Raw genomic sequence first — 56,623 nt, 5'->3', positions numbered from 1 at the left:
GTCGCCGCGCAGGAGGCCGAGATCCACCGGGCGCTGCTGGAGGGCCGCTACGACCTCGGCCTGGTCAACTACCTCCAGGGCGACGACCTGCCGCCGGAGTTCGAGACCACCGAGCTGCTGCGCGGCCGGGCCGTGGTGTGCCTGCACCCGGGCAGCCCGCTGGCCGCGCTGCCGACCGTCGGGGTGGACGACCTGCTGACCGAGCCGCTGGTCGTCATGCGCCCCGGCTACGTCATGCACCGCTACCTGCACCGGCTGCTGGCCGGCCGCACCCCGACGTTCTCGTACTCCACCGACGGCGCCGAGATGGGCAAGCTGATGGTCGCCGAGGGCCTGGGCGTGACCGTGCTGCCCGACTACAGCGTGGCCGGCGACCCGCTGGAGCGCAGCGGCGCCCTCACCTGGCGCCCGCTGGCCGGCGACGGCACCGAGGTGGTGATGGTCGTGCAGCGCCGGCAGTCCGGCTCGCTGCCCTGGGCGGTGCGCGACCTGCACCATCTGCTCGTCGAGCGCGCCGCCGCCCACCGCCGCCTTCCGGTGACCTCTGCCGACGGCGAATCTGCGGGCGGCAGACACACCCGCTAGGGGCCTGCGGCGCGGGACACAGTGGAGTCGACGGCCCCACCACCCCGACGAGGAGACCCCGATGACCGCACCGACCATGCTCGCCCCCCGGGCGGAGGAGGGCGACACCCCGCCCAGCCGCTTCGACGACCACCTCGCGGCCCAGCTGCTCGCCCAGCGCATCGTCCTGCTCGGCACCCAGGTCGACGACGTGTCGGCCAACCGGGTGTGCGCGCAACTGCTGATCCTCTCGGCGGAGGACCCGCGCACCGACATCAGCCTCTACATCAACAGCCCCGGCGGCTCGGTCACTTCGGGCCTGGCCATCTACGACACCATGCGGCTCATCCCGAACGACGTCTCGACGCTCGCGATGGGGTTCGCCGCCAGCATGGGCCAGTTCCTGCTCACCGTGGGGGCCCGCGGCAAGCGGTTCGCGCTGCCGCACGCGCGGATCATGATGCACCAGCCCTCGGCGGGCATCGGCGGCACCACCTCCGACATCGAGATCCAGGCGGAGAACCTGCTGCACACCAAGAAGACCATCGAGCGGGTCACCGCCGAGCACACCGGGCAGAGCGAGGAGACCATCGCCCGCGACGGCGACCGGGACCGCTGGTTCACCGCGGAACAGGCCCGCGAGTACGGCATCGTGGACGCGGTGGTGGAGTCGCTCACCGACATCCGCCCGGCCGCGTCCCGCCGCCGGATGGGACTGTGACATGAGCTCCTACACCGTTCCCTACGTCATCGAGCGCACCGCACAGGGCGAGCGCACCTACGACGTCTTCAGCCGGCTGCTCAACGAGCGGATCATCTTCCTCGGCACCGACATCGACGACGGCGTCGCCAACGTCGTCATCGCGCAGCTGCTGCACCTGGAGTCGGCGAGCCCGGAGCAGGAGATCTCGATCTACCTCAACTCGCCGGGCGGATCGTTCACTTCACTGATGGCGATCTACGACACGATGACGTTCGTGCAGGCGCCGATCTCCACCTTCTGCGTCGGCCAGGCCGCCTCGACCGCGGCGGTGCTGCTGGCCGGCGGCGACCCCGGGCGGCGGTTCGTGCTCCAGCACGCGCGGGTGCTGCTCGGCCAGCCGGCCAGCGGCGGCCGGCAGGGGACCGTCTCCGACCTCAACCTCGCGGCCCAGGAGATGGTCCGCATCCGCGCGCAGGTCGAGGAGGTGCTGTCCCGGCACACGCACCACGACGTGGCGAAGCTGCGCGCGGACATGGACCGGGACAAAGTGCTCAGCGCCGAGGAGGCCGTCGCCTACGGCCTCGCCGACGAGGTGCTCAGCCGGCGGCACGCGTTCGCCTGAGCCCGTCGGCGTACGAGGGCGCGGGCGCACGGCCGGTACGGCGGCGGTCCCCGCCGTACGTACCGGCCGCCGGCGCGGCCCGCCCTGCTCAGGCGACGAGGCAGAGGCCGTCGTGGTGCGCGGAGGGCGAGGCGCCGCGGCCCCGGCCCGTCCGGGTCGCGGCGTACCGGGCCAGCTCGTCCCGGCCGAGCGAGAGCAGGTCCGCCAGGCCCAGCCCGAGGGCCTGCGCGGCAGCCGCCAGCACCTCGGAGGAGGCCTCCTTGCGCCCGCGCTCCAGCTCCGACAGGTACGGCACCGAGATCCGGGCCGCCTGCGCGACATCCTTCAGCGTGCGCTCCTGGGCCAGCCGCTCACGCCGCAGCACACCGCCCACGAGATCGCGCCACAGCGGCTCCTTGGGCGCCGGGACCTGCGGGCCCGGGCCCCGGGCGGGATCGGTGGCCGGGGCGGCCACCGGCCGCTGCGGGGCGCGCGGCGCGGCGTGCGGGCGCAAGGGGATGACGCGGGCTTCGTTCGGCGCATGAGTGCTCACCCTCCCAGCCTAGGGATCCGCGGCCCCACGGGAAGGCAGCGGCGTTCTGCCCTGGGTGAATCCGCCCGGGGCGCCCCGGGGCGCCCCGGCCGAGGCGGTACGCTGGCGGCGCCCGCCGCGAGCCCGTCCGCGGGGCCCCGGCGGTCAGTACCCCCGCCGGACGTACGTCTGCGTCGCCTCGTCCAGCCGCCGTGAGCGCCGGGTGCGCTCCTGGGCCAGTTCGGCGAGTGCGTGGTCCAGCGCGGTGACGACCGCGGCCGGCGGTCCCGGCGGGGGCTCGGGCACCGGTGGCGGGCCGGAGATGCCGATGGCGGCGGCGAGCGCGAGCAGCGTCGGCTCGTCGGCGGCCCACCGGTGCGCGGCGCGCCGCCGCCCGGCGGACTCCGCCAGCACCACCCGGCTGGAGCTCAGCAGCAGGAAGCGCCGCCGGCGCTCCCGGCTGAGCAGCCCGGCCACCTCCAGGGCGTCCAGGTACACCTCCGGCAGCCCGCGCCCGCGGCGCCACAGCCAGTCCTCCACCGTCTCCCCGGCCGCCCCCGCAGCCCCGGCAGCCTGCGCGTCCGGGCTGTCCGAACCGCCCCCGGCGCCCCGCAGCGCCTTCGCCGCCTGCCCGAGCAGCGGGTCGTCGCCGCCGTACGGCACGCCGCCGGGCAGCACGTGCTCGCCGTCCAGCGCCGCCGCGCCGAGGCCGAGCAGGTCGATCAGCTCGGCCCCGGCGAGCGCCAGCGACAGGTCGCCGCGCTCCACCGGCCGTACCGACGGCATGTCCATGGCCACGAACAGCAGATCTCGGGCGGTGGTCATGCGGCGGGCTCCACGGACGTCATCCGGTGCGCTCCAGGGGGTCCAGGCACGTCAGTGCAGCTGCGACCGCCAGCCCTCGGGCACCCGGCCGGCGGGTCCGGGGGTCGGCTGGTCGGTGGGGTGGTGGAGCGGCGGCGTGAGATCCGGGCCGTCCTCGACATAGCTCTCGGTGCGGTAGTTCCAGAACCAGCTCTCGCCGGGCTCGTACGACCTGATCACGTCGTGCCCGGTCGCCCTGGCGTGCGCGCCGGCGTGCTGCGAGGGGGAGCTGTCGCAGCAGCCGACATGCCCGCAGGCGGTACACCTGCGCAGATGCAGCCACCAGCCGCCGGCGCTCTCGCACTCGGCGCAGCCGTCGCCGCTGGGCGGGACCGACGGGTCGATCCCGGGGGTGGATGCGGTGCTCATGACGCGGCCTCCTCGGTTTCCGGTGCGGGGGCGGTGAGCGGCAGCCTGACCCGGAAGCGGGTGCTGCCGGGCTCGGAGTCGACCTCCAGGTCGCCGTGGTGCTTGTTGACCACGATCCGCCAGGAGATGTCCAGCCCGAGGCCCGTGCCCCGGCCCACCGGCTTGGTCGTGAAGAACGGCTCGAAGATCCGCTGCCGGATCTCGGCCGGGACCCCGGGACCGGTGTCCAGGAAGTCCACCACCAGCCTGCCGTGGTCCCGCGAGGTGCGCACGGTGAGGGTGCCGGAGCCGTCCATCGCGTCGACCGCGTTGTCGATCAGGTTGGTCCACACCTGGTTCAGCTCGCCCGGGTACGCCGGGACGCGCGGCAGGTCGTGGTCGAACTCGCGGACCACCCGCACCCCGGAGCCGATCTTGCCGGTGAGCATCTGCAGGGTGCTCTCCAGCAGCTCGTGGATGTCGACGACCTGGAAGGGCGCCCGGTCCAGCTGCGAATACTGCCGGGCGGCGTTGACCAGCGCCGACACCCGGGAGGTGGAGTCCTCGATCTCGTTCATCAGCAGCTCGGTCTCCACGGTGTAGTTCAGCCACCGCACCGCGCTCTCCAGCAGCTCGCCGTCCACGGCCGCCGCGACCTGCTCCAGCCACTCCTCGTCCAGCCCGGCCTGCACGAACACCGGCGCCAGGTCCCAGCCGCCGCGGATGCCGTGCCCGTCGAGCCAGTCGGCGATCGCGTCCTCCTGGTCGGCGGTCTCCAGCGGGCTGAGCTCCTTGGCCTTCGCGATCCGCTCCACGGCCCGCTCCTGCACCCCGATGAGGGTGTCCAGGTCGGACTTGCGGTACGGGCCGCCGGCCAGCACCTTCAGCTTGCTGCGCATCCCCGCGACCCGGCCGCGCAGCGCGGAGGTGGCGCGCAGCGCCGCGGCGGCCGGGTTGTTCAGCTCGTGCGTCAGGCCCGCCGACAGCGAGCCCAGCGCGAGCAGCCGCTCACGCTGGCTGACGACCTGCTGGAAGGTCTGGTTGCCGAAGAACAGCCCCTCCAGCAGGTGCACCGCCATCGGGAACCAGTCCCGCATGATCTGCGCGAACTCCTCCGCGGACAGCACGAAGAAGCGCGAGGTCTCGGTGACCCGCATCGAGTTGACGTACAGCTGCGGCACCTGGTCGCCCAGATACGCCTGGAAGGCGCCGGCGTACACGCCCCGCATCGAGGTGCGGTTGACCTCGACGTCGTCGTTGCCGACCCGCCGCGAGGTCACCACGGTGCCGTCGAGCAGCACGTAGAAGCACGTCGCCGGGTCGCCCTCGGCGTACACCGGGCCCGGCGGGACCGTCTCGATACGGCCGGCGGCGCACAGCCGGTCCAGCTGGTCGGGCGCCAGGTGCTCGAACAGGAAGAGCGACCGCAGTTCCTCCGGGTCGCACGGCAGCGTCGAGGTCACAGCCCCTCCAGGTAGCGGTGTACGAGCATGACGGCCATCGCGCCCTCGCCGACCGCGGACGCGACGCGCTTGGCCGACTCCGACCTGACGTCGCCGGCCGCGAAGACCCCGGGCACGCTGGTCTCCAGGTGGTACGGGGGCCGGTCCGGCTCCCAGCCGGCCGGGCGCTCCCCGTCCGCCGCGAGGTCCGGCCCGGTGACGACGAAGCCGTGCGCGTCCCGGCGGACCACGCCCTCCAGCCAGTCGGTGCGCGGCGCGGCCCCGATGAAGACGAACAACCGCTGCGCGTCGACCATGTCCGTCCCGCCGGTCGCGGTGTCGCGCAGCGTCAGCGCCTCCAGGTGGTCCTCGCCGTGCGCGGCTTCCACCACGGTGCCGGTCCGCACCGTGATGGTGGGGATCGCGGCGATCTGCTGGATCAGGTAGTGCGACATCGACGCCTCCAGCGACTGGCCGCGCACCAGCAGCGTCACCGACTTCGCGCCGCGCGAGAGGTACACCGCGGCCTGCCCGGCCGAGTTCGCGCCGCCGACGATGTAGATGTCCTGGTCCAGGCAGCCGGCCGCCTCGGTCAGCGCCGAGCCGTAGTAGACGCCCCGGCCGGTCAGCTCGGCGATGCCCGGCACGTCCAGCATCCGGTAGGCCACCCCGGTGGTGAGGATGACGCTCTGCGCGGAGACCGCCGTGCCGTCGGCGAAGCGCACGGTACGGGTCGGGCCGTTGACCTCCAGTGCCGTGACCTCGCACGCGGTGAGCAGTTCGGCGCCGAAGCGGGACGCCTGGCGGCGGGCCCGGTCGGTGAGCTGGGCGCCGGAGACGCCGTCGGGGAAGCCGAGGTAGTTCTCGATCCTGGCGCTCTGCCCGGCCTGCCCGCCGGTCGCGGTGCGCTCCACCAGCACCGTGTTCAGGCCCTCGGAGGCGCCGTAGACGGCCGCGCCCAGGCCGGCGGGCCCGGCGCCGATCACCACCAGGTCGTAGAACTCCTCGGCGGGTGTCGTGGCGAGCCCGACCTGCGCGGCCAGGTCCTGGTCCGACGGCTCGACGAGCACCTCGCCGCCCGGCGCGATCACCAGCGGCAGCCGCAGCCCGTCGTGCCCGGCCGCGTCCAGCAGCCGCCGGCCCTCGGCCTGGTCGGACAGATACCAGCGGTACGGGATCTGGTTGCGGGCCAGGAACTCCCGCACCCCGGAGGAGCGCGCCGACCAGCGGTGCCCGACGACCTTGGTCTCCGGCACCGGGCGGTGGTCGGAGGACAGCCAGCTCTCCAGCAGGTCGTCGACGACCGGGTAGAGCTTCTCCTCCGGCGGGTCCCACGGCTTGAGCAGGTAGTGGTCGAGGTCCACCACGTTGATCGCGTCGATCGCCGCGCCGGTGTCGGCGTACGCGGTCAGCAGGATCCGCCGCGCGCCGGGGTAGACGTCCATGGCCTGCTCGAGGAACTCGATGCCGTTCATCTGCGGCATCCGGTAGTCGGCGAGCACCACCGCGACCAGGTCGCCGCGCAGCTTCATCTGCCGCAGCGCGTCCAGCCCGGACTCCCCGGACTCGGCCCGTACCACCCGGTAGCGCTCGCCGTACCGCCGCCGCAGGTCGCGTGCGACGGCTCGGGAGACCCCCGGGTCGTCGTCGACCGTCAGGAGTACGGCTCGGTGTGTGCTGTCCGGTGTCGTCATGGGCATCCCCGTCTCCCCAATCCGCGCGGCCTGCGCTTTTCGCTGCACGCGGGTCCGCCGTTCAGCCTAGTGGCCTGCTGCGGAGCCCGCATGGCGCGGCTGCGGGCTTGCGCTGGAGAGCACTCCAACTCCTAGCCTCGGCTCATGACTACACCGCAGAAACCGATCGGTTCGGGCTTCGGCGCCCACAGCACGGCCGACGAGGTCCTGGCCGGGATCGACCTGACGGGCAAGCTCGCCCTGGTCACCGGCGGCTACTCCGGGATCGGCCTGGAGACCACCCGGTCGCTGGCCCGCGCCGGCGCCCATGTGGTGGTGCCGGCCCGCCGCCCGGACACCGCCCGGGAGGCGCTGGCCGGCATCGGCAACACCGAGGTCGACGAGCTGGACCTGGCCGACCTCGACAGCGTCGCCGCGTTCGCCGAGCGCTTCCTGGCCACCGGGCGGGACATCGACATCGTCATCGACAGCGCCGCCGTCATGGCCGCGCCCGAGACCCGGGTGGGACCGGGCTGGGAGCTGCAGTTCGCCACCAACCACCTCGGCCACTTCGCGCTGGTCAACCGGCTGTGGCCGGCGATCGAGCGGGGCGGCGGCCGGGTCGTGGCGGTCTCCTCCGGCGGCCACCACAATTCGCCGATCCGCTGGGACGACCTGTGGTTCGCGCAGGGCTACGACAAGTGGCAGGCCTACGGGCAGGCCAAGACCGCGAACGTGCTGTTCGCCGTGCAGCTCGACGCGCTCGCCCGCGACCGCGGGGTGCGGGCCTTCGCGCTGCACCCGGGCGGCATCCTCACCCCGCTCCAGCGGCACCTTTCCAAGCAGGAGATGGTCGAGCGCGGCTGGATCGACGAGGACGGCAACCTGCTGAACCCGTCCGGCTTCAAGTCCACCCAGGAGGGCGCGGCCACCCAGGTGTGGGCGGCGACCTCGCCGTCGCTGGACGGCCTGGGCGGCGTCTACCTGGAGGACTGCGACATCGCCGAGCCCGCGCAGCCCGGCGGCCCGCGCACCGGGGTGCGCGACTACGCGATCGACCCCGAGCAGGCCGCCCGCCTGTGGGCCCTGTCGGCCGAGCTGACCGGCGTCGACGCCTTCGCCTGACGCCTCCGCCTGACGCACGGCGCGACGCTTTCGCCTGACGCCTTTGCCTGACGCCTTCGCCCGACGCTTTCGCCCGGCGCCCGCGGTCCGCGGCCCGGCGGTGCGGCGAACGGGTGAAGGCGGGCCGGTCGGCGCGGCCGGTGGGCGCCGGGGGCGCCGCCGCCCGCGATGCTGGGGCGCAAGGACGTCCGCGCCGCGGGCCGCCGCCACGCCCGGGCGGCGGCCCCGCGCCGGGCCATGACGCCTCCGGAGGCCCACCCTGCTGGTGCTCTGCGTGCTCTTCGCGCTCCTCGGGGCGGCCAGCAACGCCACCGGGACGGTGCTGCAGCGCAAGGCCGCGCTCGCCGTACCGGCCAAGGACGCGCTCAAGCCGCGGCTCATGGTGGACCTGGTCCGCCAGCCGGTGTGGCTGCTGGGCATCTGCGGGGTCATCGGCGCGGCGCTCTTCCAGGCGCTCGCCCTGGTCACCGGACCGCTCACGCTCGCCCAGCCGGTCTTCGTCCTCGAACTGCCCTTCGCGCTGCTGATCGCGCTGCCCGTGCTGCACCGCAACCTGCCGCCCTCGGGCTGGGTCGCGGTCGGCTGCATGGTCCTGGGCCTGGGCCTGGCACTCGCCGCCGCCGCACCGGGCGGCGGCCGGCCGCAGGCGCCGATGGCCCGCTGGATCCCGGCCCTGGCGCTGTGCGTCGGCGCCATCGCCTGCACCGTGGCCACCGCCCGGCACCGCCGCTCAGGTCCCGGCCGGGCCGCGCTGCTCGGCACCGCCGCGGCGGTCGGCAACGCGCTGACGGCCGCGCTGATGAAGTCCGCCGCCAACACCTTCTCCGACGACGGCTTCACCGCCTTCCTGACGGCCTGGCAGACGTACGGCTTCGCGGTGTGCGGCATCACGGCGGTCTTCCTGCTGGAGAACGCGCTCCAGGCCGGCTCCATCGCCGCCTCCCAGCCCGCGCTGACCCTCGGCGACGCCACCGTCAGCCTGCTGCTGGGCATCCTCGTCTACGCCGAGCACATCCGCACCGGCTGGTGGATCCTGCCGGAGCTGGCCGGCGTCGCCCTCGTCACCGCCGGCACCCTCTACATCTCCCGCGCGGTCCCGCTGACCGGCGAACTGAGCGGCTGACCCGCGCCTCTCCGCGCACTCACCCGATTCCACGTACGTGAACCCTGAATGTGTCCGTGACCCGAAAGTGCTCCCGGGTGGGGCTGTCCAGGGCCTTGACCACGGTTGGTAACGGGCCTAGTGTCGCGCCCATTCTTGAACGTGGACGTAGTTCCTATGTGTGAACGGAGTTTGATCGTGAGCAAGCTCAAGAGCCGCCGCCGCGCCATACCCGGGGCCGCCCTCGCCGTCACCCTGGTCACCGCGTCCCTCGCCCTGACCGCATGCGGCGGCGGGGACTCCGGCGCCGGCAAGGCGTCCGGCCCGCTGAAGGTGTGGGTGCGCGGCGCCGGCGACTCGCAGAAGGCGTACCAGATGGTCTTCGACGCCTACACGAAGAAGACCGGCGTCAAGGTCGAGCTGTTCATGACCAACACCGACTTCGAGACCAAGCTCAACGCCGCCGCAGCCGCCCACAAGCTGCCCGACGTGGTCATCGACGACGGCGCGCAGCTCGGCACGTTCAAGAAGCAGGGCATCATCACCGAGGTCGACAAGTCGAAGATCACCGGCGCCGGCCAGGTCAGCGCCACCGCCTGGAAGTCCGTCGCCGACGACAAGGGCGCCACCTACGGCGTGCCCTTCTCCGCCCAGGCCAATGTGCTGCTGATCCGCTCCGACTGGCTGCAGAAGGTCCACATGCAGCCACCCACCACCTGGGACCAGCTCGAAGCCGTCGCCAAGGCGTTCACCACCCAGGACCCGGACGGCAACGGCAAGAACGACACCTTCGGCCTGGACGTCCCCGGCTCCACCCAGCGCGGCTACCTCTCCTGGTACTGGTCGAACTTCCTCTACCAGGCGGGCGGCGACTTCCTCACCCCCACCGGCTCCGGCGGCTTCACCTCCACCATCGGCTCCGACCAGGCCGTCACCGCCGCCGACTTCCTCAAGAAGCTGTACTGCACCGACAAGGTCGTCCAGCCCGGCGCCCTCAACCAGGTCACCACCGACACCAACAAGGCCTTCCAGACCGGCGTCGCCGGGATGTACCTGACCGGCCCCTACGCCTACGCCACCACCGACGCCACCGCCGTCAAGGGCAAGTACGCCGTCGTCGCCCCGCCGGCCGGCCCCAAGGGCGTCGGCGCGCTCGCCGAGGGCACCACCCTCTACGCCATGGCCGGCTCCAAGCGCTCCGCCGACTTCGCGACCCTGGCCTCGTACATGATCTCGCCCGAGGCCCAGACCACCGGCATGACCGGTGTCCCGACCGCGACCATCGTGCGGCTGCCCATCAACACCACCGTCGACGCGGCCGAGGTGCACGGCGGCGACCCGCGCTGGCAGACCGCCCAGGACGTCTACGCCAAGAGCTCCACGTACGAGCCGGTGAGCGCCCCGGACTGGCAGACGTACCGCAACGACGCCTCGGAGACCCTCAACAAGCTGCTGTCGGGCTGCGGCGACAGCAAGCAGGCCCTGGCCGGCCTCGACAGCACGTACCGGTCGCTGCTGAAGAAGTGACCAGATACCGCTGGGCCACCCCGTGGCTCTTCCTCGCACCCGTCCTCGCCCTCTTCGGGGTGTTCAAGTTCTGGCCGACGATCTGGGGGATATACCTCAGCTTCTTCGAGGTGCGCCCCTACCGGGGCAACAGGTGGGTCGGCTGGGACAACTTCACGACCGCCTTCCACGACCCCGTGCTGCGCTCGGCCGTCGGCCACACCCTGCTCGACGCCGTCGTGACCGTCGCCGCCTCCGCGCTCCTCGGCTTCGGCCTGGCCCTGCTGCTCGAAGGCCCGGCCCGGCACCTGCGGATCCTGCGTACCGCGGCCTTCCTGCCGGTGGTCACGGCCATGGTCGCGGTCGCCGAGCTGTGGAACACCCTGCTCTACCCGGGCAGCTTCGGCACCGTCAACACCCTGCTCGGCCATCTGGGCCTGGGCGCCCAGCCGTTCCTGTCCTCCCCGCACTCCTCGCTCGCCTCGGTGATGCTCGTGCAGGTCTGGAAGAGCGCGCCCTACGACATGGTGATCTTCGTCGCGGGCCTGGCCGGCATCGACCGGCAGCTGTACGAGGCCGCCGCGATCGACGGCGCCGGCGCCTGGCACCGGCTGCGCCACGTCACCCTGCCGGCGCTGCGCCCGGTCACCACGATCGTGCTGACCCTCGGCATCATCCGCGGACTTCGGGTCTTCACCGAGATCTACGTGCTCACCGGCGGCGGCCCGGCCGGCTCCACCGAGACCATCGTCACCTACACCTACAAGGAGGGCATCCAGAACAACACCCTCGGCCTGGCCTCGGCCGTGTCGACCGTGCTGTTCCTGGTGACCGTCCTGCTGACCTGCCTCACCCTGTGGTGGCGCAGGCGGAAGGAGGCCTGAGCCATGAGCGCCCCCACCACCGCGCTGGGCCTGCGCATGCCCGACCGCGCCGCCTGGCGGATCGTGGTCAGGGTGCTGCTGTACGCCCTGGTGCTGTTCGTGTTCTTCATGCCGCTGTGGACGATGGCCGCCACCGTCTTCAGCGGCGGGCAGCCCAAGAGCGGCCAGATGTCGCTGCTGCCGCGGCACTTCACGCTGTCCAACCTCACCACGGCCTTCCGCTTCGGCGTCGGCCGCGGGCTGCTCAACTCGGTCGTCGTCACCGGCGTCGGGCTGTTCCTCCAGGTCACCGTCAGCGCGTTCGCCGCCTACGCGCTCGCCCGCAAGAAGTTCCGCGGGCAGGCGCTGGTGCTGCTGGCGATCCTGTCGACGATGATGATGCCCGAGGAGGTCATCGCGATACCGCTCTACCTCGTGCTCGGCAAGGTCCCCGACCCGCTGGGCGGCAGCAGCCTGCTGGACTCCTACTCCGGGCTGATCCTGCCGGTCGTCGGCTGGGCCCTGCCGATCTACGTGCTCACCGGCTTCATGAAGACCATCCCGGTCGAGCTGGAGGAGGCCGCCCGGATGGACGGCGCCGGCGACCTGCGGATCTTCTTCCAGATCATCCTCCCGCTGTGCCGCGCCGCGCTCGGCACCTGCGCCGTCTTCGGCTTCCTGATGATCTGGGACCAGTACCTGCTGCCGCTGCTGGTCGCGCAGAGCCCGCACATGTACACCATGACCCTGGTCGTCACGAGCCTGTCCTCCAGCCAGGAGCAGACCGAGGGGGTGCGCCTGGCGGCGTCGCTGATGCTGATGGTCCCCAGCGTGCTGGTCTACCTCGGCCTCCAACGGCTCTTCGAGCGCGGCATGCTGAACGGCTCGCTCAAGGGATGACCCCCCGCGGGCATCGCCGGACCCCCTCCGGCCGGCGATGCCCGCCCGCCGCACGGCTCAGCCGCGCCGCACGGCCAGCCGCAGCGTGACGATCTGGAACGGGCGCAGCCGCAACCGCACCCCGGACCCGGCCACCTCGTGGCTGCCGTCGTCCGGCAACGGCCGCTCCAGCAGATCGGTCACCACCGCGGACCCGAGCGCGAACGACGGCGTCAGCACCGCCGACGTCCGCCGCCCGCGCGCCTCGTAGAGCCGTACGACCACATCGCCCGACCCGTCGTCGGCGAGCTTGACCGCGGAGACCACCACGCCCTCGTCGTCGACGGCCACCAGCGGCGCGACCGCGGCCCCGCCCGGCGCGACCCGCTCCGGCAGGTTCAGGTGGTAGCCCTCGCGCACCGCGTCGGCCGGCTCCGCGCCCACCACGAGTGCGTAGCGCAGCCGGTGGACGCCCTGGTCGGTGTCCGGGTCGGGGAAGCGGGCGGCGCGCAGCAGCGTGAGCCGCACCGTGGTCGTCGTCCCGCCGTCGGGGCGTACGTCCCGCGTCACGTCATGGCCGTAGGTGGAGTCGTTGACCAGCGCCGCGCCCCAGCCGGGCTCGCCGACGTGCAGGTAGCGGTGCGCGCACACCTCGAACTTCGCAGCGTCCCAGCTGGTGTTGGTGTGGGTGGGCCGCTCCACCTGGCCGAACGGGATCTCCGCGGTGGAGTGCGCGGCCCGTACGTCCAGCGGGAAGGCCGCCTTGAGCACCTTCTCCCGCTCCCGCCAGTCCACCACCGTCTCCACGTCCAGCCGGCGTGCCCCGCGCGCCAGCCGCAGCGTCTGCTCGACCCGGGACGCCCCGAAGGAGCGCACCACCCGCACCCCGCCGTCCACCGCCGCGACCTCGTCGGCCCCGGTCAGGTCCCGTACGGTGTTGCGGTAGAAGGCGTCCAGGTCCCAGGCGTCCCACTGGTTGGGGAAGTCCTGGTGCAGTTGCAGCAGGTTGCCGGCCGCGCCCGGCGGCAGCGCCTCACGGCCCGCGGCCAGGTCCAGCACCGAGGTGACAAGTCCCCGGCCGTCCACCGCGACCCGCACCAGCCCGTTGTCCAGCACGAAGCCGCCGCCCTCGGCGACCGGCGGGGTGAGCGCCGGCGGCGCGGTCCTGGGCGCCGCGCCCAGCGCCGGGACCCCGCCGCGGGCGTGCGGGGCGGCGTTGAAGACGACCTCACCGCCCGATCGGTCCCCGGCCAGCGTCCGCAGCGCCCGCCCGATCAGCTCCTCCAGCTCGGCCGCGACCTCCCGGTGGGTCTGCTCGGCCTCCCGGTGCACCCACGCGATCGACGTGCCCGGCAGGATGTCGTGGAACTGGTGCAGCAGCACCGTCTTCCACAGCCGGTCCAGTTCCGGGTACGGATACCGCGCCCCGTGGCGCACCGCGGCCGTCGCCGACCACAGCTCGGCCTCGCGCAGCAGGTGCTCGCTGCGCCGGTTGCCCTGCTTGGTCGCCAACTGGCTGGTGAGCGTGCCGCGGTGGAACTCCAGATACAGCTCGCCCACCCACACGGGAGCATCCGTGTGCTCGGCGTGCGCCTTGGCGAAGAAGTCCGCCGGCGCCTCCACCGCTACCCTCGGCGAGCCCTCCAGGTCGGCGAGCCGGTCGGCCCGCGCCATCATCTCCCGGGTGGGACCGCCGCCGCCGTCCCCGTAGCCGAACGGCACGAGCGAGCGGTCGGTGCGGGACTTCTCCCGGAAGTTGCGCTCGCTGCGGGCCACTTCGGCGCCCGACAGGTCGCTGTTGTAGGTGTCGACCGGCGGGAAGTGGCTGAAGATCCGGGTGCCGTCGATGCCCTCCCACCAGAAGGTGTGGTGCGGGAAGACATTGGTGGTGTTCCAGGAGATCTTCTGGGTGAGGAACCAGCGCACCCCGGCGAGCTTCATCAGCTGCGGCAGCGCCGCGTTGTAGCCGAAGGTGTCCGGCAGCCACATCTCCTCGGTCTCGACGCCGAACTCCTCCAGGTAGAAGCGCTTGCCATGGACGAACTGCCGCACCAGCGACTCACCGCCGGTGATGTTGGTGTCCGGCTCCACCCACAGGCTCCCCACCGGCAGGAACTGCCCCGTCCTGGCCTTCTCCCGGGCCCGCGCGTAGACCTCGGGCCGGTGCTCCTTGAGCCACGCCAGCTGCTGGGCCTGCGACATCACGAACCGGAAGCCGGGGTGGTCGTCCATCAGCTGCGTGACGTTGGAGACGGTGCGCGCCACCTTGCGTACCGTCTCGCGCAGCGGCCACAGCCACGCCGAGTCGATATGGCTGTGGCCGACCGCGGAGATCCGGTGCGCCGACGGGCTCGCGGGGGAGGCGAGCGCCGGGGCCAGGACCGCGCGTGCCGCGGTGGCGGTGCCGGAGACGTCCTGGAGGTCGATCGCGTCCAGCGCCTGCTCGATCGTCCGCAGCAGCTGCCAGCGCCGGGTGGACTGCTCGGGCAGCTCCCGCTCCAGCTGGCCCAGCACGTCCAGGTCCTGCACCAGCTCGAAGACCTCGCGGTCGAAGACGGCCAGGTCGAGCCGCCGCAGCTGGTACAGCGGCTCGCCCGGCTCCCCATCGCCCTCGGCGCCCTCGCCGCGCAGCCACGGCGCCCGGCCGCCGACCGGCGTCGGGAAGAACGTCTGCAGCTCGGGCCCGGACTGCATCACGACCGGGTTCGCCGCGGCCTCGACGTAGTACGTCACCTGCTCGCCGCCCGCGGCCGACGCGGTGACCGGCACATGGAAGTTGCGCGGGTTGAGCGCCTTCACCGCGGTGCCGTCCGGGCGGTACACCAGGCCCTCGGCGGAGAACCCCGGATCGGTGAAGCCGAATCCCAGGTCCACCACCGCCTCCACCGGCAGCCCCGCCCACTCCCGCGGGATCCGGCCGCCGACACGGAACCAGCTCGTCGTCCAGGCCGGCCCCCAGCGGTCGCCGAGCCGGGCCGGCGCGTAGGCGGCGGCAAGGCCCTCGGCGACCGGGACCGGTTCCCCGGGCACGTGCCACACCTCGGCGGTGAGCGGCACGCTGCGGCCGTGCACCGCCGGGCGCAGCCGCTGGGCGAGGACGCGGGCGAGCCGCTGCTCGGTGAGGGCGGGGTCGTTGTGCATGGCGAAGCCTTCCCGTGCGTCGGGCGAGTCGGTGGTCGTACGGGGCGGGCGGGCCGGCGCGGGCGCCGCGGGCGGGTCAGCCCTTGAGCGCGCCGCCGAGGGCGAAACCGCCGCCGAGCCGGCGGGCGAGGACGAGGTAGAGCATCACCACGGGTATGGAGTAGACGATCGAGAACGCCGACAACTGCCCGTACTGCGTCTGGTCGTGGGCGCTGAGGAAGGTGAAGACGCTCACGGAGGCGGGCAGCTTCTCGGGGGAGAGCAGCAGGATGAAGGGCACGAAGAAGTTGCCCCACATGCCGATGAAGGTGAAGATCGTCACCACGATCACCCCCGGCCACATCAGCGGCAGCACGATCCGCCACAGCACCTGCATGGCGTTGGCGCCGTCGATCCGCGCCGCCTCCTCCAGCACCGTCGGCACGCCGTCCATGAAGTTCTTCGTCAGCCAGATCCCGAACGGCAGCGCCGCAGCCGCCAGGAACAGTGTCGCGCCCGGCATCGAGTCGATCAGGTCGACCTGCACGAACATGCTGTAGACCGGGATCATCACCGCGGTGATCGGCAGCCCGGTGCTGAACAGGATGGTGTAGAGGAACGGCCGGCGCAGCCGGGACCTGAAACGCGACAGCGGATAGGCCGCCAGCACCGAGCACACCACGCACAGCAGTGTGCCGCCGCCGCACAGCAGCAGGCCGTTGAGCATCGGCCGGTAGGTCGTGTCGCTGTTGAGGATGCGGTGGAAGTTCTCGCCCGTGGGGGAGGGCACCGAGAGCCGGAAGTCGGCGTGCGCGTTGACCGACGCCAGCAGCATCCACAGCAGCGGCACCAGGTACAGCGCCGAGAACACCAGCAGCGAGACGTTGACGACGGCCTTGCCCGTGAGCGCCCTGCGCCGCCGGGCGAGCCGGGCGCGCCCTGCCGCCTGCGGGCCGGCCGCCGGCCGGACCCGTAGCGTGCGCGGGCTGTCGGTGACGGCCATCAGTCCTCCTCGACCTTGAGCATGCGGATGTAGACGACCGAGAACAGCGCGCCCACCACCAGCAGCACCAGCGCGACCGCGGTGCCGTAGCCGATCAGGCTGCTGGTGAAGGCCTGCTGGTACATGAAGATCGGCAGCGTCTCGGTCTTGTTGCCCGGGCCGCCGCGGGTCATGGTGTAGATCAGCCCGAAGACCGACAGGGTCTGCAAGGTGATGAGCATCAGATTGGTCATCACCGAGCGGCGGATCACCGGCAGCGTCACCCGCCACAGCCGCTGCCACGGCCCGGCGCCGTCCACCTCGGCCGCCTCCACCAGCTCCTGCGGCACATCGCCCAGGGCCGCGGAGTAGACCAGCATCGAAAAAGCCGTGCCGCGCCAGACGTTGGCGATGCAGACGGCCAGGATCGGCAGGGTGTAGAGCCAGTTCTGCTGCGGCAGGCCGAGGTGGCGCAGGATCGCGTTGAGCGAGCCCTGCTGGAAGAAGAACGCGTACATCAGATAGCCCGCGACGACCTCCGGCAGCACCCATGCCGCGATCACCACCGTGCTGGTGACCGCCCGCACCGGCCGCGCCGCCTTCTGCATCAGCACCGCGAGGCCCAGCCCCAGGGTGTTCTGCCCGACGACGGCAGAGCCGACCACGAAGACCAGCGTCAGCACGACCGCGTTGCGGAAGTCGGCGTCGCGCAGGGCCCGGGTGAAGTTGTCGACGCCGACGAAGTGCGTGGCCGAGGCGCCGGTCAGCTGCATGTCGGTGAAGGCGTAGTAGACGCAGTACCCGATCGGGCCGGCCATGAACACCGCGAGCAGCACCAGCGCCGGCAGCAGCGGCATCCCGCGCAGCAGCCCCGCCGCCGTCGGCCGCCCCCGCCGCGGCCGGACGGCGGCGGGGGTGCCCGCGGCGGCGGTGGTCGCCGTCACCGCGCGCCCTGGACGGTCTTGTCGCCGCCGACCGCGGTCTTGACGTCGCTGTCGAACGTCGAGGCGGCCTTGTCGACCGACGCCTGGCCCGTCGTCACCGACTCCATGGCCTTCTGGATGGCGCTGGAGACCTGGGTGTAGGCGGGCACGCCCGGCCGGTAGTAGGTGTCGGGCACCAGCGCGGTGAAGAAGGCGTTGCTCGGCAGCGCCTTGAGGTAGGCGGGGTCGGAGGCCACGTCGGTGCGCACCGCGATGGTGGCGTTGACGGTGTTCCACTGCGCCGAGTTGGCCCTGGTCTCCAGGAACTGGGTGAACTTCCAGGCGAGATCGGGGTTCTTGGCCTTCGCCGGGATCGACCAGGCCCAGCCGCCGGACATGCTGACCTTGCCGCTGCCCTGGCCGTTCTGGGTGGGCATGTAGGCCATGCCCATCGTGGACTGCCACTGCGGCCACGGCTCAGGGCCCGTGCGGATCCAGTTGTTGGGCATCCACGAGCCGTCGAGGTCGATCGCGAGCTTGCCCTGCGGGATCATCTCGGTGCCCACCTGCGCCTGGATGTTGGCGCCGAGCGCCTGCTGCGGCGACGGGCCGAGCTGCTCGCTGTAGACGGTGTGGACGAAGTCCAGCGCGTCCTTGAAGCCCTTGCTGCCGACGACCCACTTGCCCTGCCCGGCGTCGTACAGCGACGTGTCCGCGGCGGGCGTGCCGTACAGCAGCATCTCGAAGCCCTGCATCGAGGACGCCTCGCCCGCCGCGACGCCGGTGAAGACGTTCAGCGGGGTGACGCCGGGCAGCTCGGCCTTGAGGGTGCGGGCCGTGCCCAGCACGTCCGCCCAGGTCTTCGGCTGCCACGGCACGGGGATGCCGGCCTGGGCGAAGAGCTGCTTGTTGTACCACAGGCCGCGGGTGTCGGTGTTGTCCGGCACCCCGTACGTCTTGCCGTCGGCCGCGTACTTCATCGCCGCCTTCGCGGGCGCGGCGAAGGTGCTCCAGTCCTGCCAGGTCCGCAGATAGTCGTCCAGCGGCCGGAGGTAGCCGCTCGCGACGTCGGAGTTGATGGTCGCGGTGTCCTCGTAGACCAGGTCGGGCGCGGTGGCGGGGGAGCGCATCATCAGCTGGATCTTGGTGTAGTAGTCGTTCTCGCTCGCGGTGACCGGGACGAGCTTGACGGTGGTGCCGGGGTTGGCCTTCTCGAACTGCTCGACCATCGGGCCGAGGAAGTCGGCCTGCACGTGGTTGGCGTTGTTGAGCTGCTGCTGGTAGACGACCTTGATCGTCTTGCCGGAGCCGCCCCCGGAGCCGGTCCCGCAACCTGACAACGTTGCCGCGGACACGGTCGTGAGGGCCGCGAGAGCTATCGCCGCTCGACGTCTCGTTCGCACGCTTGACCTCCGGTGAGGGACCCGAGTCGACCCGCAACGGTTGCGGGCCGCGCGGGGGTTGCCCGGTGGGGACGACCCCGATCCGCCAGTGCGCCCGTGCCCTGGCATGTCGGCGAAGCTAAATCCAATGGATGGAGTAAGTCAACGCATCCGGCAGGTAAACTTCGCCGCGAGCCGCCGGGGGGCGGCGCCGTCCGGGGGTCGGGAGGAAGGCGGGGAAGGGTGCGACAGGGAACCAATCTTCCGCGGGTCGGGGGGTACAACCAGGCGGTGGTGCTGGACGCGATACGCACCGCGGGCCCGGTCAGCCGGGTCGAGCTGGCCCCGCTCACCGGCCTGACCAGCCAGACCGTCTCCAACGTGGTGCGCCGGCTGCTGGACGCGGGCCTGGTCTCGGAGTCCGGCTACGCGCCCTCCAGCGGCGGCAAGCGCCGTACGCTGCTGTCGCCGCGTCCTGACGGCGCCTACGCCGTCGGGGTGCAGCTCGACCCGGACGCCGCCGTCGTCGTGGTGGTCGACCTCGCCGGCGAGGTGCTGGCAAGCCGCCGGGTCGCGCTGCCCGACGGCGCGCAGCCGGCCGACATCGTCCCGCGGGTCGCCGGCGCCGCCCAGCGGCTCACCGCCAAGGCCCAGGTGGACCCGGCCCGGCTGCTCGGCACCGGCATCGCCGCCCCGGGGCCCATCGACGGCCCGGCCGGCGAGGTCGTCTCCCCGCCCAACTTCACCGGGTGGGGGCGGGTGCCGCTGCGGGCGATGTTCGAGACCGCGACCGGCATGCCCGTCGCCATGGACAACGACGCCACCGCCGCGGCCATAGGGGAGCGGTGGATCGGCGGGCGCGCACGCGCGGGCAGCTTCCTGTTCCTCTACCTCGGCACCGGCGTCGGAGCCGGCGTCGTGCTCAACAACACCGTGCTGCACGGTGATTCGGGCAACGCCGGCGAGTTCGGCCACATCGCCGTGGACGCCGAGGGCCTGCCGTGCGACTGCGGCGGCACGAACTGCGTCGGCCCGTACGTCAGCCCGGCCGGCGTCATCGGCGACCTGCTGCGGCGGCACGGCGCCGAGGCCGCCGGGCGGATCGGGGTGAGCGGCGCGGCCGACGCCGTGCACCGCGACTGGAAGGCGCTGCGGCAGGCCGCCCGCGGTGGCGACACCGCCGCCCACGACGTCGTCCGCCGGGCCGGCCGGCGCTTTGGGCAGGCCGCCCGCGGGGCCGTCGCACTGCTGGACGTCAGCCGGATCGTGCTGGGCGGCGAGTCGGTGCGCGGCATCGAGCCGATCCTGTGCGAGGAGATCGACGCCGCCGTCAACGCCACCTGCGTGGCGCGGTCCATCCGCCGGATCGACGTAGAGAAGAGCGTCATCGGCGACGCCGTCGGCGCGGTGGGCGCCGCCTCCCTCATCCTGCACGGCAACTACGCCCCCGGCTGGCGCATGCTCACCCAGGCCTGAGCCGCGGGGGTCAGGACGGTGTGACCTCCTCGCGGTCCTTGGTCGCCCAGAGGGTGTGGAAGGTGCCCGGCCGGTCGGCGCGGTGGTAGGTGTGCGCGCCGAAGAAGTCGCGCAGCCCCTGGACCAGCGCGGCCGGCAGCCGCTCGGCGCGCAGGCTGTCGTAGTACGCCAGCGCGGCTGCGAAGCCCGGCGTCGGCACGCCCAGCTCCGCCGCGGTGCTCACCACCCGCCGCCAGGCGCTCTGCGCGCCGTCGAGGGCGGACCGGAAGTGGTCGTCGACCAGCAGCGTCGGCAGGTCGGGCCGGTTGTCGAAGGCGGCCCTGATCCGGTCCAGGAACGCGGCGCGGATGATGCAGCCGGCCCGCCAGATCGCCGCGACCCGGCCCTGGTCGATGTCCCAGCCGTACTCGGCGCTGCCCGCCGCGATCTGGTGGAAGCCCTGCGCGTAGGCGACGATCTTCGAGGCGTAGAGGGCCTGTTCGACATCGTCGGCGAACCGGTCGTAGGCGGCGCTGTCCAGCAGCGTCGGTGTCGGGCCCGGCAGCTCGCGGGCGGCGGCCCGCAGGTCGGCGTGGCCGGACACCGCCCGGGCGAAGACCGCCTCGGCGATACCGCTCACCGGCACCCCGAGGTCCAGCGCGGTCTGCACCGTCCACCGCCCGGTGCCCTTCTGCTCGGCCTGGTCCAGCACGACATCGACGAACGGCTTGCCGGTCGCGGCGTCGGTGTGCGCGAGCACCTGCGCGGTGATCTCGATCAGGTACGAGTCCAGCCGGCCCCGGTTCCAGGTGCGGAAGACCTCGGCGATCTCGGCCGGCGGCAGGTCGAGGGCGTGCCGCAGCAGGTCGTAGGACTCCGCGATGAGCTGCATGTCGGCGTACTCGATGCCGTTGTGCACCATCTTGACGAAGTGCCCGGCCCCGTCGGGGCCGATGTGCGCCACGCACGGCGAGCCGTCGTCGGCCTTCGCCGAGATCGCCTCCAGCATCGGGGCGAGCGCCTCGTAGGACTCGGCCGAGCCGCCCGGCATGATGCTCGGGCCGTGCAGCGCGCCCTCCTCGCCGCCGGAGACGCCGCTGCCCACGAAGTGGATGCCGCGCTCGCGCAGCTCGCGCTCGCGGCGGCGGGTGTCGGCGAAGTGCGCGTTGCCCGCGTCCACGATGATGTCGCCGGGCTCCAGCAGCGCGGCGAACTCGCGGATCACCGCGTCGGTCGGGTCGCCCGCCTTGACCATGACGACGATCCTGCGCGGGCGCTCCAGCGACGCCACGAACTCCTCGGCCGTCTCGGCCGGCACGAAGCTGCCCTCGCCGCCGAACTCCTCGACCAGCGCCCGGGTCCTGGCCGAGGTCCGGTTGTGGACCGCGGTCACATAGCCGTGCCGCGCGAGGTTGCGGGCGAGGTTGCGGCCCATCACGGCCAGGCCCGTCACCCCGATCTGCGCCGATCCGGGCGCGAGTCCGCCCGGTCCCGTGCCGCTGCTCGCCGCCTGGTCGTTGGAGGCCATGGGTTCACCCTCTGCCGTCGTGCCGTCATGCCGGATGCCGTTGCCGTGTCGCTGACGTGCTCCTGCTCGCGATTATGGCGGACAAACCCGCGCGAAACGGAAAGGCTCGGCGTGGCGGTGGGCAGGTGCCCCCGGGCGGCGGCGCGGCCCCGCGGTTCAGCGCCCGGTCACCAGCAGCGTCTGGGCGATCCGGCCGCAGTCGCCCGACTCGTCGTGCAACTCGCCCTGGGCCAGGCCCGATCCGCCGGGCGCGGCGGCCGTCGCCGAGCGCAGGCACAGCCATTCGCCGACCGGGTCGCGGTGCAGCAGCAAGGTGACGTCGGTGTTGATGACCAGCCCCGCGCGGTGGTCCAGCTCGAAGCCCACCGCCCAGCTGCTGTCCGCGACCGTCAGCGCCCGGGTCAGCGGGGTGTCCTGCTCGCCCGCCACCAGCGGCACGCGCTGCCGCGCCCACGCCGTGCCGGGGCCGGGCGTGTCGAAGCCGGGCTCGGGCGCGCCGGGCGCGGCCGGCGGGAAGCGCCATTCCATCGCCGAGACGTAGCCGTCCAGGTAGGCGCCCTCCATCGTCTGCGCCGGCTGCGGCCCCGGGAGCGGCGGCACGGGCGGCACCGGGGTGAGCGCCGGGGTGCCCTCCGGCGCCGCGACCAGTCGCCACGCCCGGGCCAGCAGCACGGTGCGGCCCTCGGCGGTGATCCGCCCCTCCAGCAGCTCGGCCCGCGCCCCGGCCCGTACCGTCGTGACCTCCACCGCGAGCTCGCCGACCGGCACCGGCCGCGGCAGGTCGAGCGTCACCCGGGCGATCCGCATGCCGGGCCTGGCCTCATGGCGCTCCATCGCCCGGCCTATCAGCGCGGACGGCGGCCCCGCGTGCTGCGCCTTCGGGCTCCACGGCCCGGCGGTCCACGGGCTGCTCTCGAACCGCCCGCCGCCCAGGCTCCGGTAGAAAGCCCCGTCCTCCCACACCCTGCCTCCGGTCATGCGGCGACCCTACCCAGCAGGTCGCGGGCCGCTGCCCGCGGGCTCGCGCTCACGCGTGGGCTCCGCGGGCGGCCAGCGCCAGGACCCGGCGGGCGCCCGCGACGACCGCCGGGTCCACGAAGCGGCCGTCGGGCAGCGCGAGGGCGCCCGGCGCGGCGTCGGCCGCCTCGACCGTCTCGCGGGCCGCGGCGACCTCCGGGGGCGAGGGGAGGTAGGCCCGCTCGATGACCGGGAGCTGGCGCGGATGGATCGCCGCACGGCCCAGGAAGCCCAGCGCCCGCCCGCGGCGGCACGATTCGCCCAGGCCCACCAGGTCGCGCACGTCCGGGTAGACCGACTGGGCCGGCGGCGCGAGCCCCGCCGCCCGGGCCGCGACCACCGCACGTACCCGCGGCCAGGTCAGCGCCTCCTCGTCCGCCAGGCCCAGGTCCGCGCGCAGGTCCGCCTCGCCGAGCGCGAGCCCGCGCACCGCCGGGTCGGCGCGGGCGATGGCGAAGGCGTTCTCCACGCCGAGCGCCGACTCCAGCAGCGCGTACAGCGGCGGTACGTCGGCGCCGGCCGCCCGTACGGCCGCCACCACCCGGGCGACGTCCTCCGGGCCGCCGATCTTCGGCAGCCGCAGCCCGCCCAGCCCCGGCAGCCCGGCGAGCGCCGCCAGGTCCGCCGCGGCCAGCGGCCCGTCCAGCGCGTTGACCCGCACATGCACCGGCGGCCGGCCCGCCGCCGGCTCGCCCAGCAACTCCGCGGTGGCCGCCCGCGCGTACTCCTTGCGCCCGGGCGCGACGGCGTCCTCCAGGTCGACCAGCACGACGTCCGCCCCCGCCCCCAGCGCCTTGCCGACGACATCCGGCTTGTCCCCGGGCACATACAGCCACGTGAGCGCCACCTCCCCCCACCCCGCAGCCCGCGCCGGCCGCCCCCCACCGGCAGGCGCCGGCACCGTGCCGGCCCGGCGGGAGCCGGGCGCCGCGCCCGGGGCGCCGGACGCCGGCAGCTTCGCGCCGGGCGCGCGGGGCGCCGCCCCGGCGGCGCCCTGGCCCTCGGCCGTTCCCGGCGCGGTGCCGGACGCGTGGTCCGGCGCCGCGGCGCTCGTGCGGCGCCCTGCGCCGTGCCCGCCGCTCACAGCGCGCCCTGCGCGCGCAGTGCGGCGATCTCCGGTGGCGTCAGGCCGAGTTCGGTCAGCACCTCGTCGGTGTCGGCGCCGTGGGGGCGGCCGGTCCAGCGGACGGCGCCCGGGGTGCGGGAGAGCCGGAAGAGGACGTTCTGCAGGCGCACCGGGCCCAGGTCCTCGTCCTCGATACGGGTCACCGTGCCCAGCGCGCGGAACTGCGGGTCGGCGACGACGTCCCGTACGTCGTAGACCGGGGCGACCGCGGCCTGCGCGGACTCGAAGGCCGCCAGCACCTCCTCGCGGCTGCGCCGGGAGATCCACTCGCCGACCACCTTGTCGATCTCCTCGGCGTGCGCCGCGCGCCCCGTGCCGGAGGCGAACCACGGCTCGTCGACGAACTCCGGGTGCCCGACCAGCCGCAGCACCCGCTCGGCCACCGACTGCGCCGAGGACGACACCGCGACCCAGCCGCCGTCCGCCGTGCGATACGTGTTGCGCGGCGCGTTGTTGGTGGAGCGGTTGCCCAACCGCGGCTGCACGTAACCGAGTTGGTCGTACCACAGCAGCTGCGGGCCCAGCACCGCGAGCATCGGCTCGATGATGGCCATGTCCACCACCTGCCCGCCGCCGGTGCGGTCCCGGCCGGCCAGCGCCGCCATCACCGCGTACGCCGTCGCGATCCCGGCGATGGAGTCGGCGAGCCCGAACGGCGGCAGCGTCGGCGGCCCGTCCGGTTCGCCGGTGGTCGCCGCGAAGCCGCTCATCGCCTCGGCGAGCGTGCCGAAGCCGGGGCGGCGGGCGTACGGGCCGACCTGGCCGAAGGCGGTGACGCGGGCCAGCACCAGCCGGGGGTTGGCGGCCGACAGCACGTCCCAGCCCAGGTCCCACTTCTCCAGCGTGCCCGGGCGGAAGTTCTCCACGACGACGTCGGCGGTCGCCGCGAGCCGCAGCAGGACGTCGCGCCCGCCGGGCGTGGACAGGTCCGCGGTGACGGTGCGCTTGTTGCGGCCCAGGTGCTTCCACCACAGGCCCACCCCGTCCTTGGCGGGCCCGTGGCCGCGGGAGGGGTCGGGCTTGCGCGGGTGCTCGACCTTGATCACGTCGGCGCCGAAGTCGCCGAGCAGCGTCGCGGCGCCGGGCCCGGCGAAGAGCGTCGCGAGGTCGACGACCCGCAGGCCGGTCAACGGGCCGTCCGCGGCAGCGGATCGGGGCCGGCCGGCGGGGTCGGCGGTGCGGTCGTCGGTGGTGTGCGGTGCGTCGGGTCGGTGCATGGGCGGTACCTCTTCACGGTGTACGTCGTCACGGTGTACGTCCGGGTCGTCCGGGTCGTCGTCCGGCGCCGTCGCCGGGCCTTGCGTCGTTGCTTGCGTCACGGGCGCGCTCACGCCCTCGGATGCCCCGCGGCGGCGCGGGCGTCGATGGCCGCGCGGTGCGGCATGGAGGAGGAGGCACCCGCGCGCTCCACCGACAGCGCGGACGCCGCCGTCGCCCAGCCGAGCGCGTCGGCCGGCGCGCGGCCCTCGCCGAGCGCGACGGCGAGCGCGCCCACGAAGGTGTCGCCGGCCGCGGTGGTGTCCACCACGTCCGCCGCCAACGCCGGTACGGCCAGCGGCTCGTGGCCGCGCGCCGCGTACAGGCACCCGGCCTCGCCGAGCGTGACCACCACCTCCGGCACGGCCTCCAGCAGCGCCGTGGCCGCCGCCCGCGGGTCCGACTCGCCGCTGAGCGCGGCGGCTTCGTGCTCGTTGGGCACCAACAGGTCCACGGCAGCGAGCAGTTCGCCGGGCAGCGGGCGGGCCGGCGCCGGTGTGAGCACCGTGCGGACCCCGCGCTCCCTGGCCGCCCGCGCCCCCGCCAGCACGCCCTCCAGCGGCAGTTCGAGCTGCAGCAGCAGCGCACCGGCCGCGCCGATCGCCGCCTCGTCGTCCGATGTCAGCTTCGTCACCGTGCCGTTGGCGCCCGGCACGACCACGATCGCGTTGTGGCCGGCGCCGTCCACGGTGATCTGCGCGATGCCGCTCGGGCCCGGGACCGTACGCAGCCGGTCGGTGCCGACGCCCGCCTCCGCGAGGGCGGCCCGCATCCGCGCGCCGAAGTCGTCCTCGCCGACCGCGCCGATCATCGCGACCGCGCCGCCCGCCCGGGCCGCGGCGATCGCCTGGTTGGCGCCCTTGCCGCCGGGGACGGTGCGGAACGACTCGCCGGTCACCGTCTCGCCGCGCCGCGGTGCGACCCGGGCGTAGGCGACCAGGTCCATGTTGGCGCTGCCGAGCACCGCGATCCTGGCCTGCGTCACGCTCATGGTGTGCCTTCCTGCGGGAGGTGCGCCAGCGCCGCGGTGCGCCGGGCGAGGGTGTCAAAGCCGATGCCGTCCATCCCCGCGACGGTCGTCGCCAGCCGGTTGTCCAGCGGCGCGGTCCAGCGGGCGGGCAGCGCCGCGGGCGAGCCCGCGAGCAGTCCGGCCACCGAGCCGGCTGTCGCGCCCGTGGAGTCGGTGTCCCAGCCCCCGGAGACGGCACGGGTGATGGAGCCGGTGAAGTCGCCCTCGGCGTGGGTGAGGGCGGCGGCCAGCAGCGCGGCGTTCGGCAGGACGTGCACCCAGTGGTAGGTGCCGTACTCGGCGTGCAGCGCGTCCACCACCGCGGCGAAGCCCGCCGCCGTACCGGACGGCTCCGCGCGGGCCGCGGCGATCCCGAACCGCACGGCGGCGGCCAGCCGCGAGCCGGGCGGCACCACCGCCAGGCCCGCCGCCAGGCACCCGTGCACATCCGTGCCGCCGCCGGCCGCCGCGGCGATGACCGCGGCGGCGAACATCGCGCCGTGGACGCCGTTCGCGGTGTGCGTGAGCACCGCGTCCCGCCATGCCGCGTCGGCGGCGCCCGCCGGATCGCCCGGGCGCGTCCAGCCGTACACGTCCGCCCTGATGAGCGCGCCGATCCACTCCCGGAAGGGATTGCGCCGGCGTGCGGTGAGCGGCGGCTCGACCCCTTCCAGCAGATTGCGGTACGCGACCCGCTCGGCGGTGAAGGTCCGCCCCGCCGGCAGCTCGGCCAGCCACAGCCCGGCGACGTCCCCGGTGTCGAAGCCGTGCCCGTGCTCCTCCAGCAGCAGCAGGCCCAGCAGCGGGTAGTTGAGGTCGTCGTCCTCGGGCATCCCGCTGATGTTCTCGGCCAGCGAGGTGGGCGCGCTGCGCCGGTTCCAGGGATGGCGCCGGGCGGTCTCCGGGTCGAGGCCGACCGCGGTGAACCACCCGTCCAGCGGCCAGTTCCCGGTGCTGCGCGCGATCTCCCGGATGCCGTGCAGCGGCAGCTTCTCGACCGGCTTGCCCAGCAGGCAGCCCGCCGCCCGCCCCAGCCACCCGGCCTCCAGCCGCGCCACCAGCCCGTCGGCAACCGCCGTCCCGGAGGGGCCGCCCGGTGCCGCCCACGCCGGGGCCAGCGCGTGGATCGCCGCCAGGTCGGTGGGCTCGGACGCCGCCGACGGAGCTGTAATCGTTTCCAGTTCGTCCAGCAGTTTCCCCGCCAGCACGCGCAAGGCCGGGTCGGGCGCCTGCGGGGACGCCCCGGCGCGATCGGGGGCCTCGTGGCCGCCGGCCGCGAGCCAGCGGGCGCGCACGTCCGAGGCGTCCCGGCCGTCCTGCGCTGCCTGCCGCAGCTCATGGCCGACCAGGTCCTCCGGCTGCACCCACGTCAGCCGCAGCGGGCCGCTCACCGTACCCCCGTCAGCGTGCCGAAGGCGGCCTCGTGGGCGCGGCGGCGTGCGGTGTCCCGGGCGAAGACCTCCCGGGTGACGACGGCGAGTTCGGCCGCCGGGCCGTACAGGTCCAGCCTGCTCGCCCGGCCGACCTCCTCGCTCCACTCGGCCGGCACCGCGGCCCGGCCGCCCAGGGCCCCCGCGAGCGCGCCGCTCATGGTGGCGATGGAGTCGCAGTCCCGCCCGTAGTTGACCGAACCCAGCACCGTCTCGCGGAAGTCGCCGCCGGCGACCACCAACATGCCGAGCGCGACCGGCAGTTCCTCGATGGAATGCAGCCGCGACGGGCGGCGCGCGCCCAGCGACGGCTCCCGGTAGCGCGGCCCCACCGTGTCGTAGGGGGCGACGGCCTCGCGCAGCGCGCCGAGCGCCTGCTCCCAGTCGTCGCAGGCGAGCGCGGCCTCGCACACCGCCTCGATCGCCGCCCGCGTCCCGTCCTTGGCCAGCCGCAGCGCCTCGTCCACCACGCTCGTCGCGCTCGCCCCCGGCAGGAAGGCCGCCGCGACCGCCGCCGCGAAGACCCCGGCGGCCTCCCGCCCGTACGACGACTGGTGCGGCGCCGCCACCTCCAGCGCCTCCGCGTAAGCCCCCGCCGGATTACCGGCGTTGACCACGCCCACCGGCGCCATGTACATCGCCGCACCGCAGTTGACGATGTTGCCGACGCCCGCCTCGCGCGGGTCCACGTGCCCGTAGTGCAGCCGGGCCACGATCCACTTCTCCGCCAGGAAGATCCGCTGCAACGGCAGCGCCTCGGCCTCCAGTTCCGGCACCCAGCGGGGCGTGCCGATCAGGTCGGGCACCAGGTGCTCGGCGATGCTGTACGCGTCCAGGTGGTCGCGCACCTTGCCGTACACCCGCACCAGCGCGTGCGTCATCAAGGTGTCGTCGGTGACGTGCCCGTCGCCCTTGTGGTACGGCGCGATGGGCCGGGCCGTGCGCCAGTCGGCGTGGAAGGGGCCGACGATGCCGCGCACCCTGCCCCCGTGCCGCTCGGCGATCTGCTCCGGCGTCCAGCCCTCCACCGGACCGCCCAGCGCGTCGCCGACGGCGGCGCCCGCGAGGCATCCGGCAATACGGTCCTCAAGCGTCAGTTGCATGGTTTCCGAGTCCTTCCCGGTCGGTGACGGCAGGCTCGATGGCGGCCAGCCGTCCGGCCAACTCCACGAGGTCAAGGCCCGCGAAGCGCGGCAGCGCGCAACCGGCCAGGGTGCGGCACGCCGCCCGCCACGACGGGGGCAGCGACCGCGCGCCGCCCAGCGCCCCGGCGAGCGCCCCGGCCAGCGCCGGCGCGGAGTCCGCGACGCGCGACAGGCACGCGGCGGCGGGCACCGCCTCGGCCACGGCGCCGTCGCTGGCCAGGACCAGCGCGAGCGCGACCGGCACGGTGTCGGCGGCGGCGATGCCGTAGCTGTAGACGTGGTCGATGATCTGGTGCTCCAGCAGCGGGATCAGCCCGAAGGCCCGCCCGCCGGCCGGGCCGCCGCCGCCGTCGCCGCCGCCCGCCGCGCGGGCCAGGTCCACGGCGTGCTCGGCGTTGCGGGCGATCTCCGAGCCCGGCGGCAGCTGCCGCTGCGCCGCCGCCACGCACTGCGCGGCCGGCGCCCCGGCGAGCGCGAGCGCCACCGCGGCGGCCATCGCGCGGGCGCCGTGCACGCCGTCCTCGTCCTGCGTGTAGCGGGCGTCGTATTCGGCGAGGTCCGCGGCGGAGTCCGGGTCGCCGGGGTGCACCACCGCGAGCACGCAGGCCCGCCCGCAGGCCGCGTCGTCGAAGAAGTGCGGGTTGTCGTGCCCCGAGGCCGGCGGGCGCAGGCCGGTGGCGAGATTGCCGAGCCCGGCGCGTACCGAGATACGGGCGCGCAGCGGGATCTCCGCCGACTCGACCTCGGGCGCGCGGGCCGCCGCGGTGGAGATCTCGGCCGCCAGCGACATCCACGCCAGGTCCACCGCCGAGCGCACCCGGCGGTCCCGGCTCAGGTCGCTGAGCAGCGAACCGCGCGAGGCGACCACCGCCTCGGCGGTGAAGGCCGCCCACTCGGCGTCGTCGGAGGGGCCGAGCCGCAGCGGCTCCGGCGGCTGGTTGAGGGCGATCGGCACTGGAAGCGTCGTGGTCTCGTTCTGCTCCGCGAAGGTGTCCAGCTCGCGGGTCAGCCGCCGGGTCCACTCCGGCATCCGCACCGCCCGGTGCCGCGCCGCCGGCCACCCCGCGGCGTCCCCGGCCGCCAGGCCCAGCAGCATGCCCTCGACCCGCGAGCGGGCCGCCTCGCCCGGCGGGGACGTACGGGCGCCGGGCGCCTGGCCGGGCACGGCCACCGCAGCGGCGGGGCCGGGGGCGGGGGCGGCGTCGTCGCCGCGGGTACGGCGGCCGGCCGCGGGCAGGTGGTCGCTCACGAGGCCACCCGCCGGGCCGCGGCGCGGTCGTCCCCGTCGGGCGAGAGCAGGTCGGCGATGTCCAGCACGTGGTAGCCGGCCATCGCCGGCAGGCAGCTGCCGCGCACCTCCTTGACCGCCTTCGACCAGCGGTCCGGGATCGCCGACCAGCCGCCGAGCGTGCCGGCCAGCGCGCCCGCGACGGCCGCGGTGGTGTCGGCGTCCCGGCCCATGTTGACGGCCGTGAGCACCGACCCGGTGAAGTCGCCGCCCGCCAGCGCGAACGCGCCGAACGCCAGCCCCACCGCCTCGGGCGCCAGGTCCGTCCACGGGTAGCCGCCGATGACGACCGCCGAGCGCAGCGCCCGCTCCCGGTCCAGCACCGTCAGGCCCGGGTCGTGCCGCACCCTCGTCGCCACCGTGACCGCCCGGCGCAGCGAGCGCGCCGTCCAGGAGTCCTCGGGCACCACCGACAGGGCCGCGGTGATCACCGCCGCGGTGTCCCCGCCGCCCATGGCCGCCGCCACCCCCGCCGCGACGGCCTGCCCGCCGTAGATCCCCTCGCCCTCGTGGCTGACCGTGCCGTCGATGGCCACCAGCCGGGCCGCCTCCGCCGGCCGGCCGGCCGCGAACACCCCGCAGGGCGTCGCCCGCATCGCCAGGCCGTCGCTCCACGCATGCCGGTGCTGCGCGGTGATCGGCGAGGCCAGGCCGCGCCGCAGGTTCTCCAGCGTGCCGCGCTCGCTGAAACCCGCGCCCCGGAACGGCCCCTCGTCGCGGTCGGCGATCCAGACGTGCCAGGCCGTCTCCACGTCGCCGGTGCTCAGCGCCGAGCCGTGCCGGGCCAGCAGCAGGCCGGACAGGATCGCGTACTCGGTGTCGTCGGTGCCCGCCGGGTCGTCGGTCACGAAGTCCTCGATACGGCCCCACCGCTTGCGGATCTGCGACGGCTTCATGTTCTCGGCCGGCGCCCCCAGCGCGTCGCCGACGGCGAGGCCGGTGAGCGCGCCGCGGGCGTGGTCGCGCGGTGATCCGGGGACGGGGGCGGCCCGCCGCGGACCGGTCGGCGGCGGGGTCGGGGACAGGACTGAGGTGCCGGATGGGGCGGGAGTTGTGCTCATGACGTGCCGTTCTGGTGAGTGCTGCTGTGTGGTGCATGCGTCCGCCGGGCTCGTCGGCGCGGCGGCGGCGGTCGCGGCGCCGTACGGCAGGCGGTGCCGTGCATGTCGGCGGCTCCTTCGCGCGGTTCGGGGGTCGGGGATCAGGGGTTCGGGGGTTCGGGGGTTCTGGGGTCAGGACCGGTAGCGGTCGAAGACCCGGTTGCCGTCGCGGACGAGCTTGGTGCGCAGCGACTCCAGCGAGATCGCGCCGCTGTAGAACTCCTGGAGGGCGGGGGTGGCGACCTTGTCCGACCACTCCGGATAGCCGCGCCTGCCCAGCGCCGGGGAGGCGACCAGGTGCGAGGCCACCGCCATGCCGGTGCTCCAGCCGAGCTTGTCCGTGGTCAGCGCCGGGTCGCGCAGCGCGTCGGTGCCGGTCGGCGCCATCCAGTCGCCGGTGGCCAACTGCACCAGGTGCGGGGTCTGCGTCATGAAGTCGATGAAGGCCGCCGCCGCCTCCTTGTGCTTGCACGACTGCGACACCGACAGCGTCTGCGGGCTCACCCCCTGCGCCCGCCCGCCGTCCGGCGCGCCGGTCCCGACCGGCAGCGGCAGCGTCACCCAGTCGAAGCCCTTGGGCGCCTGCTGCGCTATCTGCTGGCGGTACGACAGGTTCAGCGGCAGCATCGCGTACCGCCCGGCGAAGAAGCCCGGCAGCACCTCGCCGCCGCTCATGCCCAGCGCGCTCGACGGCGCCGAGCGGTCCGCGCCGACCTGACGGCGTACCAGCTCGGGGAAGGCGGAGTCGGCGGCGTCCAGCCGCACCTGGGTGCGGCCGTCCTTCGTGGCGTAGAGGACACGGCCGCCGGTGGTCACCGCCAGGTTCAGCGTGACGCTCACCGGTGAGCTCATCGGCCAGGCCACGCCGTAGCGTGCGGCCGAGCCGCCGTGGGACAGCTCCTTGCAGATGTCCTCGAACTCCTGCCACGTCCACGGCCGGGCCGCGTCCGGCAGGTGTACGCCGGCCTTGTCCAGCAGGGTGCGGTTGGCGATCAGCATCCGCGGCTCCTGGAGGAACGGCACCCCGTACAGGCCGTCGGCGAAGCGGGCCATGTCCCAGGCGGCGCCGGGTATCCGGGCGCGGGTCGCGGCGGGCAGCAGCCCGGTGAGGTCGGCGAGGTAGCCGCCGGAGCCGAAGTCGGTGAGGTCGTTGCCCTCGTCGTGGATGACGTCGGGCGCGGCGCCGCCCTCGAAGGAGGTCAGCAGCTGGTCGTGGACATCGTCCCAGCTGCCCTGGACGTAGCGGACCTGCACCTCGGGGTGCGCGGCGTTCCACTGCGACACCAGCGCCTTGTTGGCCTTGACCGACTCCTCCTGCCAGGCCAGCGACAGGAAGTCCAGCCGGGGCGCGCCCGACCCGGACGACGAGCCGCAGCCGGCCAGCAGGGGCGAGGCGGCGGCAGCGGCGGCGGTCGCGGCGGCGCCGCCGAGCAGGCTTCTGCGGCGGATCATCCCTTCACCGCCCCGGACAGCATGCCGCCGACCAGGCGCTTTTGCAGCAGCGCGAAGAAGACCAGGCTCGGGATGGTGGCCAGCAGCGCGGCGGCGGCCAGCGGGCCGAGGTCCGCGGCGCCCTCCGCACCGGTGAAGTGGGTGAGGATCACGGACATCGTCTGCTTCTCCGGCGTCTTGAGCAGGACCAAAGCGAAGAAGAACTCGTTCCAGGCGGTGACGAAGGCGAACATCAGCGTCGCCACCAGGCCCGGGGCCAGCAGCGGCAGCACCACGCTGCGCAGGGTGCGCCAGCGCCCGCAGCCGTCGATCGCGGCGGCCTCCTCCAGCGACACCGGCACCGCTCTGACGTAGCTCTGCAGCATCCACAGCACGAAGGGCAGCGTCCACACCACGTAAACGACGACCAGTCCGGGCCGGGAGTCGATCAGGTGCAGATTTTTGAGCACCATGAACAACGGGATGATGATCAGCACCAGCGGGAACATCTGGCTGACCAGGATCCACCCGGTGCCGGCCCGGCTGACCGCGCCGCGGAAGCGCACCATCGCGTACGAGGCCGGCACCGCGACCGCGACCGAGACCAGCGCGGCGGCGCCGGCCACCAGCAGGCTGTTGAGCGCGGCGTGCAGCAGCGGCTGCTCGTCCAGCGCGGTGCGGAAGTTGCCGAGGGTCGGGTGCCGCGGCAGCCACGTCGGGTCGACCGACCCCAGCTCGCGCGGCGACTTGAACGCCGTGGACACCAGCCACAGCAGCGGGAAGGCGAGGAAGACCAGGTAGCACAGCAGCGCGGCGTACTGCCCGGTGCGGCCCGCCCGGCGGCGCAGCACCCGCCGGCCGGGCGAGGACGACGGGGCCGCCGGCGCGGGGCGCGCGGCCTGCTGCTCGGGTACGGGGGCGGCGGCGGTGCTCACTGGTCGGCCTCCTTGAGCCGGTTGCGCAGGAAGACGGTCAGCAGCACGGCGATGACCGCGATCATCACCAGGCCCATGGCCGCCGCGTAGCCGTACTGGCCGTAGCGGAACGCCTCCTCGTAGGCGAACAGCATCGGCAGCCGGGTCTTGCCGCCCGGGCCGCCGCTGGTCAGCACGAAGACCAGGCCGAAGGAGTTGAAGTTCCAGATGAAGTTCAGCGCGGTGATGGACAGCACGACCGGGCGGATCGCCGGCCACGTCACATGGGTGAAGCGGCGCCACAGGCCCGCGCCGTCGATGCCGGCGGCCTCGTGCAGCTCGACGGGCACGTTCTGCAGGCCGGCCAGCAGCACCACGGTGGTCTGCGGCATGCCCGCCCACACGCCGACCACGATGACCGCGGGCAGCGCGAGGGTGAGGCTGGAGAGCCAGTCGGTGTGCCCGGACGTCAGGTGCAGATGACGCAGGGTGTTGTTGAGGATGCCGGCGTCCGGGTTGTAGACCAGCCGCCACATGATGCCGACCACGACCTCCGGCATCGCCCAGGGCACCAGCGCGAGCGTGCGGGCCAGCCAGCGGAAGCGCAGGTTCTGGTTCAGCAGCAGCGCCAGGCCCAGCGACAGCAGCAGCTGCAGCGCGGTGACGCACACCGCCCAGACCAGGCCGATGCGGAAGGAGTCCCAGAACAGCGAGTCGAGCCTGAGGTCGGCGAAGTTGTCCAGGCCGGTGAAGGACGTCGAGCGGGTGACGCCGGACTGGGCGTCGGTGAAGGCCAGCGCCATGCCGTAGACGAGCGGCCCGACGCTGAGCACCAGCACCGGTATCAGCGCGGGCAGCAGCAGGAACCAGGCGTCCCGGTCCAGGCCCAGCATCCGGCGCCGCCCGGCGGGCGTGCGCGGCGGGGGAGTGCCGGCGTTCGGCCGCGGCCGGCTCGCGGCGACGGCGCTCACGACGCGCTCCCCGCGGCCACGCGCCCGCCCGCGTCGGCCGCGTCGGCCGTGGCGGGCCCTGGCGCGGCGGCGGCGCCCCGTACGCCCGCGGTGGAGGCGCGTACCGCCAGCCGCGGCGGCACGGTCTCGCAGCGCACCGGGTGGTCGCCGCCCTCCAGCCGGGCCACCAGCATCTGCGCGGCGAGCCGGCCGCGCTCGGCCGAGCCGAGGTCCACGCTGGTCAGCGCGGGCTGGCCGGCCATCGCCAGCTCGCTGTCGTCCATCCCCACCACCGCGAGGTCGTCGGGGATGCGCAGGCCGCGGTCGTGCGCGGCGTGGGCGGCGCCGAGGGCGAGCTGGTCGTTGGCGCAGAAGACGCTGTCGATGTCCGGGCGGGCCTGGAGCAGCCGGTGCGCGGCCCGGGTGCCCGCCTCGATGCCGAACTCGGTGGTGACGGTGAGGCCCGGGTCCGGGGTCAGGCCCGCCTCGCGCAGCGCCGCCCGGTAGCCGAGCGCGCGGTTGTGGCCGGGCACGGTGTCGGCGGGGCCGTTGATGAAGGCGATACGCCGCCGGCCGCGCTCCACCAGGTGCCGTACCGCGAGCGCGGTGCCGTGCACGGAGTCGGCCCGGACGCTGTCGACCGCGGCGGCGTCCGGGAGCGAGCCTATGACCACCACCGGGCGGGCGGCGCGGGCCAGCACCTCCAGATGCGCGTCGGTGACGCGGATCGGACACAGGATCAGGCCGTCGCTCGTCCGGTCGGCGAGGCTGCGCACCACGTCCAGCTCGTCCTCGGCGACGGCGTCGGTGGAGTGCAGCAGCAGCCGGTAGCCCAGCGGCTTGGTGACGGCCTGTATCTGCCGGACCATCGACACATAGGCGGGGTTGCCCACGTCCGGCATGGCGAAGGTCAGTTGCCTGGTCCTGCCGCCCTTGAGCGATCTGGCCACCCCGTTGGGCACGTACCCCAGTTCGGCCGCGGCCTGCTCGACCCGCCGCACGGTGTTGGGACGTGCGCCGTGACCGTTGAGAACGCGGGAGACGGAGGCGATGGACACACCCGCCCGCTCGGCGATGGTCTCCACGGTGGGCGGTCCGCCGGATGTCGTCATTGTCGTCCCCTCATGTCCCACGGCAAACTGTAAACGTTTACAGAGTGATCCTTTGTCAACCCCTCGGTGGAGGAGTGGTTTCCGCAATGTTGCGCGGCGGTTTCACTGACGGTCAAACGATTGTGACCTGAATCACGGCTCGGAAGGAAGCGTTCAGGAAATCCTGTCCGCGGCGCAAATCGGCGCCGCGGACAACGACCCTTTCCAGCCGCCGAGTTGGCTACCCGACCGGTTCCAGCCCGGCTGCCGCGACGAGTTGGGCGACCGTGCGCGCCTCGGCGTCGGTCAGCGGCAGCAACGGCGCCTGCGTGTACGGGTGGGCGATCACCCCGCGGGCGGCCAGCGCCGCCTTGAACGCGCCGAGCGCGCCCGACATCCGGCCGACCCGGGTGCGGTCGGCGACCTCGACGATCGCGAACAGCTCGACCAGCCGCCGCTGTTCGGCCCGCGCGGCGTCGGTGTCGCCGGCCCGCGCCGCCTCGTACAGCCGTACGTAGCCGTGCGGGTCGACATTGCCCAGGCCCGGCACGATCCCGTCGGCGCCGCGCGCCAGCGCCAGGTCGGCGAGCGTCTCGGAGCCGGTGAGCACGCCCGCCCCGCTGCCCGCCGCGCCGTCCAGCACCCGCTGGAAGGACTCCAGGTCGCCCGAGGAGTCCTTGACCGCGGCGATCACCTTGGCCTGCGCCAGCTCGCCGAGCAGGGCGGGCGGCAGCTTGTAGTGCACGTTCGACGGGATGTCGTAGGCGACGACGGGCAGTTCGAGCGCCTTGTGCAGCAGTTCGTAGTGCGCCCTGACCTCGGGCTCGGCGACGCCGACGTAGAACGGCGCGGTGACCACGACCGCGTCGGCGCCCAGCGCCTGCGCCCGGCGGGCGTGGTCCAGCACCCGCAGGGTGCCGGTGTCGATCGCGCCGGCCAGCACCGGGACCTGCCCGGCGGCGGTGGCGACGACGGTGCGCAGCGCGGTGTCCCGCGCGGCGTCCGTCAGCTGGGCGATCTCCCCGGTGGACCCGCCGACGAACAGGCCGTGCACACCGGCCTCCAGCAGGAAGCCGGTCAGGCGTGCCAGCGAGGCGGTGTCCACCTCCCCGTCCTCGGTGAGCGGGGTGCACAGGGGCGGAACGACTCCGTGGAACATCAGACCTTCTCACTTGCCGGTGGTTCGACGGGTGTGGCGGGGCTGCCCGGCGCGGCGGCGGCCCGGCGGTCGGCCGCGCGCTGCACGCGGGCCGGCACGTCGAAGCCCACCAGCAGCACGACCACCGCGGTCAGTGCCGCGCCGAGCACGGCGAGCGAGGTGCCGAGCCCGAGCGGCCCGGCGATCTTCTCGCCGAGGACGGGGGCCGCGGCGCCGCCGAGCGCCCCGACGTTGTAGCTGAACCCGAGCGCGGCGGCCCGGATCCCGATCGGGTAGTGCGCGCTGATGTAGCTCGGCAGCACGCCCGAGGCGCCCTGGCTGGTGCCGACCAGCAGGAACAGCAGCACCCACAGCGCCACGGTGTGGCCCTCGCCGAGCGCGAAGACCGGGTAGACGAAGACGAGCGAGACCAGCAGCATCCCGACGTACGCGCGCCGGGTGCCGAACCGGTCGCCGAGGTAGCCGCTGACGACCGAGCCGACCGCGTAGCCGAAACCCGCGTACAGCAGCGCGTCGGAGACCTGCCCGGGGTCGTAGTGCAGGTCGTTCTTCAGGTACGTCGGCAGCAGCGACTGCAGCGGCCAGGAGTACAGGAACGCGGCGAACACCGTCACCATCAGGCCCACCACGACCGGCCACAGCCGCTGCGCGAAGCGCACCGCGAGGGCGACGAAGCAGGCCGCGATCACCGCGACCAGCAGCAGCGTGACCGCCAGCGACTGGTTGCGCAGCACGACCAGCAGCGCGACGGCCGCGACCACGCACACCGGCACCGTCCACAGCCGGCTGCGGTCGCCGAACAGCCGCGCGGTCGCGCTGACCGGCCGCCCGCCCGCGTCCTTGGCCCGCTGCCACTCCTCGGCCTCCGGGAGCCTGCGGCGCAGCCAGATCGCGAGGATCACCGGCAGGATGCCGATCCAGAACAGCACCCGCCAGCTGGTGTGCGGCACCACCCAGGCGTACGTCTTGGCGGCCAGCACCCCGCCCAGCGGGTAGCCGGACAGCAGCATGCCGCTCGCGGTGTTGCGCATCCGGCGCGGCCAGCTCTCGATGATGTACGTGGCGCTCGCGCTGTACTCGCCGGCCATGCCGAGCCCGACGACCATCCGGAAGGTGAACAGCGACCAGTAGTCCCAGGAGAAGCCGCACAGCACGGACCCGACCGCGTAGAGCGCGATGCTCAGCACCATCGCCGGGCGGCGGCCGAAGCGGTCGCCGAGCGCGCCGATGGCGAGCCCGCCGAACCAGCGGGAGACGAAGGCGGCCGACACCAGGGTCGCGGCGGTGACCGGGGACAGGTCGAAGTCCTTGGCGATCTCGGTCAGGACCAGCGAGATCAGGCCGAAGTCGAAGCCGTCCATGGCGTAGCCGAGCCACGCGGCGGAGAAGGCCCTCCAGTCGCGCCGGGACAGTTCCGCACGCCAGCGCAACGGGGGCGCTGCGGCGTCGTGTGTGCTGCTCATGTGCTCGCATCCTCGGGAGCGGTGCGGATGTAGGACGTAGGACGTCCGACGTCCTACGGGTGGGGGTAACGTAGGCCGCATGTCAGCTCAGCGCAAGCCCCCCGCGGTGGCGGCCCCCGGGCCCGGCCGCCCGCGCCGGCCCAGCGTGCAGGACCAAGTCATCGACCTGATCGTCGACTTGGACCTCGATCCGGGCGACGCGCTGCCGCCCGAGCCGGAACTGATGCGCACCCTGGGTGTCAGCAGGAACTCGGTGCGTGAGGCGCTCAAGGGCCTGCAGGCGCTCGGCATCGTCGACATCCGGCACGGCTACGGTACCTACGTCGGCACCGCGCAGCTGCGCTCCATGGCCCCCGGCCTGCTCTTCCACACCCGGCTGGCGGTGCGCCGCGACAACCCGCGCGGGCTGCTGGACATCGTCGAGGTGCGCGCGCTGCTGGAGTCCGGCCTGATCCGCCGCGCCGCGCTCGAACTCGGCGACGCCGACATCGCACGGCTGCGCGCCGAGCTCGACGCGCTCGAAGCCGACGGCGACGCCGGCCGCGCCGGGCACGACCGCCGCTTCCACGAACTGCTCTACGAACCGCTCGGCAATGCGCTCGTCCTCCAGCTCATCGCGCTGTTCTGGGACGTCTACCGGCAGGTCGAGACCGAGGTCGGCAAGCCGCACACCGCCCACGGCCAGGTCGTCCGCCAGCACCGCCAGGTCCTGGAGGCGGTCGCCGCCCGCGACCCGGACGCCGCCGCGGCCCGTATCGCCGAGCACTTCGCCGACATCACCGGGCGCTTCGACCGCTGGACCGGATCCGGGTGGCCGCGCGGCGCCGAGCCTGCTTCGCTGGAAGGCAGGACATCCCACGGGAGCGAGGTCGCGCCATGACGGAGCAGACGACCACCACACAGCAGCCGGAGACCGAGCAGGAGGCCTCCCACCGGCATGTCGAGGAACTGCGCGAGCAGGCCCGGCGCCTCGCCGGGGACGCCGAGCGGGCCGGTGACGCCGCCGAGCGCGGCCGGCTCCAGGAACGGGCCAGGCAGTTGGAATCCGACAGCGATCAGGAGAGCATGATGGCCGCCGGGGACATCTACCCCGCGCAGTAGCCGCAGCGCCGCATGCCTGCCCGACCGCGAGGACGACGCCCCCGATGAGCGACCAGCCGCCGCCGCACCCGCCCACCGCGTTCGGGAACTACCAGAACGACATCTACCTGCGGGCGCTCGGCGGTGTGCTGCCCGACCACCCGATGGCGTTCGCCGAGCTGGAGGAGCGCGCGGCGGCGGCGCTGCCGCCCTCGGTGTGGTCGTACGTCGCCGGGGGCGCCGGCGACGAGGCGACACAGCGCGCCAACGCCGAGGCGTTCGGCCGATGGGGCCTGTACCCGCGGATGTTCGTCGGGGCGAAGGAACGCGACCTGTCCGTCGAGCTGTTCGGCAGGCGCTGGCCCGCGCCGCTGTTCATGGCGCCCATCGGGGTGCTGGGCCTGTGCGCGCAGGACGGGCACGGCGACCTCGCCGCCGCGCGGGCCGCCGCCGCCACCGGGGTGCCGATGGCGGCCTCGACGCTGTCGGTGGACCCGCTGGAGGACGTCGCCGCGCAGCTGGGCGGGGCGCCGGGCCTCTTCCAGCTCTACACGCCCACCGACCGCGACCTCGCCGCGAGCCTGGTCCACCGCGCCGAGCAGGCCGGATACACGGCGGTCGTCGTCACGCTGGACACCTGGATCACCGGCTGGCGCCCGCGCGACCTCGCGACCGGCAACTTCCCGCAGCTGCGCGGCCACTGCCTGGCCAACTACCTCACCGACCCGGTCTTCCGGCGGCTGCTCGGCAGGGACCCGCGCGACGACCCGCAGGGCGCGGTGCTGCTCTGGACGCAGCTCTTCGGCAACCCGCTGACCTGGGACGACCTGCCGTGGCTGCGGTCGCTGACGAAGCTGCCGCTGGTCGTGAAGGGCATCTGCCACCCCGAGGACGCCCGCCGCGCCCGGGACGGCGGGGTCGACGCGCTCTACTGCTCCAACCATGGCGGGCGCCAGGCCAACGGCGGGCTGCCCGCGCTCACCGCCCTGCCGGGCGTCGTCGAGGCCGCGGGCGGCCTGCCCGTCCTGTTCGACTCCGGGGTGCGCAGCGGCGCCGACGTCGTCAAGGCGCTCGCGCTCGGCGCGACCGCGGTGGGGCTCGGCCGGCCGTACGCGTACGGGTGCGCGCTCGGCGGCACGGACGGGATCGTGCACGTGCTGAAGTCGGTGCTCGCCGAGGCCGACCTGGTCATGGCGGTCGACGGATACCCCACCCTCGCCGACCTCACCCCCGAGGCGCTCCACCCGCTGCCCTGAACGCCCCGGCCGCCCCTGGCGCCACCCGGCCTCATCCGGCCTCATCCGGCCTCATCCGGCCCCACCCGGACGCAGGGGGCGTTGTCAGTGCCGCGTGCGAGGCTGCCCCCATGACCGTCTGGAACCTGCTGGAGCTCGACCGGGCGCTGCGTGCGTCCTGGGCCGCCGACACCTGCTCGCCCGACGACCAGGAGCGGGAGCCCTGGTCGCCGGACAATCCGGCATGGGGCCATTGCGACATCACCGCGCTGCTCGTGCACGACCTCTTCGGCGGCGACCTGCTGGTCGGCGAGGTCGAGCACGACGGCGTCCGGCAGGGCTACCACTGGTGGAACGCGCTGCCCAGCGGCATCCAGCTGGACGCCACGCGGGAGCAGTTCCGCCACGGGCAGCGCGTCGGCAACGCCCGCGCCGTGACCCGGCCGCCCGGCCCGCTGCCGCGCCGCTGGGCGGAATACCTGCTCCTGCGCGAGCGGGTCGCGGCGCACCTGGGAGCGCTGCCCGGGCCTGCGGGCGGCATATCCGCCGGAGCTGCCGATTCCGGGACCGCGCCGTCCGCCGAGGAGGCGGAGGCCGCCAGCGACGCGGAATCCGCCGGCTGACGAGCCGGCTCCGGCTCAGTCCAGCGAGTCCGCCGACCCCGGGATCAGCGCGAAGCGCGCCCGGGCCGCCTCCGCGTCCAGGCCGAAGGGCCGGCCGATCGCCTCCCACGACACCAGGCCGCGCCGGGCGGCCTGCGCCGCGCTCGCGCCCAGCATCGGCGCCATGCCCTCGACCTGCGCCGCGACCCGCAGCGCGGCCACCGGCTGCTGCTCGGCCAGCTCCGCCACCCGCCGCCGCAGCATCCCCAGCAGCTGCTCCACGTCGTACGGCACCAGCCCCTCGGCGGCCGTGACGTGCCGCTCCCAGTCGGCGTACGGGCCGGTCTCCGCCTCGTAGCCCTCGGTCGCCTCGTCGTCACCGAAGTCGACCGGGTGCACGGCACCGCCGCGCCAGCCGCACCCGCACGCGCTCCTGACCGCCACCGCCCGCGGCCCGTCGGCCCCGTTGTACGCCCACCACGGCATACGACTGCCGTCCGGCTGCGGTCCCGGCTCCCCGCCGTCCCCCAGCACCGCCGCCACGAACCCCTCGTGGCGCCCGGTCTCGTCGACCCAGCTCATCGCGTTCAGCCCTTCGTCGCAAAAGCGTGCCCACCAGGCTCGCGGGCGGACTGACGCCGCGTCAAGGACAGGGCGTCAAGGTTGCCCGAACACAGCCGCCGCGCCGGATCACCTGTACGATGCCCGCCCGCCACTGGGCGCCCCGGCGCGCGCAGTGCGCCCCCCCCCGTACGGGCGAATCCGCGGCGGAAACCACCCACGGCGGCAGCCGCCGGGAGCCCGCCGCGTCAACCGCGCAGCCGCGCGTTCAGCCGGGCCGCCTGCCGGGTCAGGTGGTCGCGTTCGGCGAGGTTGGGCGCCCTGCGGGCCGCCTCGGCGTACAGGCCGGCCGCCGTCGCCAGGTCGCCGTCGCGCTCATGGAGATACGCCGCCACCGCCGTGTGCCGGGGCAGCGTGTCCTCCAGCGCGGCCAGCGCCGCGAGACCGGCCCGCGGCCCGTCCGCCTCGCCCACCGCGACCGCGCGGTTGAGCCGGACGACCGGGCTGCCGGTGAGCCGGACGAGCTCGTCGTACCACTCGACGATCTGCACCCAGTCGGTCTCCTCGGCCGCCGGCGCGTCCGCGTGCAGCGCCGCGATCGCGGCCTGCGCCTGGAACTCGCCGAGCCGGTCGCGGGAGAGCGCCCCCTGGAGGATCGCCACGCCCTCGGCGATCGCCGCGGTGTCCCAGCGGGAGCGGTCCTGCTCGGCCAGCGGGACCAGCTCGCCGTCCGGCGCGGTGCGCGAGGCCCGCCGGGCGTGGTGCAGCAGCATCAGGGCGAGCAGCCCGGCCACCTCCGGGTGGTCGATCGCCGCCGCCAGCCGCCGGGTGAGCCGGATCGCCTCGGCGGCCAGGTCCACATCGCCGCTGTAGCCCTCGTTGAAGACCAGGTAGAGCACCCGCAGCACGGTGCCGACATCGCCCGGCCGGTCGAACCGCACACCCGAGACGGTGCGCTTGGCGCGGCTGATGCGCTGCGCCATCGTCGCCTCGGGCACCAGATACGCCGCGGCGATCTGCCGGGTCGTCAGCCCGCCCACCGCCCGCAGCGTCAGCGCGACCGCCGACGACGGCGTCAGCGACGGGTGCGCGCACAGGAAGTACAGCTGGAGCGTGTCGTCGACCGCGGGCGCGGGGCCGGGCGGCGGCTCCTCCTCCACCCGGTCCTCCCGGCGGCGCCGGGCGGCGTCCGCCCGGGCCGCGTCGAGGAACCGCCGCCACGCGACCGTGACCAGCCACCCCTTCGGGTCCCGCGGCGGATCGGCCGGCCACACCCGCAGCGCCTCGACCAGCGCGTCCTGGACGGCGTCCTCGGCCGCCGCGAAGTCGGCTCCGCGGCGGACGAGGACGGCGAGCACGCCCGGCGTGAGGTCCCGCAGGAGCCCCTCGTCCATCGGCGCGGTCACTCCGTGACGGTCGGCGGCTCGGTCATGAACGGGCGCAGCTCCAGCCACTCATGGATCGGCCGGCCGCCCGCCCCGGGCGCCGCCGACAGCTCCCCGGCCAGCTCCAGGGCCCGCTCGTAGCTGTCGACGTCGATCACCATCCACCCGGCGATGAGGTCCTTGGTCTCGGCGAAAGGCCCGTCCGTGACCGGCGGGCGGCCCTCGCCGTCGTACCGCACGAACGTCCCCTCGGGCGCGAGCGCCTGCGCGTCCACGAACTCGCCGGTCTCCTCCAGCCGGGCCGCGAAGTCCCGCATGTACTGCATGTGCGCCGAGATCTCCTGCGGCGTCCACTGGTCCATACGCACGTTGTTCACCGGGTCCGGGGCGCCGCGGTAGTGCTTGAGCAGCAGGTACTTGGCCATGGTGTGTCTCCTCGGTGCAGATGCGACCCATTGTGGCCGCCTTCACACCTGGGACGGAGCCGGCCGCGGGTTCTCGACATCGCCGGCGAGGATTCCTTCCGGGATTCTCTCCGGATCACCCGCCGGCACGGTACGTGGCGGCCGGTCGGCGCGGCGGGTTGTGGCCCGGACCACGTGAGTAACCTCACCGGCACCCGAAATCCCTTGCCGCGCCGCCGATCCGGGGCCGCGCGGGCGGAGCGGCGCGCGCCGGGGCCGCCCGCCGGCGAGAGCCGGTTGTGAGAATTGCCGGGACCGCCCGACCGGGACCGCCCGGGCGGCGGTCCTCCTCCCACCGCCGGCGCCCGGACCACGCGCGCCGTGCCGTGGAGGCGCGCCTGCCCCGTCCGCAGCCGCGCCCGGTTCCCCGCCGGCCCCGCCAGGCCGGCCCCCCGCCCGCCTGCCCAGGCCCGAAGGGAGCGCCGCCCCGTGTCGCCCGCCGCCTCCGTGCTCACCGCCCCGCAGCCCGCCGCCCCGCCCGCCCCCGAGGCACCCGCGACCCCCGTGACCTCGGCGACCGCACCGCGCCGCCGGCGCGGCGGCGGCCCGTGGCGCTGCCTGCGCAGCCCCGCCATGCGCTGGTGGTCGGCGGCCAACCTGGTGTCCAACATCGGCACCTGGCTGCAGATGACCGCCCAGAACCTGCTGGTGCTCCACCTCACGCACTCCGCGGCCATGACCGGCCTGTCGATCGCCGCGCAGGCCGCCCCCGGCCTGCTGCTGGGCCCGCTCGGCGGCTCGGTCGTCGACTCCTGGCCGCGCCGCCGGGTCGCCGCCGTCAGCCAGGCCGCACTCGCGCTGGTGGCCTTCGCGACCGCCGCGCTGCTGGTCACCGGCCACCTCGGCGTCGGGGCGCTGCTCGCGCTCGCCGCGCTCACCGGGCTCGTCGCCACCATCGACGGCCCCGCCTGCGCGCTGCTGGGCAACGACCTCGTCCCCGAGCGGGACGTGCCCTCCGCGATCGCGCTGGGCTCGGTGATATCCAGCGCCGGCCGGCTCATCGGGGTGGCCCTGGCCGGCGCGCTCATCACCCTGGCCGGCCCGGCCGCCGCCTACGCCGGCAACGGCGTGTCGTTCCTGTGCGTGGCGGCCGTCATCCCGTTCCTGCGGCCCTTCCGGCAGCAGGAAGCCGCCCCGCCGCCCGCGCTGCCCCTGCCCGCCGCCTCCGTACCCGGCGCCGACCTGGTCACGCCCCCCGCCGAGCCCGCGGCCACCGAGCCGGTACGGTCCCGGTCCGCGGCGCGGGACGGCCTGCGCTACTTCCGCCGCAACCCGCTGCTGATGCGGCTGACCTGGATCACCGGCCTCAGCTCGGTCTTCGGCCGCAACTACACCCTCACGCTCGCCGTCCTGGTGACCGGGCCGCTGCACCAGGGCGCCGGCGCCTTCGGCATGGTCTCGACCGCGCTGGCCGCCGGCGGCGTCGCGGGCGCGGTGCTCGCCGGCCGGCTGCGCAGCCCGTCGGTCCGGCTGGTCGGGGCGCTCGCCGCCGTGGGCGCGCTGCTCCAGGCCGTCGCGGGGCTGGCACCGTCGCTGGTGCTGCTGACCGTGCTGGTGGTGCCGATGGCCGTCGCCGAGGCCGTCTCCGACACCGCGGGCACCTCCGTGCTCCAGACCCACCCGCCGGCCGAGATGCGCGGCCGGGTGCTGGGCGTATGGCGCAGCGCCAGCACCGTGTGGGGCCTGGCGGGACCGCCCGTGCTCGGCCTGATGCTGCAGTACGCGGGGGCGCGCGGCGCCCTGGTCCTGGGTGGCCTGGTCATCGTGGCTGGCATCGCCGCCGGGGCCGCCCGTACGGGTAGCGCGTCCCGCGCCGCCCGCCGCAAGGGCGCACGCGGGCTGCCGCTGCCCGCCGCGCCCGGCCCCGGCGGGCTCCGGAAGGCGCCGGCTACACCCAGTCCCGGCGTCTGAACGTCACGTAGAGCAGCGCGGACAGCACGACCATCAGGATCGTCGAGACCCAGAAGCCGGAGTGGCCGCCGAAGCCGGGATAGGGGACGTTCTGCCCGTAGAAGCCGGTCACGGCGGTGGGCACCGCGATGATCGCGGCCCAGCTGGTGACCTTCTTCATGATCAGGTTCATCCGGTTGCCCTGGACCGTCAGGTTGGTCTCCATGACGGTGGTCACCAGGTCCCGCAGCGACTCGGTCCATTCGGCGGCGCGCAGCACATGGTCGTAGACGTCCTGGAAGTACGGCAGCATCGGCTCGGGGACCACGTGCAGGTCGCGGCGCAGCAGCGCGTTGACGACCTCGCGCATCGGCAGCACCACCCGGCGCAGCCGCACCAGGCTGCGGCGCAGCTCGAAGGAGCGGCGCTGGACGGCCTCGATCTCGTCGGGGCCGTCCTCGAAGAGCAGGTCCTCCAGCTGCTCGATCCGGTCGTCGAGGTCCTGGACGGCGGCGAAGTGGCCGTCGACCAGGTAGTCCAGCAGGCCGTGCACGAGGAAGCCCACGCCGTATTTTGCGAGGTCGGGGGAGTTGTCCCAGCGGTCGACGAGCGGGCCGACGGGGCACTGGTCGCCCCTGCGGACGGTGATCAGCGCGTGCGAGGTGACGAACGCGGACAGCTCGCGGGTGTCCACGGCGCCGGTGCCGGGGTCGACCGCGACCGCGTAGGCGCTCAGGAACAGATGGCCGCGGTAGACGTCGAGCTTGGGACGCTGGTGCTCGTGCCGGGCGTCCTCCACGGCCAGGGAGTGCAGGCCGAACTCCTCGGCGATCATGTCGAAGTCCGCGGAGTCCGGGTCGCACACGTCCAGCCACACCGTGCAGTCGGCTTCGCCGAGGTAGCGGGAGATGTCCTGGACGGGGAAGTCCTCGCGCTCCAGGGTGCCGCCGCGGTAGAGGCGGGTACGGGTCGCGCGGCCCGCGCGCGGCGGCCCGCCGCCGGCCGGGGGAGCGGTGTCGCCCTGCGGCGCGCTGCCTGCGTCTGCGTCTGTGCCCATCACGCAGTGTCGGTTGTCCGCGAAAAGGCGCCTTATGCAGCCGTACGCGGAGGCCGGGGCCCGCCCGCGCATGCCTCGGCCTCCGCGAGGTAGCCGGCCACCGGGCCGAGCGTGAGCATGCCGCTCGCGGCGCCGGCGTGCTCGGCGCGGCACGCGCGCAGGGCCTCGGCGGCGCGGGCGGCGGGCCCGGGCTCGCCGAGCCGGGCGGCGGCGCGGGCGAGCAGGCACCACAGGGCTTCCTGGAGGTGGTCGTGCGGCGGGTCGGGCGCCGCGGCGAGCGCCGCCCGCGCCTCGTCCTCCCGGCCCTGGGCGAGGAGGACCAGCGGCTGCGTCCACGGCCGGTTCGGGCCCCATTCGAGCCGGGCGTCGGTGGGCGCGGGGCGGTCGTGCAGCAGGCGCAGGCCGAGCAGGGCCAGCGGGAGCAGCCCGCTGTGCACCCCCGGCATGCCCGCCGCGGCCAGCGCCTCGTCGGCGGCCCGGTACGCCTGGGCGGCCGACGCCGGCGTGGGCCCGCCGGGCTCGGCGCTGCGGGCGGCGGCGACCCGGGCGCGGAACCACGCGGTGAAGACCGGGACGAGCGCGGACTCGTTCTGCTCGCCGAGCCGCTCGGCCGCCCGCGCGTGCGCCTGCGCGCCGTCCAGGTCGCCGAGCGCCGAGGCGGACTGCAGCCGGGCGAGCCGGCCGAGGATCGCGAAGGACGGCAGCGCGTGCCGGGTGCCCAGGTCGACCAGCTCGGCGCCGACGGCGTCCCGCCGGGGTGCCAGGCCCGGGGCGGTGAAGGAGTGCAGGAAGACCCCGTTCAGCGCGAAGGCCAGGACCGCGGGGTCCCCGGCCGCCCTGGCCAGCGCCTCGGCCTCCTGCGCCGCCTGCCGCGCGGCGGCCTGCCCGGCCGCGTCCAGGTCGCCGCTGCGGCTCTCGACCGCGACCGTCGCGAGCAGCCGGGCGCGCAGGACCGGGCCGGCGCCGGGGCCGAGCGCGTCCAGGGCGCGGCGGGCCGCCGCCACCACGGCCGCGGCCTGCTCCGGGTCGTCGGCCCTGGTCCACACGGCCGGGACGTCGTACGCGCCGATGACCCGCGCGGTCAGCGGCACGTCCCCGGTCCGCTCGGCCGCACGGATCGCGGCGAGCCGGCGCCGCCGGGAGAACACCAGGGCGTCACCACCCGCAAGCGCAACCGCCCGCGCCACCCCCACGCTCGTCCGCGGCCCAAGCCCCGCGCCCAACTCCGCGTCCAGTCCGGCACCTGGCCGCAGTCCCGCACCCGGCCCCGGGCCTGCGCCCGGGCCCGCACCCGCACTCGGCCCCGCACTCGGCCCCGCACTCGGCCCCGCACCCGGGCCCGGGGCCGCGCCCTGTTCCGGGCGCTGCCCTGCGCCCGGCTCCGCGGCGGGCCGCCCGCCCGACCCCGGTTCCTGCTCCGCGCCCGGTCCTGCGCCCTGTCCCGTGCCCGCTCCTGTGCCCGGCCCCACGCCCAGCCCCCCGCCCGCACCGGCGGGCAGCCGTCGCGGTTCCAGTGCCGGCGACCGGGTGAGGATGGCGCGCTCCAAGCGTGCGAGTGCCGGGCCCGGGTCCAGGCCCAGTTGGTCCACCAGCATCGTCCGCGCCCGGCGCAGCGCCGCCAGTGCCTCCGCCTGGCGCCCCGTCGCGTACAGCGCTCGCGCCAGCAGGCCCCACGCCGGCTCCCGCCACGGGTGCTCGGCGACATGCGCGCCCAATTCCGCGACCAGCCCCGCGATCGCGCCGGACCCGTACTCACCGTCGCCGTCGAGCAGTACGGCCGCGCGCAGTTCGACCGCCTGGAGGCGCAGTTCCTCCAGGCGGGCGCGTTCCCGTGCGGCCCAGGGGGCGTCCGGGACGTCGGCGTAGGCGGGGCCGCGCCAGGCGGCGAGGGCGGCGGTGAGGGCGCCGAGCGCGGCCGGGGAGCGGCGGGCGGCGGTGAGGGCGTCCTCGAAGCGGTGGGCGTCGACGGCGTCGCGGGGGAGCCGCAGGGCGTAGCCGGAGCCTTCCGTGACGAGCAGCCGCGGCGGGGTCCGTGGCGGCCGGCCGGGCTCCAGGGCGCGGCGCAGGGCGGCGACGAACGTGCGCAGCGCCCCCACCGCGCCCGCCGGCGGGTCGGGCCAGAGGTCGGCGACGAGCGTGTCGGTGGTGACCGTCCGGCCCTCCGCCGCGACCAGCCGGCCCAGCACCTCGCGATGCCGCGGCCCGCCCAGGGCGATGAGCGCGCCGTCGGGCCGCCGCGCCCGCACCGCCCCGAGCACGTCGATGCGTATGTCGCTCCCCATGGCCTCATCCTCGCCGACCGGCGCCGCACCCGCCCGGCCGTGCTGACCGGCTGCTCATCGCCGCCCCGCACGGTGGAGCCCGGACACCGAAGCATGCGACCCGACCCGTAAAGGAAACGACACGACATGACCCCGGCCATCCCCGGCTTCACCACCACGCTGCTGCCCGGCGCCGACGGCGTGCGGCTGTCCGCCGCGGTCGGCGGCAGCGGCAGCCCCGTCGTGCTGCTGCACGGCTTCCCGCAGACGCACCTGATGTGGCGGCACGTCGCCGTACGGCTCGCCGCCGACCACACCGTGATCTGCCCCGACCTGCGCGGCTACGGCGCGAGCGACAAGCCGGCCGCCACGCACGAGGGCGTCTACGGCAAGCGCGCCATGGCCGCCGACGTCGTCGCCGTCGCGGGCGCGCTCGGCCACGACCGGTTCGCCCTCGCCGGGCACGACCGCGGCGCGCTCGTCGCCTTCCGGGCCGGCCTCGACCACCCGGAGACCGTCACCCACCTCGGCATCCTCGACGTCGTCCCCACCCTCGACATGTGGGACGTGCTGCACGGGGTGCGGGCCGCGGTCGGCTACCACCTGTTCCTGATGGCCCAGCCGCCCGGCCTGCCCGAGGCGATGATCGCCGCCAGCGCGGACGCGTTCTTCGGCTCCTTCCTCGACGCCTGGGCCGCCGACCCCGCCGATCCCGCCGCCGACGCCGCCATCCCCGACGACGTACGCCGGGCGTACCTGCGGGCGAGCGCCGCCGCCGTACCGTCGATCGTGGCCGACTACCGCGCCTCCGCCGGCGTCGACATCGCGCACGACCAGGCCGACCGCGACGCCGGCTCGCAGTTCGCGATGCCCGTCACGGTGATCCAGCAGGACTGGGGCGCGGCCCTCGGCTACGACGCCGCCGCGGTGTGGCGGGCCTGGGCGCCCGACCTGGACCACCGGCTCAGCACGTCGGGCCACTTCATGGCCGAGCAGGCCCCGGACGAGGTCACCGCCGCCCTGCGCGACCTGCTGGCCCGCTGACGGACCCGCACCGGCGCCGGATCCGCGACGCATCAGCCGGACCCGGGCGGGCAACCGGCCAGGGGGCGGCCCCGGCGCCGCCCCCTCGGGCCGCGGCGCGGGCGACGCGGCGGGCGCGCGCGGGACGCGTGCCGCCGTGTCGCGTGCCGCGCGGTATATCGTCCGGCGTGGCGCACCGGCCCCCGCCACCCCCCGTCCACGCAGGAGGAACCCCTTGGCCGACGACCGGCAGGACCGCGGGTCCGACGACACCGCGGCCCCGGGGCCGCACGGCGCCGCGGCAGCGGGCGGTGCGCGGGAGGCGGCCCGGCTGGCGGTGGTGGTCGGCGCGCTCGGCGTCGTCTTCGGCGACCTCGGCACCAGCCCCCTCTACACGCTGCAGACCCTCTTCGACCCCGACGACCCGCACCCTGTCCCGGTCTCCTCGCAGAACGTCTACGGCGTGATCTCGCTGGTGTTCTGGTCGGTCACGGTCATCGTGTCGGTCACGTACGTACTGCTGGCGATGCGCGCCGACAACGACGGCGAGGGCGGCATCATGGCCCTCATCACCCTGCTGCGCAGGTGGAACGCGCAGGGCGGCCGGCGCGCCGCGCTCGTCCTGGCCGCGCTCGGCATCTTCGGCGCGTCGCTCTTCTTCGGCGACAGCATGATCACCCCGGCGATCTCGGTGCTGTCCTCGGTGGAGGGCCTGAAGGTCGTGCAGCCGTCGCTGGCCGACGCGGTCGTACCGGTCACCGTGATCATCATCGTGGTGCTCTTCCTTGTCCAGCGGCGCGGGACCGCCGCCGTGGGGCGGGTGTTCGGGCCGGTGATGGTGCTGTGGTTCACCGCGATCGGCGCGTGCGGCGTCTCCGGCATCGCCGACCACCCCGGCATCCTCAAGGCGCTGTCGCCCGGCTACGCGCTCGGCTTCCTCTTCGGCCACTTCGGCACGGCCTTCTTCGCGATGGCCGCGGTCGTGCTGGCGGTGACCGGCGCCGAGGCGCTCTACGCCGACATGGGGCACTTCGGCCGCCGCTCCATCACCCGGGCCTGGATCTTCCTGGTGTTCCCCGCGTGCATGCTGAGCTACTTCGGGCAGGGCGCCCTCATCCTGGACGACCCGCGCCACATCAGCAGCCCCTTCTTCCTGCTGGTGCCCGGCTGGGGCCGGCTGCCGATGGTGGTGCTCGCCACCGCGGCCACCATCATCGCCGCGCAGGCCGTGATCACCGGCGCCTACTCCGTCGCCGCGCAGGCCGCCCAGCTCGGCTACCTGCCCCGGCTGCGGATCGCGCACACCTCGGAGTCGACCTACGGCCAGGTGTACGTGCCGTGGGTCAACTGGCTGCTGATGGTCTCGGTCGTCACGCTCGTGCTGGCCTTCCGCAGCTCGACCGCACTGGCCTTCGCCTACGGCATGGCGGTCACCGCGACCATCACCATCACCACCGTGCTGTTCTTCTACGTCGCCCGGTCCCGGTGGCGGACCCCGGTGTGGCTGCTGGCCGCCGGGGCGGTGCCGCTGCTCGCGTTCGACCTGCTGTTCGTGGCGGCGAACTTCACCAAGTTCGTGCACGGCGCGTGGCTGCCGCTGCTGATCGGCGTGATCGTCTTCACCGTCATGACGACATGGCAGCACGGCCGGCGGATCGTCACCGGGCAGCGGGCCCGGGTGGAGGGCCCGCTGCGGCAGTTCGTCGAGGACCTGCACCGCCGGCCCACCGCGGTGCGCCAGGTGCCCGGCACGGCCGTCTTCCTCAACCGCGACAAGGAGACCACCCCGCTGGCGATGCGGGCCAACGTCGAGCACAACCACGTCCGGCACGACCAGGTGGTGATCCTGCTGATCCAGGTCGAGCCCGTCCCGCGCGTCCCGGCCGGGGAGCGGGCCGCCGTCGACGACCTCGGCTACTCCGACGACGGCATCATCCATGTCACCCTGCGCTACGGCTACATGGAGACCCCCGACGTGCCCACCGCCCTCGCCGCGCTCGACCCCGCGCTCACCGAGGGCCCGCTGGACCTGGACAAGGCGTCGTACTTCCTGTCGAAGATCGAGCTGCGGCGGGGGCTCGCCCACACGATGCGGCCGTGGCGCAAGCGGCTGTTCATCGCGACCTCCTACATCGCCGCCGACGCCGCCGAGCACTTCGGCCTGCCGCGCGAGCGCACCGTCATCATGGGCTCCACCATCGAGGTGTGAGCCCCGCGCGGTCAGCTGCCGAGCAGGTCCAGGAGGTCGTCGGCGTGGTCCTCCTCCTCTTCGAGGATGGACTCCATGAGCCGGCGGGTCGTCGGGTCGCCGTCCCCGAGCCAGCGGATGATCTCCTGGTAGGTGGTGATGACGACCCGCTCGGCGACCAGGTTCTCGGTGAGCATCCGCTTGAGGTCGCTCTCCTCGGGCGCCACGTACTCGGTGTGCGAGCGGGTCATCAGCGTCGCCGGGTCGAAGTCGGGCTTGCCGCCCAGCTGGCTCACCCGCTCCGCCGCCCGCAGCCCGTGCTGCAGCTCCTCGCGCGCGTGCTCGGTGAACTCCGCCGCCACCTGCGCCCGGTCGATGCCGGTGGCCGCGATGGCGTTCTGCGAATACCGCAGGAAGCACACCACCTCGGTCGCGATGACGTCGTTCAGGACCGCGATGACCTGCCCCTTCTGCGCCTCGTACGTCTGGGTGACCGGCCCCTCGGCCATGTGCGCCCGCGCGTCCTCCCGGACCTTGCGCACGTCGATCTCGAACTGGTTCGCCACTGCTCCGCCTTCCGTCGCTTCCTCGGACCCCCACGCGGCTCGCCATCGTATTGACTGGATTGCCCCGATTCGCGAGACGCGCCGGTCAGTGGTACGGGCAGCCTGACGGGGCATCGGGCGGCCGGTCCGACGGGGCATCGGTCGGGTCCAGCGGGCGGCCCTGGGTGTCGTGGGCGGCGAACCAGGTCTCGGCCATGCGCAGCCGCCGGGCGTGGACCACCATCACGGTGCCCAGCGCGAACTGCAGCAGGCTGCGGGCGACGTCCTCCCAGCGGTCGCGCACGCGCAGGAAGGCCAGCACCGCGGCCGTGCCCGGCCGGGGCAGCGGGTCGGCGCGGGCGACCAGGAGGCAGGGGGCGCGGTGCGGGATCGAGCGGGTGTGGGAGACCGACGAGTGCAGGGTGAAGCGGCGCAGCACCTCCCGGGTGACCGCCCGCATCACCAGCGGGGACAGCCGCCAGGCGGGGCAGGGGCGGTTGGCCGCGATGCCGAAGGGGATGTGGTGGGCGTCCTTGGCCGACAGCAGGTCCCAGCGGGCCGGGTCGAAGACCTCGGGGTCGTCGTAGCCGGTGGCGTGGTAGGCGGGGTAGTCGAAGCACAGCACCGTCCCGGCCGGGTAGGACGCGCCGTCCCCGAGGTCGATGTCGGCGCTGGTGATCCGGTGCGCGATGCCGAACAGCGGGTACATCCGCAGCGTCTCGTTCATGACGTTGCCGAGGTAGCGGTCGTCGTCCGGGTCGGCGGCGAGCCGGCGCTGCACGTCCGGGTGCTGGGCGATCACCAGCAGCAGATGTGCCATCGCCTCGGACATCTGCACGACCGCGGTGTTGAAGTACGTGCCCTGGAGGTAGTGCGCGCGGTCCAGCGGGGTCGCCAGCTCCGCGGGCAGCCGGTGCGGCACGTCCCCGGCCGCCAGCCGCCGCAGCAGGTACGCGGTGAGCCGGCGGCGCCGCCGCATGTGCCGCAGCCGGGTGTTCTTCAGGGAGTTGACGACGTCCTCGGCGTTCGCCGTGATGAGCGCCCGCGCGTGCGGCGGGCACGGCTCGCGGAATACCAGCTCGTAGAAGAACTCCGCCCACACCGGCATCATCAGGTCCCGCAGCCGCACCAGCCTCGCGCGCCCGGTCACCCGCTCGTCGAGCACCCGCGCGGCGCACCGGGCCGCCGCCGCCGACAGGTCGGGGCTGGGGCCGGCGAGCACCGCGGTGGTGGTGCGCGCCACCGCCTCGTAGCGCGGCCCCGGCTCCAGGTGCTCCTGGTGCACCTCGGGGCCGGGCGAGAGCCAGTACCAGAACAGGTCCGACAGGCCCGCGCCCTTGCTGCGGCCGTCCGCGGCCGGATGCGCGTACAGCTCCTGGAACCGCTCCGGCCCGACGGGGCCGCCGGGGACGGTCACGCCCTCCGGCCCGTTGACCTTCTCGAAGACCTTCGCCCGCAGCGCGACCAGCTGCTTGGGCAGCCAGTACGGGCTGACCAGCGCGCCCGCGACGGCCGCCGCCGCCACCGCATGACGTATCCTCACCGCCACCGCCGCATCCCCTCCGGTCCGCGCGGGACCACCTGGTCGGGCGTCAGGTCGCGGCAGTCGCGGGCGCCGCACAGCGTCAGGACGTGCCGGGCCTGCCCGGTCAGCTCGGCCAGCACCTGCGCGACCCCCGCCTCGCCGGACGCCGCCAGCCCCCACAGCACCGGCCGCCCGACGCCCACCGCCGCCGCCCCGAGCGCGAGCGCGGCCACCACGTCGGCGCCGGACCGCACCCCGCCGTCCAGCAGCACCGGGATCCGCCCGCCGACCGCCTCGGCGACCGCGGGCAGCGCCTCCACCGCGGCGGGCACCGCGTCCAGTTGCCGCCCGCCGTGGTTGGAGACGATCACGCCGGCCGCGCCCTCGTCGGCCGCGAGCCGCGCGTCGGCCGGGTGCAGGACGCCCTTGACCCAGACCGGCAGGCCGGTGGCCGCGCGCAGCCGCCGCAGGTCCGCCCAGGACAGCTCCGGGCTCATCGCGATGTCCAGGGGCCGGCCGGGCGGGGCGCCGGGCAGGCCCAGCATGTTCTGCGTGACGTGGCCGGGCGGCAGCCGGTGGAAGTCGTTGCGGTCGTCGCGGGAGTGCCGGCCGAAGACGGGGGAGTCCGCGGTGACCACCAGGGCGGTGCAGCCGGCCTGCTCGGCCCGGCGGACCAGCGCCTCGGTGACGCCGGCGCGCGGCTGGAGGTACATCTGGAACCACACGGCCGCGTCCGCCCGCACCTCCCGTGCCGCCGCGGCGACGTCGGCGACCGCGGTCGTGGCCGCCATCGAGGTGACCATGACGGCGTCGGCCGCCGCGGCGGCCCGGGCCGTGGCGCGCTCGCCCTCGGGGTGGGCGAGGGTGTGGAAGGCGGTCGGCGCGACGAACACCGGGCCCGCCGCGGGCGCGCCGGGCAGCCGCACCGCCAGGTCCGGCGGCCCGGCGCCGCGCAGCACCCGGGGGAGCAGCGCGAGCCGGGCGAAGGCCCGCAGGTTCTCGGCCAGCGCGGTCTCCGCGCCGGCGCCGCCCTCGAAGTAGTCCCAGTGCACCGGGTCCAGCCGGGCCCTGGCCTTCTCGCGCAGCTCGCCGAGCAGGCCGCCGGGCCCGGGCACCTCCTCCGGGCCCGGCGGCCGGAACTCCGGGGTCACGACGGCCGCGCCGCCGCCGGCCGGCCCAGCGCCTGCCCGGACAGGAACCGGACCAGCGGCGCGCGGTGGACCTCCTCGCTGTCCCACTCGTTCTCCAGGTTCTCCGTGACGTGGTGCTCGCCGAGCTGCTTGCCGTCCTGCCACAGCCGCACCACCGGGTGCAGATAGCGGCTGTCGAGGCCGCCGGTGTCGGTCTGCGCGGTGCGGTCGACGGAGATGTCGAACGGGTTGACCTTGTCGTGGTCGGCGCCGTATTCGAGGGTGACCGTCAGATAGCGGTCCACCGTCCCGAACGAGCCCTCCGACACCGCCCGGTGGAGGTGGTCGACGGGCACCTCCTCCAGATACGCGGCCCCGCCCGGCACGCCGTCCGGCGCCGGTTCGCCGAGCAGCACCGCGTCACCGAGGAAGGCGAACAGCTGCCACAGCGCCGAGGTGCGGTTGACCCGCTCCAGCACCGCGTCCGCGACCGCCTCCGCGCTGACGGGCAGCTCCCGGCGCGGCCAGGGCGCCTGCTCGTAGCGCTGCTCCAGGATGCGGTGCAGCGCCCGCACCCCGTAGCGGAAGCCGTGGATGAAGCCGCTGGTGGACTTCTTGAAGTCGCGGACCTGCGTGATCGTGCCGGCGAAGAACAGATCGGGCACGTCGACCGACTCCCATGCGTCGGTCTGCGCCGGGAAGCGGTCCTTGATCGTCAGTTCCGGCCGGCAGCCGTCGTCGAAGACCGATGCGTCGAAGCGGAAACCGGTGGCAAGGATGACCCGGTCGTAGGGGATTTCCTTCACGACCTCGGCGACCCGGACGAATTTCACCGCGACCAGGTAGGGGCCGTCCGGATCCGGCCTTCTGATGGAGACGACCTCGCCGTCCAGCAGGGCGTTCTGGGATTTCAGCTGGTAGGTGTCGAGGAAGTTGTTGTTGACGGCACGCAAGTGCCCGACGAAATGCGTCTGCCATGCCAGCCTGAGCGATCCTGGGCCCACCATGTGAATGACCGCGGCGGTTTCGATGAGATTGTCCGCGGTCTCGAAGGCGGAATTCCCGCGGCCGATGATCAGCACCCGCCGGTCGGTGAAGTCCGCCGGGTCGACCGACACGTCGGTGTACGGCTCGGCCAGCTCCACACCCGGGATCGGCGGGATGTACGGGCGGGTCACACCGGTCGCCATGATCAGCCGCTTGGCCCGCAGCACCGAGCCGTCCTCGGTCTCGGCGACGAACTCGCCCGGGCCGCCGTCCTCGCCGACGGGGCGGCTGATGCGGGTGATACGGGTGCGGTAGCGGATCCGTATCCGGTGGGTCGCGGCGAAGTCCGCGAGATAGCCGACGAGGTCGTCGGCGGTCGGGAAGTAGCGCGGCGTGACGGAGGTGAACAGCGGGCTGCCCTCCTCGGAGAGCAGCGAGTTCCAGTCCGTCCGCAGGTTCAGCTCGGGGTCGTCCCAGCCGGTGTGCACCTTGTTGATCGATATCAGCGTGCGGTGCCGGGGGAATTTCGTGAAGAAGGTGCCGGGCGCCTCACCCGCCTCCACCACCAGGTAGTCGCGGCCGGCCTGTTCCAGGTAGTAACCGGCCTGAAGTCCCGCGGGTCCCGCGCCTACTACTAAGTAATCGATCCGTGCGTCGCCTGCCACGTGCCCTCCCGGCCTCCGATAGGGATGCGGCTCACCGTAGTTGAGGCTTCAAA

At 74.4% G+C, this 56,623-nt stretch carries 48 protein-coding genes and 1 pseudogene (1 of these 49 cut by a window edge); 16 read left to right on the top strand and 33 right to left on the bottom strand.

Annotated elements, in window-relative coordinates; translation table 11 throughout:
• From HCN08_RS09535 to HCN08_RS09525, 3 genes are all read left to right on the top strand, one after another.
• On the top strand, positions 1-585 hold the 3' portion of the coding sequence (locus HCN08_RS09535) for a LysR family transcriptional regulator (protein ID WP_167982491.1). It extends 369 nt beyond the left edge of the window; only the last 585 of its 954 coding nucleotides appear in the window; the start codon falls outside the window, past its left edge; the stop codon is at positions 583-585.
• A gap of 61 nt (positions 586-646) precedes the next feature.
• Positions 647-1,285, top strand: coding sequence for a ClpP family protease (locus HCN08_RS09530; protein WP_167982490.1), 639 nt, complete (start codon positions 647-649; stop codon positions 1,283-1,285).
• A 1-nt stretch (position 1,286) separates the two neighbouring features.
• Positions 1,287-1,889 carry a ClpP family protease gene (locus HCN08_RS09525; RefSeq protein ID WP_167982489.1) on the top strand — a complete coding sequence of 201 codons (603 nt, stop codon included), beginning with the start codon at positions 1,287-1,289 and terminating at the stop codon, positions 1,887-1,889.
• Between the two features lie 88 nt (positions 1,890-1,977).
• Here the strand turns inward: HCN08_RS09525 and HCN08_RS09520 are convergent, their stop codons facing one another.
• From HCN08_RS09520 to HCN08_RS09500, 5 genes are all read right to left on the bottom strand, one after another.
• A complete protein-coding gene (locus HCN08_RS09520; RefSeq protein WP_322974347.1) occupies positions 1,978-2,421 on the bottom strand; it encodes a helix-turn-helix domain-containing protein in 444 nt (147 codons plus the stop codon).
• Between the two features lie 144 nt (positions 2,422-2,565).
• A complete protein-coding gene (locus HCN08_RS09515; RefSeq protein WP_167982488.1) occupies positions 2,566-3,225 on the bottom strand; it encodes a GPP34 family phosphoprotein in 660 nt (219 codons plus the stop codon).
• Between the two features lie 51 nt (positions 3,226-3,276).
• Positions 3,277-3,633 (bottom strand): UBP-type zinc finger domain-containing protein, encoded by a 357-nt coding sequence (locus tag HCN08_RS09510; RefSeq protein WP_167982487.1) that lies wholly within the window; start codon positions 3,631-3,633, stop codon positions 3,277-3,279.
• Positions 3,630-5,075: an ATP-binding protein gene (locus tag HCN08_RS09505; RefSeq protein ID WP_322974346.1), complete on the bottom strand. Its 1,446-nt coding sequence runs from the start codon at positions 5,073-5,075 to the stop codon at positions 3,630-3,632. The genes HCN08_RS09510 and HCN08_RS09505 overlap by 4 nt, the downstream gene beginning before the upstream one ends.
• The gene (locus HCN08_RS09500) at positions 5,072-6,748 is read right to left on the bottom strand and encodes an FAD-dependent oxidoreductase (RefSeq protein WP_167982486.1); all 1,677 of its coding nucleotides are present in this window, start codon (positions 6,746-6,748) and stop codon (positions 5,072-5,074) included. Before HCN08_RS09500 ends, HCN08_RS09505 begins: the two co-directional genes overlap by 4 nt.
• A gap of 144 nt (positions 6,749-6,892) precedes the next feature.
• Here HCN08_RS09500 and HCN08_RS09495 point away from each other — a divergent pair, with 144 nt between their 5' ends.
• The 5 genes from HCN08_RS09495 to HCN08_RS09475 all read left to right on the top strand — a co-directional run bounded on the left by HCN08_RS09495 (position 6,893) and on the right by HCN08_RS09475 (position 12,223).
• Positions 6,893-7,852 carry an SDR family NAD(P)-dependent oxidoreductase gene (locus HCN08_RS09495; protein WP_167982485.1) on the top strand — a complete coding sequence of 320 codons (960 nt, stop codon included), beginning with the start codon at positions 6,893-6,895 and terminating at the stop codon, positions 7,850-7,852.
• A 259-nt stretch (positions 7,853-8,111) separates the two neighbouring features.
• The gene (locus HCN08_RS09490; protein ID WP_167982603.1) at positions 8,112-8,975 is read left to right on the top strand and encodes a DMT family transporter; all 864 of its coding nucleotides are present in this window, start codon (positions 8,112-8,114) and stop codon (positions 8,973-8,975) included.
• A 177-nt stretch (positions 8,976-9,152) separates the two neighbouring features.
• Positions 9,153-10,481 carry an ABC transporter substrate-binding protein gene (locus tag HCN08_RS09485; RefSeq protein WP_167982484.1) on the top strand — a complete coding sequence of 443 codons (1,329 nt, stop codon included), beginning with the start codon at positions 9,153-9,155 and terminating at the stop codon, positions 10,479-10,481.
• Complete coding sequence (locus HCN08_RS36510) at positions 10,478-11,344, top strand: carbohydrate ABC transporter permease (protein WP_167982483.1); 867 nt, start codon at positions 10,478-10,480, stop codon at positions 11,342-11,344. Before HCN08_RS09485 ends, HCN08_RS36510 begins: the two co-directional genes overlap by 4 nt.
• Before the next feature lie 3 nt (positions 11,345-11,347).
• Positions 11,348-12,223, top strand: a complete 876-nt coding sequence (locus HCN08_RS09475; protein WP_167982482.1) for a carbohydrate ABC transporter permease — start codon at positions 11,348-11,350, stop codon at positions 12,221-12,223.
• 57 nt (positions 12,224-12,280) lie between these two features.
• On the opposite strand, the gene HCN08_RS09470 is transcribed toward HCN08_RS09475, so the two are convergent.
• The 4 genes from HCN08_RS09470 to HCN08_RS09455 form a co-directional block, all read right to left on the bottom strand.
• Positions 12,281-15,343 carry an alpha-mannosidase gene (locus HCN08_RS09470; protein WP_167982481.1) on the bottom strand — a complete coding sequence of 1,021 codons (3,063 nt, stop codon included), beginning with the start codon at positions 15,341-15,343 and terminating at the stop codon, positions 12,281-12,283.
• A gap of 76 nt (positions 15,344-15,419) precedes the next feature.
• Positions 15,420-16,325, bottom strand: a complete 906-nt coding sequence (locus tag HCN08_RS09465) for a carbohydrate ABC transporter permease (RefSeq protein WP_167982480.1) — start codon at positions 16,323-16,325, stop codon at positions 15,420-15,422.
• Complete coding sequence (locus HCN08_RS09460) at positions 16,325-17,248, bottom strand: carbohydrate ABC transporter permease (protein WP_407648718.1); 924 nt, start codon at positions 17,246-17,248, stop codon at positions 16,325-16,327. The genes HCN08_RS09465 and HCN08_RS09460 overlap by 1 nt, the downstream gene beginning before the upstream one ends.
• A complete protein-coding gene (locus HCN08_RS09455; RefSeq protein ID WP_322974345.1) occupies positions 17,245-18,582 on the bottom strand; it encodes an extracellular solute-binding protein in 1,338 nt (445 codons plus the stop codon). Before HCN08_RS09455 ends, HCN08_RS09460 begins: the two co-directional genes overlap by 4 nt.
• Positions 18,583-18,852: 270 nt before the next feature.
• Between HCN08_RS09455 and HCN08_RS09450 the strand changes: the two genes are divergently transcribed.
• Entirely contained in the window at positions 18,853-20,085 is a 1,233-nt protein-coding gene (locus HCN08_RS09450; protein ID WP_167982478.1) for an ROK family transcriptional regulator, read from the top strand.
• A 10-nt stretch (positions 20,086-20,095) separates the two neighbouring features.
• Here HCN08_RS09450 and gndA read toward each other — a convergent pair whose 3' ends face one another.
• From gndA to HCN08_RS09375, 15 genes are all read right to left on the bottom strand, one after another.
• A complete protein-coding gene (gndA, locus tag HCN08_RS09445; RefSeq protein WP_167982477.1) occupies positions 20,096-21,592 on the bottom strand; it encodes an NADP-dependent phosphogluconate dehydrogenase in 1,497 nt (498 codons plus the stop codon).
• A gap of 156 nt (positions 21,593-21,748) precedes the next feature.
• Complete coding sequence (locus HCN08_RS09440; RefSeq protein WP_167982476.1) at positions 21,749-22,570, bottom strand: thioesterase family protein; 822 nt, start codon at positions 22,568-22,570, stop codon at positions 21,749-21,751.
• Between the two features lie 49 nt (positions 22,571-22,619).
• Positions 22,620-23,456 (bottom strand): HpcH/HpaI aldolase/citrate lyase family protein, encoded by an 837-nt coding sequence (locus tag HCN08_RS09435; RefSeq protein WP_167982475.1) that lies wholly within the window; start codon positions 23,454-23,456, stop codon positions 22,620-22,622.
• 233 nt (positions 23,457-23,689) lie between these two features.
• Positions 23,690-24,952, bottom strand: a complete 1,263-nt coding sequence (locus HCN08_RS09430; protein ID WP_167982474.1) for a CaiB/BaiF CoA transferase family protein — start codon at positions 24,950-24,952, stop codon at positions 23,690-23,692.
• 110 nt (positions 24,953-25,062) lie between these two features.
• Complete coding sequence (locus tag HCN08_RS09425; RefSeq protein WP_167982473.1) at positions 25,063-25,983, bottom strand: ribokinase; 921 nt, start codon at positions 25,981-25,983, stop codon at positions 25,063-25,065.
• Positions 25,980-27,392, bottom strand: a complete 1,413-nt coding sequence (locus HCN08_RS09420; RefSeq protein ID WP_167982472.1) for an ADP-ribosylglycohydrolase family protein — start codon at positions 27,390-27,392, stop codon at positions 25,980-25,982. The genes HCN08_RS09425 and HCN08_RS09420 overlap by 4 nt, the downstream gene beginning before the upstream one ends.
• Positions 27,389-28,534 (bottom strand): ADP-ribosylglycohydrolase family protein, encoded by a 1,146-nt coding sequence (locus HCN08_RS09415; RefSeq protein ID WP_167982471.1) that lies wholly within the window; start codon positions 28,532-28,534, stop codon positions 27,389-27,391. The genes HCN08_RS09420 and HCN08_RS09415 overlap by 4 nt, the downstream gene beginning before the upstream one ends.
• Positions 28,518-29,825 (bottom strand): ADP-ribosylglycohydrolase family protein, encoded by a 1,308-nt coding sequence (locus tag HCN08_RS35205; protein ID WP_407648717.1) that lies wholly within the window; start codon positions 29,823-29,825, stop codon positions 28,518-28,520. The genes HCN08_RS09415 and HCN08_RS35205 overlap by 17 nt, the downstream gene beginning before the upstream one ends.
• Positions 29,822-30,925, bottom strand: a complete 1,104-nt coding sequence (locus HCN08_RS35200) for an ADP-ribosylglycohydrolase family protein (RefSeq protein ID WP_167982470.1) — start codon at positions 30,923-30,925, stop codon at positions 29,822-29,824. The genes HCN08_RS35205 and HCN08_RS35200 overlap by 4 nt, the downstream gene beginning before the upstream one ends.
• Before the next feature lie 171 nt (positions 30,926-31,096).
• Entirely contained in the window at positions 31,097-32,413 is a 1,317-nt protein-coding gene (locus HCN08_RS09400; protein WP_322974356.1) for an ABC transporter substrate-binding protein, read from the bottom strand.
• Positions 32,413-33,246: a carbohydrate ABC transporter permease gene (locus HCN08_RS09395; RefSeq protein ID WP_167982600.1), complete on the bottom strand. Its 834-nt coding sequence runs from the start codon at positions 33,244-33,246 to the stop codon at positions 32,413-32,415. The genes HCN08_RS09400 and HCN08_RS09395 overlap by 1 nt, the downstream gene beginning before the upstream one ends.
• An 80-nt stretch (positions 33,247-33,326) precedes the next feature.
• Complete coding sequence (locus tag HCN08_RS09390; RefSeq protein WP_167982599.1) at positions 33,327-34,202, bottom strand: carbohydrate ABC transporter permease; 876 nt, start codon at positions 34,200-34,202, stop codon at positions 33,327-33,329.
• A gap of 74 nt (positions 34,203-34,276) precedes the next feature.
• The gene (locus tag HCN08_RS09385) at positions 34,277-35,371 is read right to left on the bottom strand and encodes a LacI family DNA-binding transcriptional regulator (protein WP_167982468.1); all 1,095 of its coding nucleotides are present in this window, start codon (positions 35,369-35,371) and stop codon (positions 34,277-34,279) included.
• A gap of 220 nt (positions 35,372-35,591) precedes the next feature.
• On the bottom strand, positions 35,592-36,509 hold the full coding sequence (locus HCN08_RS09380) for a dihydrodipicolinate synthase family protein (RefSeq protein WP_167982467.1): 918 nt from the start codon (positions 36,507-36,509) through the stop codon (positions 35,592-35,594).
• Positions 36,509-37,972 carry a sialate:H+ symport family MFS transporter gene (locus HCN08_RS09375; RefSeq protein WP_167982466.1) on the bottom strand — a complete coding sequence of 488 codons (1,464 nt, stop codon included), beginning with the start codon at positions 37,970-37,972 and terminating at the stop codon, positions 36,509-36,511. Before HCN08_RS09375 ends, HCN08_RS09380 begins: the two co-directional genes overlap by 1 nt.
• Before the next feature lie 79 nt (positions 37,973-38,051).
• Between HCN08_RS09375 and HCN08_RS09370 the strand changes: the two genes are divergently transcribed.
• From HCN08_RS09370 to HCN08_RS09355, 4 genes and pseudogenes are all read left to right on the top strand, one after another.
• Positions 38,052-38,852 (top strand): FadR/GntR family transcriptional regulator, encoded by an 801-nt coding sequence (locus tag HCN08_RS09370; RefSeq protein WP_167982465.1) that lies wholly within the window; start codon positions 38,052-38,054, stop codon positions 38,850-38,852.
• A complete protein-coding gene (locus HCN08_RS09365; protein ID WP_240969925.1) occupies positions 38,849-39,073 on the top strand; it encodes a DUF6381 family protein in 225 nt (74 codons plus the stop codon). Before HCN08_RS09370 ends, HCN08_RS09365 begins: the two co-directional genes overlap by 4 nt.
• Before the next feature lie 44 nt (positions 39,074-39,117).
• The gene (locus tag HCN08_RS09360) at positions 39,118-40,308 is read left to right on the top strand and encodes an alpha-hydroxy-acid oxidizing protein (protein WP_167982464.1); all 1,191 of its coding nucleotides are present in this window, start codon (positions 39,118-39,120) and stop codon (positions 40,306-40,308) included.
• Between the two features lie 110 nt (positions 40,309-40,418).
• A pseudogene (locus tag HCN08_RS09355) lies at positions 40,419-40,820 on the top strand (YunG family protein); the annotation flags it as partial.
• 105 nt (positions 40,821-40,925) lie between these two features.
• Here HCN08_RS09355 and HCN08_RS09350 read toward each other — a convergent pair.
• From HCN08_RS09350 to HCN08_RS09340, 3 genes are all read right to left on the bottom strand, one after another.
• Positions 40,926-41,471 carry a hypothetical protein gene (locus HCN08_RS09350; protein ID WP_167982463.1) on the bottom strand — a complete coding sequence of 182 codons (546 nt, stop codon included), beginning with the start codon at positions 41,469-41,471 and terminating at the stop codon, positions 40,926-40,928.
• Between the two features lie 227 nt (positions 41,472-41,698).
• A complete protein-coding gene (locus HCN08_RS09345) occupies positions 41,699-42,844 on the bottom strand; it encodes an RNA polymerase sigma factor (RefSeq protein WP_167982462.1) in 1,146 nt (381 codons plus the stop codon).
• An 8-nt stretch (positions 42,845-42,852) separates the two neighbouring features.
• A complete protein-coding gene (locus HCN08_RS09340) occupies positions 42,853-43,260 on the bottom strand; it encodes a YciI family protein (protein WP_167982461.1) in 408 nt (135 codons plus the stop codon).
• Between the two features lie 612 nt (positions 43,261-43,872).
• Here HCN08_RS09340 and HCN08_RS09335 point away from each other — a divergent pair.
• Positions 43,873-45,210, top strand: coding sequence for an MFS transporter (locus tag HCN08_RS09335; RefSeq protein ID WP_240969963.1), 1,338 nt, complete (start codon positions 43,873-43,875; stop codon positions 45,208-45,210).
• Here the strand turns inward: HCN08_RS09335 and HCN08_RS09330 are convergent.
• Positions 45,188-46,246: a magnesium transporter CorA family protein gene (locus tag HCN08_RS09330; protein WP_167982460.1), complete on the bottom strand. Its 1,059-nt coding sequence runs from the start codon at positions 46,244-46,246 to the stop codon at positions 45,188-45,190. The two genes, HCN08_RS09335 and HCN08_RS09330, sit on opposite strands and share 23 nt — an antisense overlap.
• A gap of 32 nt (positions 46,247-46,278) precedes the next feature.
• Positions 46,279-48,528, bottom strand: a complete 2,250-nt coding sequence (locus HCN08_RS09325) for a BTAD domain-containing putative transcriptional regulator (RefSeq protein ID WP_167982459.1) — start codon at positions 48,526-48,528, stop codon at positions 46,279-46,281.
• A 126-nt stretch (positions 48,529-48,654) separates the two neighbouring features.
• Between HCN08_RS09325 and HCN08_RS09320 the strand changes: the two genes are divergently transcribed.
• Together HCN08_RS09320 and HCN08_RS09315 are read left to right on the top strand one after the other, a co-directional pair.
• Complete coding sequence (locus tag HCN08_RS09320) at positions 48,655-49,551, top strand: alpha/beta fold hydrolase (protein ID WP_167982458.1); 897 nt, start codon at positions 48,655-48,657, stop codon at positions 49,549-49,551.
• 214 nt (positions 49,552-49,765) lie between these two features.
• The gene (locus HCN08_RS09315) at positions 49,766-51,739 is read left to right on the top strand and encodes a potassium transporter Kup (RefSeq protein WP_167982457.1); all 1,974 of its coding nucleotides are present in this window, start codon (positions 49,766-49,768) and stop codon (positions 51,737-51,739) included.
• Between the two features lie 11 nt (positions 51,740-51,750).
• Here the strand turns inward: HCN08_RS09315 and HCN08_RS09310 are convergent, their stop codons facing one another.
• The 4 genes from HCN08_RS09310 to HCN08_RS09295 form a co-directional block, all read right to left on the bottom strand.
• Positions 51,751-52,284, bottom strand: coding sequence for a ferritin-like domain-containing protein (locus HCN08_RS09310; RefSeq protein WP_167982456.1), 534 nt, complete (start codon positions 52,282-52,284; stop codon positions 51,751-51,753).
• Positions 52,285-52,369: 85 nt separating this feature from the next.
• The gene (locus HCN08_RS09305) at positions 52,370-53,806 is read right to left on the bottom strand and encodes a cytochrome P450 (RefSeq protein WP_167982455.1); all 1,437 of its coding nucleotides are present in this window, start codon (positions 53,804-53,806) and stop codon (positions 52,370-52,372) included.
• Positions 53,803-54,939: an alpha-hydroxy acid oxidase gene (locus HCN08_RS09300; RefSeq protein ID WP_322974341.1), complete on the bottom strand. Its 1,137-nt coding sequence runs from the start codon at positions 54,937-54,939 to the stop codon at positions 53,803-53,805. Before HCN08_RS09300 ends, HCN08_RS09305 begins: the two co-directional genes overlap by 4 nt.
• On the bottom strand, positions 54,936-56,570 hold the full coding sequence (locus tag HCN08_RS09295) for an NAD(P)-binding domain-containing protein (RefSeq protein ID WP_322974340.1): 1,635 nt from the start codon (positions 56,568-56,570) through the stop codon (positions 54,936-54,938). The genes HCN08_RS09300 and HCN08_RS09295 overlap by 4 nt, the downstream gene beginning before the upstream one ends.
• Between the last annotated feature and the right edge of the window lie 53 nt (positions 56,571-56,623).

It is taken from the genome of Actinacidiphila epipremni, from assembly GCF_012034175.1.
GTDB classification, from domain to species: domain Bacteria; phylum Actinomycetota; class Actinomycetes; order Streptomycetales; family Streptomycetaceae; genus Actinacidiphila; species Actinacidiphila epipremni.
This window is presented reverse-complemented; position numbering and strand designations above follow the sequence as displayed.

Excerpts from the sequence above, each read along its gene's own strand:
- HCN08_RS09530 (WP_167982490.1), top strand. The coding sequence starts at position 647 with ATGACCGCACCGACCATGCTCGCCCCCCGGGCGGAGGAGGGCGACACC.
- HCN08_RS09525 (WP_167982489.1), top strand. The coding sequence starts at position 1,287 with ATGAGCTCCTACACCGTTCCCTACGTCATCGAGCGCACCGCACAGGGC.
- HCN08_RS09515 (WP_167982488.1), bottom strand. The coding sequence starts at position 3,225 with ATGACCACCGCCCGAGATCTGCTGTTCGTGGCCATGGACATGCCGTCG.
- HCN08_RS09510 (WP_167982487.1), bottom strand. The coding sequence starts at position 3,633 with ATGAGCACCGCATCCACCCCCGGGATCGACCCGTCGGTCCCGCCCAGC.
- HCN08_RS09500 (WP_167982486.1), bottom strand. The coding sequence starts at position 6,748 with ATGACGACACCGGACAGCACACACCGAGCCGTACTCCTGACGGTCGAC.
- HCN08_RS09495 (WP_167982485.1), top strand. The coding sequence starts at position 6,893 with ATGACTACACCGCAGAAACCGATCGGTTCGGGCTTCGGCGCCCACAGC.
- HCN08_RS09475 (WP_167982482.1), top strand. The coding sequence starts at position 11,348 with ATGAGCGCCCCCACCACCGCGCTGGGCCTGCGCATGCCCGACCGCGCC.
- HCN08_RS09470 (WP_167982481.1), bottom strand. The coding sequence starts at position 15,343 with ATGCACAACGACCCCGCCCTCACCGAGCAGCGGCTCGCCCGCGTCCTC.
- HCN08_RS09465 (WP_167982480.1), bottom strand. The coding sequence starts at position 16,325 with ATGGCCGTCACCGACAGCCCGCGCACGCTACGGGTCCGGCCGGCGGCC.
- gndA (WP_167982477.1), bottom strand. The coding sequence starts at position 21,592 with ATGGCCTCCAACGACCAGGCGGCGAGCAGCGGCACGGGACCGGGCGGA.
- HCN08_RS09440 (WP_167982476.1), bottom strand. The coding sequence starts at position 22,570 with ATGACCGGAGGCAGGGTGTGGGAGGACGGGGCTTTCTACCGGAGCCTG.
- HCN08_RS09430 (WP_167982474.1), bottom strand. The coding sequence starts at position 24,952 with ATGCACCGACCCGACGCACCGCACACCACCGACGACCGCACCGCCGAC.
- HCN08_RS09425 (WP_167982473.1), bottom strand. The coding sequence starts at position 25,983 with ATGAGCGTGACGCAGGCCAGGATCGCGGTGCTCGGCAGCGCCAACATG.
- HCN08_RS09415 (WP_167982471.1), bottom strand. The coding sequence starts at position 28,534 with ATGCAACTGACGCTTGAGGACCGTATTGCCGGATGCCTCGCGGGCGCC.
- HCN08_RS35200 (WP_167982470.1), bottom strand. The coding sequence starts at position 30,925 with ATGAGCACAACTCCCGCCCCATCCGGCACCTCAGTCCTGTCCCCGACC.
- HCN08_RS09390 (WP_167982599.1), bottom strand. The coding sequence starts at position 34,202 with ATGCTGGGCCTGGACCGGGACGCCTGGTTCCTGCTGCTGCCCGCGCTG.
- HCN08_RS09385 (WP_167982468.1), bottom strand. The coding sequence starts at position 35,371 with ATGACGACATCCGGCGGACCGCCCACCGTGGAGACCATCGCCGAGCGG.
- HCN08_RS09380 (WP_167982467.1), bottom strand. The coding sequence starts at position 36,509 with ATGTTCCACGGAGTCGTTCCGCCCCTGTGCACCCCGCTCACCGAGGAC.
- HCN08_RS09375 (WP_167982466.1), bottom strand. The coding sequence starts at position 37,972 with ATGAGCAGCACACACGACGCCGCAGCGCCCCCGTTGCGCTGGCGTGCG.
- HCN08_RS09370 (WP_167982465.1), top strand. The coding sequence starts at position 38,052 with ATGTCAGCTCAGCGCAAGCCCCCCGCGGTGGCGGCCCCCGGGCCCGGC.
- HCN08_RS09365 (WP_240969925.1), top strand. The coding sequence starts at position 38,849 with ATGACGGAGCAGACGACCACCACACAGCAGCCGGAGACCGAGCAGGAG.
- HCN08_RS09360 (WP_167982464.1), top strand. The coding sequence starts at position 39,118 with ATGAGCGACCAGCCGCCGCCGCACCCGCCCACCGCGTTCGGGAACTAC.
- HCN08_RS09350 (WP_167982463.1), bottom strand. The coding sequence starts at position 41,471 with ATGAGCTGGGTCGACGAGACCGGGCGCCACGAGGGGTTCGTGGCGGCG.
- HCN08_RS09345 (WP_167982462.1), bottom strand. The coding sequence starts at position 42,844 with ATGGACGAGGGGCTCCTGCGGGACCTCACGCCGGGCGTGCTCGCCGTC.
- HCN08_RS09340 (WP_167982461.1), bottom strand. The coding sequence starts at position 43,260 with ATGGCCAAGTACCTGCTGCTCAAGCACTACCGCGGCGCCCCGGACCCG.
- HCN08_RS09335 (WP_240969963.1), top strand. The coding sequence starts at position 43,873 with ATGCGCTGGTGGTCGGCGGCCAACCTGGTGTCCAACATCGGCACCTGG.
- HCN08_RS09330 (WP_167982460.1), bottom strand. The coding sequence starts at position 46,246 with ATGGGCACAGACGCAGACGCAGGCAGCGCGCCGCAGGGCGACACCGCT.
- HCN08_RS09325 (WP_167982459.1), bottom strand. The coding sequence starts at position 48,528 with ATGGGGAGCGACATACGCATCGACGTGCTCGGGGCGGTGCGGGCGCGG.
- HCN08_RS09320 (WP_167982458.1), top strand. The coding sequence starts at position 48,655 with ATGACCCCGGCCATCCCCGGCTTCACCACCACGCTGCTGCCCGGCGCC.